This window comes from Saccharicrinis sp. 156 (assembly GCF_050589685.1).
Taxonomy (GTDB): Bacteria; Bacteroidota; Bacteroidia; order Bacteroidales; family Marinilabiliaceae; genus Saccharicrinis.
In genome coordinates, this window is the sequence record NZ_JBNGOS010000002.1 from 230,652 (window position 1) to 279,968 (window position 49,317).

Annotated in this window: 33 protein-coding genes, 1 tRNA gene and 2 other RNA genes; 26 read left to right on the forward strand and 10 right to left on the reverse strand. The window is 39.5% G+C overall.

Annotation, left to right across the window (positions count from 1 at the left end):
* Window positions 1-30: 30 nt before the first annotated feature.
* From ACRD64_RS01650 to ACRD64_RS01675, 6 genes are all read left to right on the forward strand, one after another.
* The gene (locus tag ACRD64_RS01650; protein WP_430931409.1) at window positions 31-6,465 is read left to right on the forward strand and encodes a gliding motility-associated C-terminal domain-containing protein; all 6,435 of its coding nucleotides are present in this window, start codon (window positions 31-33) and stop codon (window positions 6,463-6,465) included.
* A 45-nt stretch (window positions 6,466-6,510) separates the two neighbouring features.
* The gene (locus ACRD64_RS01655; protein WP_430931410.1) at window positions 6,511-7,449 is read left to right on the forward strand and encodes a PorP/SprF family type IX secretion system membrane protein; all 939 of its coding nucleotides are present in this window, start codon (window positions 6,511-6,513) and stop codon (window positions 7,447-7,449) included.
* 144 nt (window positions 7,450-7,593) lie between these two features.
* Window positions 7,594-9,621, forward strand: coding sequence for an OmpA family protein (locus ACRD64_RS01660; protein WP_430931411.1), 2,028 nt, complete (start codon window positions 7,594-7,596; stop codon window positions 9,619-9,621).
* A 19-nt stretch (window positions 9,622-9,640) separates the two neighbouring features.
* On the forward strand, window positions 9,641-10,264 hold the full coding sequence (locus tag ACRD64_RS01665) for an SPOR domain-containing protein (protein WP_430931412.1): 624 nt from the start codon (window positions 9,641-9,643) through the stop codon (window positions 10,262-10,264).
* Between the two features lie 135 nt (window positions 10,265-10,399).
* An RNA gene (gene rnpB / locus ACRD64_RS01670) (RNase P RNA component class A) lies at window positions 10,400-10,802 on the forward strand.
* 59 nt (window positions 10,803-10,861) lie between these two features.
* Complete coding sequence (locus tag ACRD64_RS01675) at window positions 10,862-12,169, forward strand: YihY/virulence factor BrkB family protein (RefSeq protein ID WP_430931413.1); 1,308 nt, start codon at window positions 10,862-10,864, stop codon at window positions 12,167-12,169.
* Between the two features lie 284 nt (window positions 12,170-12,453).
* On the opposite strand, the gene ACRD64_RS01680 is transcribed toward ACRD64_RS01675, so the two are convergent.
* Entirely contained in the window at window positions 12,454-13,005 is a 552-nt protein-coding gene (locus ACRD64_RS01680; RefSeq protein ID WP_430931414.1) for a hypothetical protein, read from the reverse strand.
* Between the two features lie 132 nt (window positions 13,006-13,137).
* Between ACRD64_RS01680 and ACRD64_RS01685 the strand changes: the two genes are divergently transcribed.
* A complete protein-coding gene (locus tag ACRD64_RS01685; protein WP_430931415.1) occupies window positions 13,138-14,406 on the forward strand; it encodes an LVIVD repeat-containing protein in 1,269 nt (422 codons plus the stop codon).
* Window positions 14,407-14,631: 225 nt separating this feature from the next.
* Here ACRD64_RS01685 and ACRD64_RS01690 read toward each other — a convergent pair whose 3' ends face one another.
* Window positions 14,632-15,132, reverse strand: coding sequence for a hypothetical protein (locus ACRD64_RS01690; protein ID WP_430931416.1), 501 nt, complete (start codon window positions 15,130-15,132; stop codon window positions 14,632-14,634).
* Between the two features lie 1,132 nt (window positions 15,133-16,264).
* Here ACRD64_RS01690 and ACRD64_RS01695 point away from each other — a divergent pair.
* Window positions 16,265-17,905 (forward strand): DUF3892 domain-containing protein, encoded by a 1,641-nt coding sequence (locus ACRD64_RS01695; protein ID WP_430931417.1) that lies wholly within the window; start codon window positions 16,265-16,267, stop codon window positions 17,903-17,905.
* Between the two features lie 75 nt (window positions 17,906-17,980).
* Here the strand turns inward: ACRD64_RS01695 and tpiA are convergent, their stop codons facing one another.
* From tpiA to ACRD64_RS01715, 4 genes are all read right to left on the reverse strand, one after another.
* Window positions 17,981-18,736 (reverse strand): triose-phosphate isomerase, encoded by a 756-nt coding sequence (gene tpiA / locus ACRD64_RS01700; RefSeq protein ID WP_430931418.1) that lies wholly within the window; start codon window positions 18,734-18,736, stop codon window positions 17,981-17,983.
* 34 nt (window positions 18,737-18,770) lie between these two features.
* Window positions 18,771-19,997, reverse strand: coding sequence for a BT_3928 family protein (locus ACRD64_RS01705; RefSeq protein ID WP_430931419.1), 1,227 nt, complete (start codon window positions 19,995-19,997; stop codon window positions 18,771-18,773).
* Between the two features lie 3 nt (window positions 19,998-20,000).
* Entirely contained in the window at window positions 20,001-20,564 is a 564-nt protein-coding gene (locus tag ACRD64_RS01710) for a DUF1599 domain-containing protein (protein WP_430931420.1), read from the reverse strand.
* A gap of 180 nt (window positions 20,565-20,744) precedes the next feature.
* The gene (locus ACRD64_RS01715; protein WP_430931421.1) at window positions 20,745-22,385 is read right to left on the reverse strand and encodes a SulP family inorganic anion transporter; all 1,641 of its coding nucleotides are present in this window, start codon (window positions 22,383-22,385) and stop codon (window positions 20,745-20,747) included.
* A gap of 433 nt (window positions 22,386-22,818) precedes the next feature.
* Between ACRD64_RS01715 and ACRD64_RS01720 the strand changes: the two genes are divergently transcribed.
* The 4 genes from ACRD64_RS01720 to ACRD64_RS01735 all read left to right on the forward strand — a co-directional run bounded on the left by ACRD64_RS01720 (window position 22,819) and on the right by ACRD64_RS01735 (window position 25,651).
* Window positions 22,819-23,007, forward strand: coding sequence for a hypothetical protein (locus tag ACRD64_RS01720; protein WP_430931422.1), 189 nt, complete (start codon window positions 22,819-22,821; stop codon window positions 23,005-23,007).
* A gap of 101 nt (window positions 23,008-23,108) precedes the next feature.
* A complete protein-coding gene (locus ACRD64_RS01725) occupies window positions 23,109-23,693 on the forward strand; it encodes a hypothetical protein (protein WP_430931423.1) in 585 nt (194 codons plus the stop codon).
* Between the two features lie 750 nt (window positions 23,694-24,443).
* Complete coding sequence (locus ACRD64_RS01730) at window positions 24,444-24,683, forward strand: hypothetical protein (protein ID WP_430931424.1); 240 nt, start codon at window positions 24,444-24,446, stop codon at window positions 24,681-24,683.
* Window positions 24,684-24,883: 200 nt separating this feature from the next.
* Complete coding sequence (locus tag ACRD64_RS01735) at window positions 24,884-25,651, forward strand: patatin-like phospholipase family protein (protein ID WP_430931425.1); 768 nt, start codon at window positions 24,884-24,886, stop codon at window positions 25,649-25,651.
* A 464-nt stretch (window positions 25,652-26,115) separates the two neighbouring features.
* Here the strand turns inward: ACRD64_RS01735 and fumC are convergent, their stop codons facing one another.
* The gene (gene fumC, locus ACRD64_RS01740) at window positions 26,116-27,510 is read right to left on the reverse strand and encodes a class II fumarate hydratase (RefSeq protein ID WP_430931426.1); all 1,395 of its coding nucleotides are present in this window, start codon (window positions 27,508-27,510) and stop codon (window positions 26,116-26,118) included.
* A gap of 81 nt (window positions 27,511-27,591) precedes the next feature.
* Window positions 27,592-27,918: a 4a-hydroxytetrahydrobiopterin dehydratase gene (locus tag ACRD64_RS01745; RefSeq protein WP_430931427.1), complete on the reverse strand. Its 327-nt coding sequence runs from the start codon at window positions 27,916-27,918 to the stop codon at window positions 27,592-27,594.
* 928 nt (window positions 27,919-28,846) lie between these two features.
* Here ACRD64_RS01745 and ACRD64_RS01750 point away from each other — a divergent pair.
* Window positions 28,847-29,941 carry a mechanosensitive ion channel family protein gene (locus tag ACRD64_RS01750; RefSeq protein WP_430931428.1) on the forward strand — a complete coding sequence of 365 codons (1,095 nt, stop codon included), beginning with the start codon at window positions 28,847-28,849 and terminating at the stop codon, window positions 29,939-29,941.
* A 362-nt stretch (window positions 29,942-30,303) separates the two neighbouring features.
* Here ACRD64_RS01750 and ssrA read toward each other — a convergent pair.
* Window positions 30,304-30,701, reverse strand: a transfer-messenger RNA (tmRNA) gene (gene ssrA, locus ACRD64_RS01755).
* Window positions 30,702-30,925: 224 nt separating this feature from the next.
* On the opposite strand from ssrA, the gene ACRD64_RS01760 reads away from it, so the two are divergent.
* The 13 genes from ACRD64_RS01760 to ACRD64_RS01820 all read left to right on the forward strand — a co-directional run bounded on the left by ACRD64_RS01760 (window position 30,926) and on the right by ACRD64_RS01820 (window position 49,197).
* The gene (locus ACRD64_RS01760; RefSeq protein WP_430931429.1) at window positions 30,926-32,146 is read left to right on the forward strand and encodes an NAD(P)-dependent oxidoreductase; all 1,221 of its coding nucleotides are present in this window, start codon (window positions 30,926-30,928) and stop codon (window positions 32,144-32,146) included.
* Window positions 32,147-32,423: 277 nt separating this feature from the next.
* Window positions 32,424-33,644 carry an OmpP1/FadL family transporter gene (locus tag ACRD64_RS01765; RefSeq protein WP_430931430.1) on the forward strand — a complete coding sequence of 407 codons (1,221 nt, stop codon included), beginning with the start codon at window positions 32,424-32,426 and terminating at the stop codon, window positions 33,642-33,644.
* Between the two features lie 11 nt (window positions 33,645-33,655).
* Window positions 33,656-34,984 carry an SGNH/GDSL hydrolase family protein gene (locus ACRD64_RS01770; protein WP_430931431.1) on the forward strand — a complete coding sequence of 443 codons (1,329 nt, stop codon included), beginning with the start codon at window positions 33,656-33,658 and terminating at the stop codon, window positions 34,982-34,984.
* A 208-nt stretch (window positions 34,985-35,192) separates the two neighbouring features.
* Window positions 35,193-36,413: an MlaD family protein gene (locus tag ACRD64_RS01775; protein WP_430931432.1), complete on the forward strand. Its 1,221-nt coding sequence runs from the start codon at window positions 35,193-35,195 to the stop codon at window positions 36,411-36,413.
* A gap of 330 nt (window positions 36,414-36,743) precedes the next feature.
* A complete protein-coding gene (dnaA, locus tag ACRD64_RS01780; RefSeq protein WP_430931433.1) occupies window positions 36,744-38,177 on the forward strand; it encodes a chromosomal replication initiator protein DnaA in 1,434 nt (477 codons plus the stop codon).
* A gap of 139 nt (window positions 38,178-38,316) precedes the next feature.
* Window positions 38,317-40,680, forward strand: a complete 2,364-nt coding sequence (locus tag ACRD64_RS01785; RefSeq protein WP_430931434.1) for a LysM peptidoglycan-binding domain-containing protein — start codon at window positions 38,317-38,319, stop codon at window positions 40,678-40,680.
* Window positions 40,681-40,942: 262 nt separating this feature from the next.
* On the forward strand, window positions 40,943-42,901 hold the full coding sequence (locus ACRD64_RS01790; protein WP_430931435.1) for an ABC-F family ATP-binding cassette domain-containing protein: 1,959 nt from the start codon (window positions 40,943-40,945) through the stop codon (window positions 42,899-42,901).
* A 50-nt stretch (window positions 42,902-42,951) separates the two neighbouring features.
* Complete coding sequence (rlmB, locus tag ACRD64_RS01795; RefSeq protein ID WP_430931436.1) at window positions 42,952-43,692, forward strand: 23S rRNA (guanosine(2251)-2'-O)-methyltransferase RlmB; 741 nt, start codon at window positions 42,952-42,954, stop codon at window positions 43,690-43,692.
* 143 nt (window positions 43,693-43,835) lie between these two features.
* Entirely contained in the window at window positions 43,836-44,906 is a 1,071-nt protein-coding gene (locus ACRD64_RS01800) for a uroporphyrinogen decarboxylase family protein (protein ID WP_430931437.1), read from the forward strand.
* A gap of 613 nt (window positions 44,907-45,519) precedes the next feature.
* Entirely contained in the window at window positions 45,520-47,004 is a 1,485-nt protein-coding gene (locus tag ACRD64_RS01805; protein ID WP_430931438.1) for a phytoene desaturase family protein, read from the forward strand.
* Window positions 47,005-47,030: 26 nt separating this feature from the next.
* The gene (locus tag ACRD64_RS01810) at window positions 47,031-47,981 is read left to right on the forward strand and encodes a phytoene/squalene synthase family protein (RefSeq protein WP_430931439.1); all 951 of its coding nucleotides are present in this window, start codon (window positions 47,031-47,033) and stop codon (window positions 47,979-47,981) included.
* An 18-nt stretch (window positions 47,982-47,999) separates the two neighbouring features.
* Complete coding sequence (locus tag ACRD64_RS01815; RefSeq protein WP_430931440.1) at window positions 48,000-48,485, forward strand: hypothetical protein; 486 nt, start codon at window positions 48,000-48,002, stop codon at window positions 48,483-48,485.
* 13 nt (window positions 48,486-48,498) lie between these two features.
* Complete coding sequence (locus ACRD64_RS01820) at window positions 48,499-49,197, forward strand: lycopene cyclase domain-containing protein (RefSeq protein ID WP_430931441.1); 699 nt, start codon at window positions 48,499-48,501, stop codon at window positions 49,195-49,197.
* A gap of 44 nt (window positions 49,198-49,241) precedes the next feature.
* Here the strand turns inward: ACRD64_RS01820 and ACRD64_RS01825 are convergent.
* Window positions 49,242-49,315: transfer RNA gene (locus ACRD64_RS01825), tRNA-Asp, on the reverse strand.
* Window positions 49,316-49,317: the final 2 nt, after the last annotated feature.

Below are 49,317 nucleotides of genomic sequence, written 5' to 3' on the forward strand. Positions count from 1 at the left end.
AACACCTGCGAGCAAAGCGTATCAACCGAAGTGGTTGTAAATTCTAACCCAAGCATAACCGCCAACAGCAACAGTCCCGTTTGCCAGGGGTCGGATATCAACCTGGGCTCAACACCAAGCGGAGGGTCGGGAACATATACCACATTTGGTTGGAGCGGGCCTAACAGTTTTACAGCCAGTACACAAAATGTAGTAATTACAAATGCCGCTTCAGTTAATGCAGGTGATTACTTTATTACGGTTACCGACAACAATGGCTGTTCAAGTGACGGAACTACTGTTGAAGCAATGGATGTTAACGAAAAACCAACCGTAAGTTTGGCTTATAACAATCCGGTTTGTTTAAACACGAGTTTAGTTATTACCGCTACACCTTCAGGAGGGAGCGGTAATTATGTAAATTACGTCTGGACCAAAGGTGGAATTATTATAGCAGGGGAAAATTCATCAACTTTAAATATTGATCCGGCAGCAGCAGGTGATGCGGGTTTATATGGAGTAACCGTTGAAGATAACTCCGGTTGTACAAGTGATGAATCAACATTAGCTGTTGTCATCCATTCGTTACCCATTGTAACCGCTGGGAATGATGGGCCTGTTTGTGCAGGTGGTGATGTTAGCTTATCCGGTGGACCTAACGGAATGGTAACTTATGATTGGGTTGGACCGAATAGTTTTACCGGTTTAGGACAAAACCTGGTTATCAGTCCGGTATCACTGGCCGAAGCTGGATCATTTACCCTGACAGTTACAGATGTAAATGGTTGTAAATCTGCAACAACTACTGATGTTGTTGTTAATGAAGTTTCTGCGGCCATTAGCGTAAGTGCACCTACTCCGGGAATAACGACTATCTGTGCAGGAACAGCGGTGACTTTTAACGCTGCTGGTTCAGAAGGGTCCGGAACATACACTTATGATTTTCATTTGGTTAGAGGGGGATCAGATACCTCGAAACAAAACGGATCAACAGTGACGTATACTACATCAACATTAGAAGATGGTGATGAAATTTACGTGGTGGTTAACGATGTGGTTAACGGATGTTCGCATACTTCGGGAAGCATTACAATGAAAGTTGTTAGTAATCCTGTGCCAACATTAACAATTACGAGCCCGGGAGGTGCAACAATATGTTCAGGAGAAACTATTCAGTTTTTAGCAACACCAGGTACCTTTAGTCGATATGTGTTTATGCGTAACGGAACAGAAACCTTACAAGATGGTGCATTGAACACATTAGATATTAATACCTTAAATGATGGAGATAAAATTTCGGTAATTGCTTATGCAGGAACCTGTTTTGGAAACTCCACTTCTACCACCATCAGTGTTCATCCATTACCAACGTCAGATTTGGCAGCGGACAAAACAACAGTATGTCAAAACGAAGTGGTTACGTTTACAACAACTCCCGGCGGTACTGGTCCATTCCAATATCAGTTTTACATTGATGGTGTAGCACAGGGTGTTCAAGGGAGCAATACATTTACACATTCTTCTACGGTTGATTTTTCAGTAGAGGCAGAAGTATTTGACGGCAATAATTGTAGTGTATTAAGTACACCGGTTGATATTACCATCAGCCTACCGGTAGCTGGTTTAACTGCCGATAAAACAACTATATGCGAATTAGAAGAAGTGACTTTTACTGCAACAGGCGGAGTGTCTTATGAGTTTTTTGTAAACGGAATAAGCATACAGGGGCCAGGAGCAGAAGCAGAATATAAAACAACAACACTTGCCGATAATGATAATGTTACTGTTGAAGTAACCAATGCAATTGGCTGTTCGGCATCGCATGCCGGAATACTAATGACAGTGAATCCAATCCCTGTAGTAAGCATCGGTAGTTCTGATGCTGATAATATTATTTGTGCCGGAGATGAAATTACCTTTACCGCTAGTGGAGGCGATGTGTTTGAATGGTTTATAGATGGTACCTCAGTTCAGGGACCGGATGGCAATAACCAATTTATAACAACCACATTAAATGATGGCGAAAAAGTTGCTGCCAGAGTAAGCTTTAGTACCTCTTCGTGCGGGTCGAACACAGCTGAAATCACGGCAACCGTTAATCCATTACCAGTACCCACACTGAATGTTAGCCCATCAAACAAAGTGATCAGTGGTACCATGTTGTCTTTTACAGCTGCTGGGGGCAGTGAGTATGAGTTTTTTGTAAATGGAACAGTTGTACAAGTAAAAAGCGAAACTGCTGTTTTCAGTACCGACTTATTGGCCAACGGTGATGTTGTTTCAGTATATGTTTACAACGGATTCGATTGTTCTTCTTCGGTAAATACAACAGTTACCGTATTGGACGGAATCTTACCCAAAGCTATATCAACCACAGCCACAGATTATTGTAATGGTGATGGTGGTGTAAGTATATATGTTGAGGATCCTCAACACGATATTACGTATGAATTATGGAGATCGTCCGATGACGCTCAGGTAGGTGGCTCTATTATGTTCAATGCATTAGCTCCTGTGGCAGTTCAATGGGACAATGTTCCGGGTACCGATGAGTACAGGGTAGAGGCTTATTATTCTGCCGTTCCAACGGAAAGAGTGGAGATGAACAATGGTAATAGGTTAACTATTACTAATCATCCATTACCAACCGTATTTAATTTAACATCACCAAGTTCAAGCTCGGTAACAGGATGTAATGAAGGTGCCGGTCACGATGTGGAATTATCTGGTTCACAAACAGACTTTATTTATAGATTGTTGATCAATGGAGTAGAAGCCGCACAGCAAACAGGAACAGGCTCGGCTATCTCATTTACAGGTAATTTAGTTGTGGGTATGTATACTATTGAGGCCGAGGATAATATTTCTGGATGTACCCAAACCATGAACGGTTCATTTGATATTTTGAGCGATGGTTCAGATGTGGCTTTTAATCTTGAAGTTGTAAGTCCTGCTGATCCTTCAGATCTCTCCGATGGACGTTATTGTGCAGGTGGTACAGGAGTGGAATTGCAACTGGATGGATCGCTGGATAATACTGTTAACTATAAGTTGTATCTGGATGGCGCAGAAACCGGAATTTTGGTTCCAGGTGCCGACGGTGCAGCTATCTCGTTCGGAACAGTAGCCACAGAAGGAACTTACACTGTACGTGTGGAGTCAGCTTCCGGTTGTCAGTTTCCAATGAACGGTCAGGCAGATGTATCAATTGTTGATTTGCCTGCAAGCTTAAACATTATTACGGATAATTTAATTGACAATACAAACGGACATTACTGTGCCGATGATATTGGCGTAAATATTAGTGTGGACGGGCAAGAAGATGGAGTAGAATACAGTCTGCTTCGCGATGGACTAGTAATGGAAACAGTTACAGGAGGTTCCACTCCTGCTGCACCGTTAACATTTAGCGGTCCGTTTACTACCGAAGGAACTTATACCGTAGAAGCGGTGGTACCGTTGGTGGGATGTACAACTCCGATGGCCAACTCCATTGAAGTAGTCGTTGATGCTTTACCTACGGCCTATGATGCGTTTAACGATGTGGACGCTTATTGTCAGGGTGAATCAACAACCATTTATATACTTAATTCTGAAGCTGATGTTGAATATACCTGGGAAGAAACAACTTCTGGAGCTCAGGGATCATGGCAAAATGGGAATAATAGTAGATTAGACTTTACCATTAGCGCTACAGGTGATTATATCATTCTTGCCAGAAGAACAGACGGTATTACTTCATGTTCCAGTGTCATGAACAATGGGCCATTCAGCATAACCGAAAAACCTTTGCCGGTGGATGTGACACTTAAGTTAGCGGAAGCAGGAACAGGTTGCGATAACGGGGATTCATTATATGTTGAAAGTCCCGAGGCTGGAGTTACTTACGCGCTTGTTAAGCAGGTGGGGATTGATTATTATCCGGCCGTTGGTATACCTAATATTATGTCGGCGGATGGAACCGACATAGGATTTGAAAGAGTAGTAGACACGAATGATGCCGCATATACAGTTCAGGCCATTAAGGATGGTTGTAGTATTTATTCATCAGCACCGGTTGTACTTGTAAATGTGCCAGGAGTGATTGCCAAACAATTAGTTACCGGTTCCGGTGCGATTTGTAACGGTGATCCGGGCGTGATATTTGGACTGGCTGATACCGAGATAGGTGTCGATTACGAATTATGGAAGGAGGGTGATCTGTCACCAATGCAATCTGTTGCAGGAACAGATGGCGCCATTGAGTTTGGCGAAGCCATTGAAGAGGGCGAATATTATGTGATGGGTGTCAATGGAATTTGTGATATGGAAATGACCAACCGGGTTCAACTGAATGTAAACCCATTGCCAGTGGCTTATTCAATGTTCGGTTCGGGTCAAACATGCGACTTGCTAATGGATGGTGCTATGTTAGGTGTTGTTCAATCAGAGGCTGATTTTACCTACAGATTACAATTGGATGATGGAAGTGGGGTGTTAAGTATCGAGACCTCTATCCCGGGAAGATCAGATGCGGATTCGCTTAAATACAAAGTGAACAAAGAGGGTACGTATAGTTTTATGGCGATAAGCGACAAAGGTTGTACTTCCAATATGAATGGTAGTGTTACCGTTGTAGAAGTAAGTGCTCCGGCGGATCAGGTCATTGTACCTTTGACAACCAATAAGTATTGTTCAGGAAGCACTGGCGTTGAACTGCAATTGGCAAACAACGAGCTTGACGTTACTTATCAGGTAAGGGATGCCAGTAATCATATAATGAGCGAAGTAATTGGTACGAATACCGATATCAGTGTGCCACAAATTTTGAGCTTCCCTGATTTATTGACTGCCGGTACATACTCCATCTGGAAATCAAGAGGTGGTGATGCTTGTATTGCACAAACCAACAACAATGAGGAAATTATCATAGTAGAGGAAACAGATCCTACATCGCATAGTGTGGTAGTAGATGACGCCAGTGTCTGCGGAGCCACAGGAACCCTAATGTCTATTGAAGATTCGGAAACTGGACGTAGCTACAGAATCGAGGCGGATGGTATTCCGGTAAATGATACTATTTCAAGTGCTGCAGGCGAACCAATCAGCTGGAGTATAAACGAGACGGTTGCGGGTAGGGTTATTTACGAAGTATTTGCCATTGCAGGAACAGTATGTGATAAGTCTATGGGAACTGCTTCAGTAACTTATAGCGAATCCCCATCCGACTTCGTAGTTTTTACTGAATTGGACGGTACTGAAGGAGTAATTGAATATTGTGCCGGAACTGACAGTATTTCTATTGGTGTGGAACTTACGCAGGATGAAGTAGGTTATCAGTTAATTGACAATTTAACAGGTAAAACCGTTGATTTTATTAGCGGTTCGGGTAATAAGGAATTTTTTAACAATAAATATGGAGTCGGAAGTTACTCTGTTAAAGCTACTCTATTTACTACAGGTTGTTCGGTAAATGCATCGGTCGATATTGATATCGTTCAACTTGAGTTGCCGGATGCTACCTATATGCTTTCGTGTACCAGCCCCGACAATGAAGATTGTTATGTAGGTGATTATGTGGTAATGGACGGCAGTGAAGAGGGTATTGAATATCAGCTATATAAAGGACTGGATACGAGTACTCCATACAGTTCTGTGCGAAACGGAGACGGGAATTCCATTATTTTTGACGACGAAGAAATTCTTACAGGAGGTATATATAAAGTAATGGCCAGCAATCCGGTTACAGGGTGTAATGTATGGGTAACAGAAGGTATCAACTTCTATGATTCTCCTTTAATTGCCAGAAACGATACGATAAGTATCGAAAAAGGCGTGCTAACGGGAGGCGACTTATTAGGGGCCAATGATATAACTAATGAGGTGATTGATATATTAGGAGAGTCGGGTGATGAAGGTAACTTAAGGTTTACGTTGCTGGAAGGTTTTGTTGATTCACTTAATAATTTAATTCTGGATGAAAAGGGTGAGCTTGTTACAACGATAGGGGTTGCCCGAATTGATTCGGTTACAGGTGCATTAACTTATGAAAAGTTACCTAGTTTCTATGGACTGGATTCTGTAAGGTATATGATCAGTAACAGAGATTATGCATATCGCTCTGATATTGCCACGGCATACTTCTATGTTGGAAACAAGGAATTGGATGATGATGAAAACTTTTTGATTCCCAATGCTTTCTCTCCAAATGGAGATTCATACAACGAGTATTTTAAAATTGTAGGTATCAATAAAAATGGTGTTTCCGCGGAAAAATCTTCATTGGAAGTCTTTAACCGATGGGGAAGCCTGGTATATCGATCTAAAGGAATTACTTATGGTGAAGATAATGAATGGTGGGATGGTACCTCAACCACATCGAACATGGTTTCCATTGGTAGCGATTTACCTAATGGTACCTATTTCTATGTGTTCAAGGTAGAAGTTAATATTGGGGATGCTATCCAAACGAAAGAATATAACGGATATATTGAGTTAAGAAGATAGTGGTTTCATCGTATTGAATGTAATCATAGAATAATAAAACTGACCATGATATATATGCAATTTAAAAGAATAATCATCAGCGTGGTGCTGGTTCTGGTGGCGGGTTTTGCCTATGGACAGGATATGGTTCAATTTAACCACTATATTGCCAATCAGGGCTTGCTAAACCCGGCTTATAATGGTACGCGCGATGTAATCAGTGGCTTACTTATTCACCGCAGCCAATGGGTGGGATTCGAAGGTGCTCCCATGAACCAGGCGTTAAACGTGCACGGACCCATTGAAGATACCAATTTGGGGGTCGGATTAAGTATCACAAACGATGCCGTTGGTTTTTCCAATAACTTTGATGCTTTTGCATCAGCATCGTATAAACTAATGGTAGACAGACGAAAGTTTGTTTCTTTTGGTTTGCAATTAGGTGTAAGCTCCCATGTTTACGACGGTAATAAAGCAATAACAGAACAATTTGGCGATCCCTTGTTTTATGGAAAAGAATCGAAGATTGGTCTCAACGTTGGTTTCGGCTCCTATTTTTACGGAGAGAATTATTTTGCTGGATTTTCAATTCCCAAAATGTTTACCAACAATTTCGATGAGGATAACGATGTGTATAAAAACACGCTGGACTTTAAAAACATGCATATGTATCTGTATGGTGGTTATGTGTTCGATTGGAACGATATTAAGGTAAAGCCAACGCTGCTGTTTCGCGAGGTGTATGGTGCTCCGTTGCAATTTGATGTGTCGGCCAATGTGCTGTTAGCTGATGCGGTTTGGTTAGGGGTTTCCTATCGGTCTATATCCGAAGTGGTTTTCCTGACCGAGTATATCATTAACCGTCAGTTCACGGTGCGTTATTCGTTCGATTATTCGCTGAATACCCTGAACACATACGCAAAGTACGGATCGCACGAAATAAGTCTTCAATTCGACTTTACCTTTAACCGAAGGGCCGGAATGCGTTCGATTAGGTACTTTTAATTGATTTTAGTCGGAGGAGACCTTAAATTTGCAAATGAAATAAATGTTCGATATTGAACAATAATATTAAATCTTAACCCTTGTTCCGATTTGGGAACTGATTGAAGGACCTTGGTCCGGATCACACAACTAATATCTTTTATCATGAAGAATGTTGCCCGTTACATAATTTTTTTCCTGGTGTTTCTTGCCGGTATGCAGGCATTAAATGCGCAAGGTAAAAATATTTCCAAAGGAGATAAACTTTACAAAAAAGGTGAGTATTACCTCGCATTAATGTCATATAACAAGGCCAAAGAGCAAGGTGAAAATATAGGTAAAGATGTAACCAAAAAAATAGCCAATTGTTACTTTCAGCTGAACGATATTGATAATGCTTTTAGCAGTTTTAATGAGGTGGAGAGCGACCTCTCGGGGCAAGACCTGTTGACTTATGCAAAGACCTTGCATAAAACCGTGGGCGGTTACGAAATGGCTTTGCCGATTTACGAAAGAGCAAAAACGGAAGCAGTGGACGTTAACGTTGAAGAAATCAACGATCTGATTGAATCCTGTAAATGGGCGTTACAGCATAACCAGGTCGATCAGAATATACGTGTTATACCTTCTGCTGTTTATACGGGAGGCCAGTCGTTTGGTACTGTTTATTACAAAGATGGAGTGGTATATTCTTCCGCACCTCAGGATGAAGGTAGCAGTAAAGTGGATAAAACAGGTAAGGTTTTCCTGGACCTGTATTATTCCGATTTGGTGGATAATGAAATCCAGGATGGGCAGTTGTTGTCGGAAAAACTGCAGTTTCAATATCATATTGGAGCTATCTCGTTTACTTCCGATTACAACACCATGTATTATACGCTATCGGTAAGGGTAAAAAACGATACCCGGTTAAAAATATTTAAGGTGATGCATGATGGCGACGACTGGGGCAAATCTGTAGAACTGCCTTTCAATAGTGACGATTACGATTGTGCCATGCCTGCCGTGTCGCCCGATGACAAGTTTTTATATTTTGTATCGAACAGAAAAGGTGGTGAAGGTGGCAAAGATATTTACCGGGTTGAAAGGCTGCGCGGAGGCATGTATGGCAAGATGAATAATATTGGGGAAGAAATTAATACCTTTGGTGACGAACAGTTTCCATCGTTTAGTAAAGATAATAAGTTTTACTTTTCTTCGGACGGACATATGGGATATGGCGGTCTGGATATTTATAAGGCGGAATTTAAGAATGGCAAGTGGACCAATCCGCAAAACCTGTTGCAACCCTTCAACTCACCCAAAGATGATTTCTCATATACCATCAATCCTAAAAATCCGCAACGAGGTTTCTTATCGAGTAACCGAAGGGGAGCTAATGATGACATCTTTTACGTGGAAATAGTAAAGAAAGAAGAACCAAATGAGGAGAAAACTATTGTTGAAGAGGTAAAGGTAAACGATGTAATAGACATAACAGCTTTGCCGGAAGAGAAACCGGAAGTTAAGGAAACCGTGGAGGGTCTTTCCATGTTTCCGACAGCATTGGCAGCAAAAATAAAGTCCACTTTTAACAACGAAATTGCAGCGGGCGTTACAGTGGAAATTATTGATGATGTTACCGGAATAGTTATTGCTACCGGTGTGTCTGATGCAAACGGCAACTTAAACATCGTAATTCCGGATAAGTATAAAAAAGAAGGTCAGGAGTTTGAACTGGTGTTTTCAAAAGATGGGGAATTTAACGCCAAACGAATGATTGTAAATATTATGGAAATCGGCGATATCAATGATAAAGGCATTTCAATGACGCCAGTGTTCAACGATAACGTGTTGGATGACATAAGCGGAATGATTTTGTATTACAACGGAAACGAATTACTCGAAGAAAGTAAAAAAACTTTAGACAGATTGGCCACTTACCTTCAAAATAATCCGCAAATTGTGGTCAAATTAAATACACATTCCGATGCCAGGGGAAGTAAGTTAGATAACCTAATGAAAACCCAAAAAATGGGTGAAAAAGTAGAAAGCCTTCTGCAAACCAAAGGGGTTGATGGTGAATCAACAATTCCAAGAGGTTATGGAGAAAGATATATTGTAAATAAATGCAAAAGGGGTGTTCTTTGTAACGAAAAAGAACAACAGGAAAATAAAAGAATTGAAGTAGTAGTTTGGAAGGTTAAAAAATAATTTAAAAAAGAAAGAGATCATGACTAAATATATTTTATCCTTTTTATTGATTGTTTGCCTTTCAGGGATAAATGCACAAACAGGAAAAGATAAGTTAGGTAGTCTGCGGACTTCCAAAAAGATTGTAAGTGTTAATACATTACCTGCGTCTGATGATTGGGCAGTCCAGATTATTGCATTAAAACATCCTGCCAGGGAACCGGAGTTCTTTAAAAATATTGAACAAGCCAGGGAATTTAGATGTGCCGACAGATTTGTACGATACACCGTGGGTAGTTACACGAACTATCAGGCAGCCAAAAACGAGGTGATTTATTATAAGGATTTAGGCTATGCACAGGCTTTTGTGGTGAATACAGCTAAATACAATATAGGAGGAGCTGCACGCTCCGGATTTGTCCCTGACCCCAATAAACGATACACTATTCAATTAAGCGCTTTTAGGTTTCCTGTTTATCTAAACTACTTTAAAGGAATCGAGAATGTCAAAGAATTTTATTTGAAAGATAGGGTTTATCGCTATACCATAGGAGATTATACCTACGAAGACGCTATGTCAGAGTTGAATGACATAAAAGCAAAGGGTTACCCCAAAGCCTTTGTAACAGAATTAGATGCGTATTTACCGTATCAAATTGAGTAGGGTATAGCCGGTTAGCTGTAGTCCGTAGTTTGCAGTTAGAAACCATAGATTAATATGGGCGGTGTGCGGCTAATAATCATAGGCAAAAAGATAAATGTTAACCATCGTTAGCTATTTTTTATTACTTTTGCAGCAATAGCAAGTCAGTCTATCGCCGCAATAAACTGATGATTCATTGGATCGTTCAGGTTATTGAGGAGGAAAGTCCGGGCAATGCAGGGTACCTTGCTTCCTAACCGGAAGATATCCGCAAGGGTATAGTAATGCAGCAGAAAATAACCGTCAGGCTTTTGACTGATAAGGGTGAGAAGGTGAGGTAAGAGCTCACCGGTGCTTGTGGCAACACAGGTAGCCGTGCAACTCAAGGATTGCAAGACCAAATATATCACGATTTCGTTAGATACAGGGCGGCCCGTCTTGGTGCTTCAGCAGTCGTGAGGGGTAGGTTGCTAAAGATTATGAGTGATCATAATCGTAGACAAATGATAGACCGTTCTTTAATGAGCGACAGAACCCGGCTTATCGACTTGCTATTTTTTCTTCTTAATCATTGCTATTATTCCTATTTTAACGCCATAAATCTTTACAAAAAGCAATATGAAGGAATATCTCTCAAAGCTGATAAATTACCTGACGGAGGATATGTGGAGGATTCAGAAAGTTGAACTTTCCCGACCTCACCTAATCATCGTAAATATTCTCAGGATCCTGTACCTGGCCGTAAAGGGTTTTATTTACGATAAGTGTCAGCAAAAGGCCTCGGCCTTAACGTTTTATTCTTTGATGTCGGTGGTGCCAATGGTGGCCATGTTATATGGTATTGCACTGGGTTTTGGATTCAATAAGACGTTAGAAAACGAATTGGCAAAAAGAATGGCAGGACAACAGGAAGTGCTAGAGTATATCTTGCGAATGGTTGATATTTATATGACCAGTGCCAAAAGCGGAATAATTATCGGTATTGGATTAGTGATATTGCTTTGGTCGATAATGCAGATGTTAGGGAATATCGAACAAAGTTTCAACGAAATTTGGGAAGTAAAACGATCGCGTAATTTTGCCCGTAAATTTTCCGATTATATCGCCCTCATGATTGTGGCCTTGCTTTTTTTAGTATCCAGCAGTAGTATGATCGTGTTTGTTTCAGGAAAATTTAATGATTACGCGGCCTTAAGCTATGTGGGAAAGATTATTTCATCTATCTTACCTTATGTATTGATATGTATAGTGTTTACCATGCTTATACTTATCATGCCAAATACTAAAGTAAATTTTCTTTCAGCTTTGGTTGGAGGGGTGGTGGCTGGAGTACTTTTTCAAGTGCTTCAATATTACTTTATTCATTTTATGGTAGGAGTATCAAGATATAATGCTTTTTATGGCAGTTTTGCCGCCTTGCCATTGTTTCTGTTTTGGATGCAAATGAGTTGGCTCATTGTGATGTTTGGGGCAGAGTTATCCTTTGCCATGCAAAATGTAAGCAGTTTCGAGTTTGAGGCAGATACAAAAAACGTTAGTGTGGAGTATAAAAGGGTAGTTGCTTTGCAATTGACCTATAGTATTATTAAGCGATTCGAAAATGGCGAGAAACCGATGACCCCACTCGAATTGTCGAAGGAACTGAAAATACCTATCCGTTTAATCAATGAAGTAATATTTACCCTAATTAAATGTGAAGTGCTTGTTGAGGTGAACAACGACTCCAGGGCCGTAACTGCCTATCAGCCTGCTTTAGATATAAATAAATTAAAGGTGTCTACAGTGCTGGAAATGCTTGAGACTTATGGTAGCGAAGATCTTCACTTTGAAGAAACAGAGAGTCTTATTAAGGTAAAAACAGTGATGGAACAATTTAAGGAGCTCAGGTTAAAATCGCAGCGTAACGTATTGTTGAAGGATTTGTAGCTTACCCTAAAAATGAGCGGTAAGATGACGCAATGGTAACTTCTTGCCATATGTAAGGGGTAATGATTATAACGATTTTGATATGGATGATTTGTTCCCGAAATTGTAAATACAACTATTGGGGGTTTAAATATGTAAGTTGGAGAACTAAGAGAGCATCTTAAAAAACAATATCTGTTTGTCCCGAAAAAAACAATTCAAGTTTGAGATTTTCGGGCCCTAAATCTAACCTATGCGCTAGTTTACTAATGGTTCTCTGTCTCCTTTTACCCGCAGCAGGCCTGCTATTTACCAATAACTATTCCGACCTTAAATACAAACCTATTATAAGTAATATTCCTTTCCACGGTTCTGAGCCACCAGTCTTCAATTTTGTAAGAATATTCCTGAAAACGGTATCCAATGGCTGAGTATAACGTAAAACTTCCTTGGGTAGGCAACACATACCCAAGTTCACAATTGACAAATCTTCCTCCGCTGGTTTTGCTGATTTCCATATACTCATGCTTTTCATCATCCAAGGCAATGGCAGCACCAACCGATGCCCCAACAAAAAATGACTGTTTGTTATTTTTAGGCAATATGATTTTAATATTAGGCCCGATGGTGGCCATTTTAACGTCCATCCATTCAATTCCGGTAGATAAACCAAACGCAAAATTGGGGTTAAACAAGTAATTGTGTTCCATTTGAAATCCATGGATAAAGGTTTTCTTGTCATCCTCCGAACCAATTAATGTAGCGTAAGAAGTATAATTTTGGTATCCATTTGTCTTATCTTGCGAATAACTCGCAATTGTGAATACCAGAAAAAGCAAGGTCAGTAGTTTTTTCATGGCAAAGTTTTTCAAAGATGACAGATTTTTATTAAAACAGTTGCGTTAAAAATAAAAAAAAGAAACGCAACCTTTTTAAGAAATGTCCATCATTATACAGAATAACATATTTTAATCTAAAACAACCAGATCATGAAAAATATCTTATCATATTTTATACTGTTGTGTCTTGCGCTTTTTTCATTTTCCTGTGCCGATAAAATTGAGGAAACCATTCAGGTAAATACGCCCGAATATATGAGCTATGCCGACCTAAGATCTTCGGTTTCCATGAAAAGTGCCGTGGATATCAAACAAGCCGGGAAGATCTACTTCAAAGACGATTTTATCTTTATCAACGAATATCAAAAAGGTATTCATGTGATCAATAATGCCGACCCGGCTTCGCCGCAGAATATTTCTTTTATTGAAATCCCGGGTAATGTAGATATGGCCGTGAAAGGCGATAAACTGTATGCAGATAGTTATATCGACTTGCTGACATTGGACATCAGCGATATGAACAATATTACCGAGGTGGACAGGGATACAAGTGTTTTCCCATATATTATTCCAGAGTTCGAAGTGGGCATTTTAGATCATATAGATGTTAGCCAAGGAGTCATTACCGGTTACACGGTCACATACGAAACTACAGCTATTGATAGGCATGAGGTATACTACCAGCGATTTCCGATGTGGGAAGGGGAGTTTTTTGCAATGGATGCGACCGCTAATGGTGTAAAAACTTCAGGTTCAGGTACAGGTGGTTCTATGGCGCGTTTCACTTTATATGATAATTATTTGTATGCCATCGACAATGCTTCTTTGCACTTGTTTGATGTTTCCAACAACGCCAACCCTACATTTGCGAAACAAATATATATAAGTTGGCAGATTGAAACCCTTTTTCCTTATGAACAAATGCTTTTTATAGGAGCGCAAAGCGGTATGTATATTTACAGTCTTCAAAATCCGGCCAATCCGCAGTTTATTTCCGAATTCCGTCATGCTACAGCATGCGACCCGGTAGTGGTAGAAGGCGATTATGCCTATGTAACCTTGCGGGGAGGTAACCTCTGTGGTGCTATTGAAAGCCAGTTGGATGTGATTGATATTTCCAATATGGAAGCTCCTAAGTTAGTCAAGGAATACCCTATGAACGAGCCTTATGGTTTGGGTATTGATGATGATGTATTGTTTATCTGTGATGGTAACGACGGCCTGAAAATTTATGATGCCGGCGATCCATTGACAATTACCGATAACCAATTGGCTCACTACAAAGATATCAATGCCTTTGATGTTATTCCCTTGGGAGATGTGCTGTTAATGATCGGAACGGATGGTTTGTATCAATACGATTATTCCGATTTGGATGACATTAAACTGTTAAGCCATATCCAAGTATATGGTAAGTAGACACCCGTCGGAAGTAATTAGTTAAAAGTCAACAGTCCCAGCTCTATTAAAATCGGTGAATTTGCAATGTGTTCGGGATGTCTTTAATAAGAAAGTCCTTCCCTATACTTCATGGTGTTAGCGCTTCCCCAGGCGCTGAGGCCAGGGGAAGTACGGTTGCGTGGTAACCGGGATGAGGGGTGTAATAGTTAAAACCAAGGTATGTTTTAGCCTGAACACAATTATTTAACAAAACATCAAAACCACAATCGTAAAAATAAAACCTACTGCAGCTACAATAACTCCCTTTTTAAAGTTTTTTGTCTTGGGCTTGAACATCCAAAACGACGAGATGGCCAGGAAGAACAACAGAATTCCGGAAATTGTAGTTATCCACGAAAGCGCCTGGTTCGACTTTGTTTTGTGAAGTAGTACCATTTTCATGATAAAATCCGGATATGCGGGCCAGGTATATTTTGCAATTCCAGATTCGATATTATAACTGCCAATCTCAAAGTATATGATACCGTTTTCTTCTTTTTGGATATTCAAACTTCTAAAATTTAATTTGTCCGCCAATTCTTCGGCTTTAACGTCTGGGCCAATATCTTCTATAAATTCTTTTTCTACCTCAAAAATAGATGTATCTCTAAATGTTAGTACGATACCGCTAAAGGCATAAACCATCATTATTCCAATGGTAAAAAAGCCAACATAACGGTGTAATATCCTCATGGAAATCTTCATCCCGATATAATTATTTATAGTTCAAATCGGGCGCAAAATTAATAATTTTCACCTGTTTTAAAATAGCAAAACCTTGATAATTAAGGCAAATTGCAATTTCGGCTTTGGCGAGACTGGCTATCCCGCTCCCGCTCTGGTCGAGGCAAGTTGTGTGGCCTGAGTATTTGCTCCGGTTATACCGGTTTCATCTATTTAGCAATTTTTGGCTTGAATGGCTTGTCCCGCAGATTATTCCAGGAAGTCATTAATCTGTTGATCTTCCACTTATGTTATATTGGATTAAATAAACCTATAAGGAAAACCATAAACTCATGGACACTCCTTGTCAATAATATTTAAAGATTTTCATCTATCATTTTGAGAAACTATTATTATAAAAGTACTATGAAGAAAAAAATATTTCGATTTTAGTTTTTGTGGTAACCATTATATTGTCTGCAACAAGTTGTTCCAATACCTCAAAAGAAATTGAAAAAACAAATATTTAATGGATCAGCATTAAAGATTGGTGAACCGATTTATCTTGTTACGGAACAAAAGGAGTTCAAATACCATTATGTGGAAAGCTGGCTTACAGAATGGTTATGGATGGATTGTAGGCGGCGATAAATTTGTTCGCGACTTATTTTGACTTCATCGGCAAGTTGCTTCACACCAAAATTTTCATAAGAAAGATGCGTATCTGCAATAAAGATAAGTATGTCGATAAATCCGGAACGGGATGTGAGGTGTAAGGCCATGCCGAAACTGTTGCATAATTCCTGATTTGTTAATAGGTACTTATAATTTGTTAAGGTACGTATCCTAAAATTTAAGCAAATGCCTAAAAGTTCAATAGCAAATATAGGTTGAAAGGTATTTAAGCGATCAATATTGTGCCTTTACTGAGTTTTTAACAGGGGCAGTTTGTCTAAAAAAATCCCTCGATGGAAACCCCGGATCAATCTGAGTGTGGCTTAACGGATGAAGATAATGCTTTTCTTGGGTGTCTATATTGACTTTTCTATTACACCAAGGTAAATTTGGTATAAGAAAGGAGGATATCATATTGTGATTGTCGATGATTGCTTATACGGGGATGGGGTAAAGTAATTGAGAAAAGCGAGAAAACTGATTTTTAAAAAATAACAAAATGATTGACACAGGTAGAATTCAATCCGGATTTGACGCTGAATTAATGCTTGGCAAAGGGTGGTTATTGTTGGCTATTCAAACGTTGAGCTCAAATGGCGTTATAGATTTGCCTTTGGGTATAACTATTACTGATGTTACTATTATTGATGACCCAGAGTGGAATTTAGAGTTGACTACCAATATTGAAAATTTTTCGGTACACGCAAAAATGCACATTATTGACGATGCGTTTGTTATTGAAACAGATATTGGTATTTCTTTTCAAATCGACATACCTAAATTAGGCGACCTGGCAGATACACCAATTCTTAAGAGGGCCATAAGTGATAATAACCTTTATGAAAACGCCATGGCTCTTCTTTTTAATTTGGATATCAGAGCTACCCCTCAGGATCAGGAACCATTACCTGTTGGTCAGCATCTTGCAAGAGGAAGCGAAGATAAGGTCGTTTCTTTTTTACCGGTAGGTCAACATGTTGCACTTGGTGTGGCCAGGGAATCATTGGATAGGTTTGCCAATAATATTTGGCATACCGAACTTAGGGATGTTGACGGTTCCCATCCTCTTCCCAGGCCCGGTGAAGATAAAAAGGGGCATTGGAATAAAGTGGCGGTCTCGTTAAATAGGGATAGGATTAAATTTACTTTAAAAGGTGAGGTTCCCATCGATCTATGGCCGGATGCGGATGTGTCGCTGGAAATGAAACTGAAACCCAATTTGGTGGGTGGCAAACTTACATTCGAAATGGATACCGACCTGGATGTGGATACCGGATTTTGGGGTGATGTATTAGGTTTTACAATTGGTGCATTAACGGGATTTTTAATCGGAATATTTACCGGAGGATTAATCCTTATACCAAGCCTTGGTCTTGAAGCAGTTATTGTTTTAGAAATTGGGGAATATGCGGTAGGGGAGGTTATTGAAAGAAGAATATTGGCCAAAGACACGGATGGCCATATGATTTCAGGTTTAATTTGTAACAACAATATTCTTCATTTCGCTTACCCTACACCTTCCGAAGATGGTTTTTCTGTTGGGATGTTGGATGCCATACCTTCATCGATTCCTATCTATATCGATAAGAATGATCCTTTGTTTAACAGGATTATATCTATTAAATCAGTATTCGACGAAATAGAGCTTGATAATAACGGACTCGCTGTAGCGGGCACAGCTGAATCCTTTGATTTGTTTGAGGTACAGCCTGCAATATTAGAGGAAGCTATTTACGACGGTGATACTTTGAAACAATTAAGGTATCACGGTACAGTGTCAAGCGAAGATATTGTCCTTTCCCTTGAAGATGTTTTAGAAAGGCTGGGCGAAAATGAATTAAAACCTCCTTTACGTTCAAAAGTGCAAATTTATAATCCTGTATTACAGGTGCCGGCAGGCAAATTGTGTTGTCCATGCCTTAAACCGGTTCAAATCCACAGGGAGAATACTATAATAACAAGGATTAGGTTCGACACAGGTCTTGAACTAAATACCCAGGATGCCGTATTTTTGCAGGATCATGCCGGTGTTTATGTAAAAGGACTGCAGCTGATCCATCCCAAAAACGGTAATCCTTATTTTAGAGCGCCCGCCAATTATACCACGGAAGATAATTTTGAATCGCTACCCACATTTTAACATGGCTGAGCGCATAAAAAAGGTCACCTCCCATCAGAAAGGTGACCTTTTAATATATTGTACTTGTATTTTAGCTTAAAAAGCGTCGATTATACCCACGAAGTCTTCAGCTTTTAATGAAGCACCTCCAATTAAACCACCGTCAACATCCGGGTTGGCGAATAATTCTTTGGCGTTGCTAGGCTTACAGCTTCCACCATAAAGGATAGAAGTGTTATCAGCTACTTCAGCACCGAATTTGTCTGCGACAACAGAGCGGATGTAAGCGTGAATCTCCTGAGCTTGCTCAGGGGTAGCTACTTTACCGGTTCCAATGGCCCATACTGGCTCGTATGCCAACACAATTTTACCGAAATCTTCAGCAGAAAGGTGGAATAAAGCCTCTTCGATTTGCGTTTTAACAACCTCGTTTTGTTTGTTTGCTTCTCTCTCTTCCAATACCTCACCGATACAGAAAATAGGGGTTAAACCGTTCGCCAAAGCCAAATCAGTCTTCACTTTTAAGGTTGCGTTAGTTTCTCCGTAGTACTCTCTTCTTTCTGAGTGCCCCAGGATCACATAACCTGCACCTGTGGATTTTACCATAGCAGCAGAAATCTCACCTGTGTATGCGCCTGATTCATGGTCGGCACAGTTTTGTGCTGCAACGCCCACTTTATCAGCTTTTACAGCTTTAACTACCTCGGTGATGTGCGTGGCAGGCACGCCTACCACAACGGCACAGTTAGGTGTTTTTGAAGCTAAAATGTCGTTTAATTCAGTAGCTAATGCTACACCCTCTTGAAGGGTTTTGTTCATTTTCCAGTTACCGGCAACAATGTTTTGTCTCATCGTAAAAAATGTTTTGTTATTATAATTATATGGATTATTTGTTCTTTCGCATAAATACAGTTATAAATACCAGGCTGGCAAAGGTTAAGCATAGAACCAGCAACAGACTTTGCTTCTCAACCATTTGACTTAAACTGTAAGCAATCGGATTCTTAAAGGAATAGGCAGCCGGGAGATCGTTATAATGCCACTTGCCCACCACATTTCCTTTTTGTAGCAGCACTAAACCGGGATTGCATCGGATCACCGTTTTTAACATGGTTTCATCCGCATTTAAATAGTCAAAACCAGCATCTCCATCAAACTCAAATTTGGTGATTTCTTCGTCGCTGGAGGAAGTTAAGAAATAAGTTTTTATCCCCTGTTCGTACAGGGCGTTCTTTAACTGAACAATTTGTTCTTGTTTGCCCTCGTTCCACGCTCCCTTGTTAATTTGATATGAAACTACCAAAAGGACAGGGACATCGCTATTTAATATGTTTTGGGCCTGATCTGTCCCCTCCGAATCGTTAAGGACAAAATCGTGAATGGGCGGTTCATACCCTTCCTTTATGACTTTGGTTTCGTTACTGACAAATACCCAAGTGGTATCGGTGTATGGATAGTTTTCCACGGTAAATGTCTTTTCTACGCCGTCCTTCTCCAAAATAAATGTGGTTTCATATTCCGGTTGCTCAGCACCTTCAGGAATAAGCATACCCTCATTTATATTATTTCCAATTTTAAATGGTCTAAAATCGATAATAGGAAGATGCTCCAAGCTATAATACGACACACCCAATATGGTTCCGGTAAAAACTAAGGTGATAACAAGTTTATGAATGGTTTTAATGTTATCCTTATAATTGTGACGGTTTATAAATAGATATAATGTAGGTAAAGTGAGGATCACATTTTTGAAAAACGTTTCCCAATTGCTCAGTTTTAACGCATCCCCAAAACACCCGCAGTCGGTTACTGGGTTTTTGATGGCAATAAATAGGGTCAAAGGGGCAAAAATCGCCATAAAAACCAATGCTAATACCGACGATGTTCTAACCCTGATTCCCAGTAATAAATGTAGGCCTGTCAGAAACTCCAGGGCTGCCAGGATAAAGGCCGCCGGAATAACCAATCCCGATAAATATTCCATGCCAAAAGCGCTTAGGTAATCGTTAAACTTTATGGCGCTTCCGGTGGGGTCAACTGCTTTTACAAAACCGGAAAAGATAAAGGTGACACCTACCAGGATTCTACTGATGACAAATATAAATCGGGGCATAATCTATTCTTTTGAAGGTTGTGTTTCAGGAAAGTCGAGCTGTATCATGGCAAATACGGCATAATTAATCATATCCAGATAATTGGCATCAATGCCTTCCGAGATGATTGTTTGTCCTTGGTTGTCTTCAATTTGCTTGGTGCGATGAAGTTTCATCAATATCAAATCCGTAAATGAACTGATACGCATACTTCGCCAGGCCTCGTCGTAATCATGGTTTTTATCCGACATAAGGTTCTTGGCCTTATGTAAATTGTCGAGATATAATTTTAACGCTTCCTCGTTGTCCATCTCCGGTTGATCGCTGGGACCAAGTTCCAGCTGGATAATGGCCATGGCTGCATAGTTGATAATCCCAATGAATTCCGAACGAATACCTTCGTCCACCTTGGTGACACCTTTGGTTTCGATGCTCCTGATGCGCTGAGCTTTGATGAAGATTTGGTCGGTCATGGATGAGGGGCGAAGAATGCGCCATGCTGTGCCGTAATCCTTCATCTTCTTGACAAAGATATCTTTGCAGACGTTAATTACATGCTCAAACTGTTGATCTGTTTTTTGCGACATAATCGTTTTTAAAATTGAAGCGTAAAAGTATCAAAATTTCGCTAAAGTGTATGAATATATCATTAATAGATTAGGATATTTAGTTTTAGAAGTATAAAGCGCATTAAAATCAATATCATTTTATTTAACCAGTTTGGGGTTAATACTATATCTAACATCTTATAATAAGATATGAATAGATCAGGCTAATGCATTGTTTTTTGCGTGAAGAACCGCATCCTCAAAGCGTTCAAAAATATTATCTTCCCCAATTTTACGGATGATGTCGCTTTGGGTAAAGCTTTTGTTGACCTCTGCGTTAACTCCCGAAAGTACAATTAAAACACCCGAGTTTTGTAAAGTGTCGATGGTACTCTTGAAGCTGTGAATGGCCGTTTGGTCCACAAATGAAACATGTCGCATTCTGATAATAAGTATTTTGTGCTTTAAACCGATACTTTCAATAACGCGGGTATATGTTTTTGCCGTCCCAAAAAACAATGGGCCGCTGATTTCGTAAATAGTAACCCCATCGGGGATATCGGAGTAGTCTTCAATAACATCCGTATCAACGCCATGCCCAATCTTTTTGTCAGCGATATCCGACATACGTTTCATAAACAAGATAGCCGATAATACCACACCTACCTCAATGGCTATGGTTAAGTCGACCAATACGGTGAGCAGGAAAGTGGTAATCAGGATAATAACATCGAACCAAGAAGTCTTTAATATGGCCACGAACGAGCGCCATTCGCTCATGTTATAGGCCACTACAATCAGTATGCCGGCCAAACACGACATGGGTATTAGTTTGGCCCATTGCCCAAAGAAAAGCATGATGACCAAAAGTGTTATGGCATGAACCATTCCCGCAATAGGTGTTCTTCCCCCGTTTTTAATGTTGGTAGCCGTGCGGGCAATAGCTCCGGTAGCTGGAATACCCCCGAAAAAAGGAGTAAACACGTTGGCAACGCCCTGTGCAATCAACTCAGTGTTGGAACGGTGTTTGCCCCCGATCATACCATCCGCGACCACTGCAGATAACAGAGATTCGATACCTCCCAACAGCGCAATGGTGATGGCGGGTGCAAAATACTGGGTGAGCCCGTCCAGTTGAAATGTGGGAACCTCAATGGATATTTTATTGGGTATGTCACCAAAAAAGGTTTCAATGGTGGTTACTGGCAGGTCCAACAACTGCACCAAAACGGTCATAACAATAATAGCGATAAAAGATCCAGGCACTTTGGAAACCACTTTTCTGGAATAGACAGATAGCAGGATGGTGACGATCGTAATGCCTATCGCATATAAATTGGTGCTGTGCATATGGGTAAGGAACACTCGCCATTTTTCGATAAATTCAGACGGGACATGTTCAATATCCAGCCCCAGGGCATCTTTAATCTGGGTAGAAAAGATAACCAGGGCGATACCGCTGGTAAAGCCGACGATCAGCGGTTGGGGGATATATTTAAGTAAGGTCCCGAGTTTGAGTAAGCCGAAGACAATCAATAAGATACCAGCCAGTATGGTGGATATCATCAAGCCATTAATCCCAAATTCCTGGACGATGCCAAACACAATAACTATAAAGGCCCCCGTTGGGCCTCCAATCTGTACCCTGCTGCCTCCTAAAAAAGAAATGATGATACCTGCTACCACAGCCGTTATTAATCCTTTCTCGGGTGAAACGCCCGAAGCTACCGCAAAGGCAATAGCTAAAGGCAAGGCAACGATACCCACCACAATGCCGGCCATTATATCTGAAGTAATCTGTTTTTTGTTAAGCCCGGTTTTCATCAAGGTGAAAAACTTGGGACTGAATGTCTTGTTCATTATGTGCGAGAAATAGAATTATTAAATAGAGTAGGGAACAACGTTGGTTTTGCTCAACTGCTGTTTCCTTAAAATTCAAAAAAAATTAGATAACCTTGTATACCACAGGTGGTTACCGGTGGGAAAGACCAAGCCCGGCAAAGCGCTTTGTTCAAGCAGAAGATATGTGGAATACAGAATGCACCCGAGTAGTGTTTTAATTTGAGATCACAAAAGTAATACTTCAAAACTTAAATGGTCATGGAGATAGAATTTTTAAGAGAAATTAACGTAATGGACAGGTATCATTTTAGTCCTTCCAATCGTTTTTACATCGATTTTTATCGCAATACTCAATGTTAAAAGCATTTATTCCGTCTCTGATATTTAATAACTTGTATTTAAACTTCAAAAACATAATTGTGAAAACATTCATTAAGATCAACAAAAAGTAATGCAAGGAACATTAGTTCTGTTATCCTTAATGATCTTTGGCTGTCAGGAAGATTTTGTTGAACCCAATCCTGTTGTATCGGATTTAAAGAATGCAACGGTTACCGTTCCCATGAACGGTATGATTAAAGGAGCTGAGTATGAAACTGAATTACCGGGTACTGGAAATCCCTTACCGATAAAGGTTTGATCGTATACGCAAATGGGATGGTTGATTCGTAACCCTAGGAAGATCTTGCCCTCCGCGATTATTCTATTGCTGGTAAATCAGTCAAGGATATTGTTTTATCCATGGGAGGCTATGCAACTACGAGTTATCGTGACAATGGTTTAATTGTGTTGGATGCTATTGAAGATATCAGGAACCTGCGTGAAAGAATGGATGCGTTTTTTGCTTCAACGACTGAATATTTCCCTCCTGACTCTGTTTTTATCGGAGGATCTTCTGAAGGAGGTTTGGTTACTGCACTAACAATAGAAAAATACCCAGATTTATTTGACGGGGCCCTATCCATTTGCGGATCCATTGGTAATTTTTATAAGCAATTACAATATAATGGCAACTTTCATGTGTTATTGAATTATTTTTTTTTAAATGAATTTTTGGCAAAAGGAATCAATCTTGGAAATCTAAAGGATGGGATTAGTCCTTTGGCTATTGGAGCCTGTAAATTAGGCGCTTTACCGCTCCCTGTTGCTGATATTTTTATCAATAAGCCGGGTAAAACACTCGAACTGGTTAAATGTGCCAAAGTTCCTGTAGACAAGAGTGACCTGGAAGCCGTAATTACATCATTGCTAGAGTTGTTGCGTTTTAATGTTATGTTGACAAATGATGTAACAGACAGACTGGAAGGTGTTCTGTTTAATAATTAAAAGAAATGTTATTTTGCAAAGTACGATTGGAAACTTAACCGGTATGTACAACGTATCTTAGGCTCCAAATATTATAAAGCCAATATTAAAAAACACGGAACCACAGGGGATATTGAAATCCTTATACTTACCATTCATACCAAGGGAGATCATATTACCCCTTTTTGCACCACCGTATATACCTAAACAAAGTTTTTTTTAAAGGAAACAGACTTTTGCATACAGGCATACCTGTTTTAAATTATCGACATTGTGCAATACGGGAGTCGTATATCGTGGCTGGAATAGCTATATTGTTGACCAAGTGCAAACTTCTGGATAGTTTTGAACTTGAAAGTAATTATAATATGGATACTCAAAACATCGATAATTTTATCAAATTACTTAAAGAAAATTCAATTGATGTTGAGATTTAAAACTGATTTTTTTGTACCGTGCAAACCTAAAGGGTTCCTACAACATATTAGGTCTGTAAATTTTAAAGCGGAAGGAACAATTATATAAATAAGGCGATATCCAAGTCACGTGGGAGGTTTCAAACAACGCACCCACGACAACACCTGTTAGGTTCTGTTAAATGGTAAAATAAGTACTATGTAAATACAAACAAAGGAAGGGTATATGGTATGTGTAAAATTCGCCTGATTTAATGGAGTGCTACATCCTATTGATAGGCATTGTTGGTTGCCTCCGAGTTTTACCAATCATTTTCTTATATTTGGTATGGTTTAAAATTTAAATACTATTACCATGACAGAACAACCCATTAATTATACCGCAAAAGATTTAGAAAATATTTTGAATAAGGAAGTGGAAATTGGCGTTGGCGATATAGACGATGAAGATATTTTTACTTTCAAGGGAAAAATGGTGGGCTACAGCGTTGCGGCCGACAATCCTGATTTGCCCGTTGATTTTCATTTTCATACGGACCATGGCGCCATTAAGCATTTTGATTTTTCGGTGTTGAAAATAATCAGGGTTCTATAGGCCATTTTCAATGAAGAATCTTACTTTCGATGGAAGGTTTTTTTTGTGGCAACAATAAACAACATTATAGGAGCCGTATAGTAAAGTGTAAAATCCGGGAAGCACTAGCCAATGGGGCCAAAAAAACTTGTTGACAGTTTTGGTATTCCATGAAAAAGATCATTGATGGAATAAATCTATACAAATAGCTTGCAAACACGATGAACATTACTAATATATTCAGGAAATATGACACGGGTATCGTGTTTAGCGGCGGAGCTGTTAGGGGCTTTGCCCATCTGGGTGTTATAAAAGCTTTGCATGAGGCGGGCGTTAAACCTGATGTCATTTCAGGAGTTAGTGCCGGCAGCATAGTGGGGGCGTTTTATGCCGATGGCTACGAACCCGATGAAATATTGGATATTTTTGAGCAAAAAAAATTCTATGATTTGGTCAGTGTACTTTTTAAAAATTCCGGGCTTCTCGACATTGGCGGCTTAAAAAAACTCCTAAAAAATAACTTGAGAGCAAAAAGTTTTGATGAACTAAAAAAGCCCCTGTATGTAACTTTAACTAACCTGGAAACGGGGGGAGCGGAATACTTTAAAAAAGGTAATATTGTAGATATAGTATTAGCCTCTTCGAGTATTCCTGTTCTTTTTAAGCCTCGGAAAATTAATAAGAGAATCTATGTTGATGGTGGATTAGTAAACAACCTTCCTACAGAACCCATCGTAAAAGAGTGTAAAAAGTTAATTGGTGTAAACGTAAACCCTTTGGAAGAAAACCCCAAGCTGGACGGATTAAGAAATATAGCCATCCGTTCCTTTCAAATAAGCATTGCTTCTTCCGTCAATATTAAAAAAGACACATTTGACGTGTATATCGAACCTCAGGAACTTCGAAAGTATGGTTACTTTAGTGTAAGTGAAAGCCGCGATTTGTTTAAAATCGGCTACGAAGCCACCCGGAATGCCCTAGGGAATTAATTTAAACATTCTAACATCTGTCACCCTTGTGTCGCCACCAAAACCGCAAGTTTTATGCCGGGTCCGATTGACCCGGGTTTAGCAGTGCAAACAGGAGGGTGCACGTTTTTTATTATCCCAAATTGTCATCAGACATCAACTAAATGCCAATTCGATGATCAAAATTTAAACATTACGTTAAACACAGCAATGTAAGATCTTCTATGCCCATAGCAATCGAGAAGGCTGATGTTTGCTGATATGAAGGAATTTTTCAAATCCCAAATGACAGATCCCGGATTATAATATTTAACGTCAGGCCAATTCCTGTCGTAGCAACCAAAACAATGGATATTAAAATAATTTCTAATGTCATAGCGTATTTTATTATATTCATAAGTGTCAAATTCTAGCAACAACAAATATGGAACAATTATCATTCAACAGATTTTTGGCTTGTTTAATTTGGTCGGTAAATTTGCGGCTTACTCGCGCGGCGCGATCATTTTTTCGGGCACTACCCATTCATCATACTCACTTTCCGTAATTAAACCAAGTGATATACCTGCTTCCTTCAAGGTTATGCCCTCCTTAAATGCCTTTAAACTAATTTTTTCGGCATTTTTATAACCGATATGTGGCGTTAATTGGGTAACCAACATCAAGGATTTATTCACATTGCTTTCGATGTGTTGTTGGTTAGCTTCAATGCCGGAAACACAATGTGTGCTAAAGGATTTGCATGCATCACTCAGTAGGGTTATGGATTCGAGCAAACAGTATATCATAACAGGTTTAAGGGTATTCAACTCAAATTGGCCGCTCGAATTAGCAATGGTTATCGTTACATCGTTTCCGATAATTCTGGCACAAACCATTAAAAGCGCCTCTATCTGGGTTGGGTTTACCTTTCCCGGCATAATGGATGAGCCGGTTTCTTTAGCCGGAATGGTTAGCTCACCAAGACCTGTCCTGGGGCCTGATGCCATCATTCTAATATCATTGGCTATTTTCGTGAGGCTAGTAGCCAACTGTTTTAGACCGGCATGCGCCTGAACAATGGCTTCGTGACCTGCCATTAAAGCAGGCTTGTTGATGCCCTCCGTAAAGGGCAAACCTGTTAATTCGGCAATGCAGCGCGCGATCTTTTTATTATACTCCAGCGAAGAGTTAATTCCTGTGCCAACAGCAGTTCCTCCAATTGCCAACTCCCCCAGTTCGGGATACGTGTCTTCCAAAATTTTTATCCCCTTGTTTAACTGGGTTGCATAAGCCAAAAATTCCTGTCCAAGCCTTATGGGCGTTGCATCCATTAGGTGTGTGCGACCGGTTTTTATGATATCCCAAAACTCCAGAGATTTTCTTTTTAGAGTATCCCTTAAAAGTGTAAGGCTGGGGATTAAATCGCTCGAAATTTTTTTAAGGGCCGCAATATGCATTGCAGATGAAAAAGTGTCATTTGTTGACTGTGATTTGTTTACATCGTCATTTGGATGAATTAAAATTTTATCGGATTTTCTTTCATTTTGTAAATGAATGGCGCGGTTTGCAATTACCTCGTTACAATTCATATTGGTATGTGTACCGGAACCTGTTTGCCAAACAACCAAGGGGAAGTGCTCCACGTGTTGTCCTGAAATGATTTCATCACATACTTCAACAATGAGCTTTTTTTTGTTTTCGGGTAAATCCCCAAGTTCGTGATTGACCAGTGCGGCCCCTTTTTTAATATAAGCATATGCCTCAATAATTTCATAAGGCATGGAAGCAGGTTTGCCTATCTTAAAGTTTTGTAAAGAGCGTTGCGTCTGGGCTCCCCAGTATTTATCTGCCGGCACTTCAATTTTTCCGAGAAAATCTTCCTCAATGTTAAACTTCATCTTATCACTGGTTTTAAATCCAATTAATCGGATCGCTGTTTGGGTTTAATAATTAGAAAAACAATGACAGGAATCCATGAATTATATTTCATCAATTTTAGCTGCTAAAATAAAATCATTCTCAGACAAGCCAACAATATTATGTGTGCTTAGTTCCACTATAACTTCTTTATAACGGATGCAAATATCCGGGTGATGGTTTTCGTTTTCCGCTATTTCCGCTATTTTCTGCGCAAAAGCCATTCCACTCCTGAAATTTTTGAACCGAAACTCCTTTTGTAGCTTTTTATCCGCAATAACCTGCCAGTTGGGAGCTATCTTTTTTATGTAACGAAGAATCTGTTCTTTGTCAAATGGCTTGGATCCTTCCTTGCAGGGTAAACAATGTTTTTCTTTCAAATCAATCATACTTTTGGTTTTGTGATTTTAGTGTGTTCTTTGATGCTATATGCAGAATGAAGAGCACGTCAGCTAATCTATTTCCTATCAATGCTATATTATTTATGAGTAGGTGTGGTATTTTTACCAATTTAGTGAAATAAAGTCACATAGGAATAACTGGATCTATCTAATGTTTTTTTTTTACACCTCATGGTCTTACCGGCTAAAAAGTTGGATGCAATATCTTTAACTGCAAAAACTGATTCGGGTAACATAAGAGACATAACGTATTATGCAGTGTTTTCATACCTATTTATTAGTTCTGCATTAACCTCAATCCGGGTACGAAACATGAAAAAAAGTGACAGATTTCTATGTCCTCCGAAAACATTTATTTTAAAGGATCGCATCGTTTTGCATGTTTTTTTGCTTTTAGCGTTGTGTTGTAATTAGCAGAGTAAGTGAGAGCAGTTACAGCCTGTAACGGACCTGATACGGGATACTTTTGCCTGTTTTTTGACCGAGAAAAAGTTTGAGCCCTCCGGCTCGTGGAGAATAGAAATATTCAATAATAGTATGATGTTCCAATATGAAGAGTTTGTTAAACGTTAGTGCTTTGTCTGAAAGGTATTTTCCTATCGGGAAAATATTCGTACTTTATCCGGCACATTTTGCCTTTTTTGTAGAAGAGAATTCTGGATGAGTTCTGAGGTTTTCAATAAATAAGGCGTTAAACCCGGATTATGTATTGGAGGTTCGTCATGAGCATTGCAAGTACAATAAATCAAGGCATAACTGAAACGAGGCATCACTTGTCCCGATTACTTTCGAGAGCATCGTTCTGGTGAGTTGAAGTGATGCAACGAAGTGTCTTGTTTTAAAGTAATTTCAATGTGTAATAGAATTTCTAATGCATATTGCGGGTTAAATCAGGAACCATATAAATGACGGAAATATGTTTAAGGAATTCGGAAAAGAGTTTTTGAGCCAGTTTGACAAAGGTAACTGGCTCACTATTGTAATTATAAGCGCTTCTATATTACTGATTAGCATGGTTGTGCATGTAGCATTATTTAAAATCCTGAAAAGATTGAGTAAAAAAGATTATTTTGTCATCAAGCATGTTCGCGAAAAATTCAAAACCCCAAGTTTTATTTTTCTTATCACAGTGGCGTTAAACATCATCGTTTTTTCTTTTACTTCTGAAAATACATTAACCGGGTATGTGAAACATGCTTTAAATTTGATGGTTATTTTCAGCGTTGCATGGCTTGTGGTGCGATTAATAAGCCTGGGGAAAGATATGGTGTTGAGAAGGTATGATGTGGAGGAGAAAAACAACTTGAAAGCGCGAAAAGTTTACACACAGTTTAAAGTAATTGAGCGCATATTAAATTTCATCGTTATATTAATTGCCCTGGCCATTGCGCTTATGACTTTTGAGAGTATCCGGAAAATAGGTGTCAGCCTGTTCGCGTCGGCCGGGGTTGCTGGTATTATTCTCGGGTTTGCTGCCCAAAAAATGATAGGAACGGTACTGGCCGGTTTTCAGATCGCCATTACACAGCCTATACGATTAGACGATGTGGTCATTGTGGAAGGAGAATGGGGGTGGATAGAAGAAATTACCCTAACTTATGTGGTTGTGAGGATATGGGACAAGCGTCGTTTGGTTGTGCCCACCACTTATTTTATCGAAAAACCTTTCCAGAACTGGACGCGTGTTTCTTCCGAAATATTGGGTACAGTGTTTATTTATACGGACTACCAAGTGCCATTTGATAGGTTGCGAGAAGAACTTACACGAATACTGAAATCTGATGAAAACTGGGATGGTAATGTAAATGTGCTCCAGGTAACGGATGCCACGGAAAAAACAGTGGAAATCAGGGCGCTGATGAGCGCCGTGGATTCGCCAACGGCATGGGATCTAAGAGTTAGCGTACGTGAAAAACTTATAGAATTCCTGCAAAAGAATTATCCGGATAGCTTGCCCAAAACCAGGTTGTTGTTTGATAATCATTCCGAGAGTGCATCAACTGAAAAGTAATTGTCCCAAAACTGTCATTAATCTTTATCTAAATGCCAATTAGATGATCAAAACCTCAACATTACTGGAACACAGCAATGTGAGATATTCTATCCCGATAATAATCCGGACGGCTGATGCCTGCTGATATGAAGGGATTTTTCAAATTTTCAATGACAGATTCCGAATTGTTTCAAAACTTCAATGTCGTACCGCTTTATTTTATTATCCTATGTCTTACGGTAGATGTGCAAATTTTTAAATATACCCACATGGCGGGTTTAACAAGAGTATTACAATAAATAATGGAAGGTATCCATCGCTGCCCGGTCAAGACTGGGCGGAGGAGTTATATCCTCCGCCGCCAAGACTTCGTAGAACGAAGGTGGAGATGCAGGGTTTCGAACCCTGGTCCAGTCAAGGAAGCCATATGCTTTCTACATGCTTAGCTCTGACTTGATTTTCGAATAACAGCTGGATCAAAGCCACCGACTGCTACCTTATCTTCTTTATTTAAGCAATAACCCGAAGTTTGTTACTGCCGGTTCCCGATTTTCCAGCACCTCTGATGTAAGCCGCCTCAGGAAAGTAGCACTTACGAGATGTCTTGTTTCAGTATCTTATACTGAATAATGCTTATCTACTATACTTCGATTAAGCTGCAAGAGCGTAATTATTTTCGCCAATTAAAAAGTTGAAACCCGGGATTTGAGAGCCGGAATTCCTGTGCTCTGCATGCTTACATACCACTTTCGCCTGCTGTCGAATCCAAGTCATCCCCATGTGGTAATAAGAATGCAAAAGTAGTAAAAAATTGGGATTGCAAAAAGTAAAAATGAAATATCATTCGGTTTTACGTGGAATTGGATTTTATAAAAAGATAGGGGCATGATCATTAATAATTTGAAATTTAAGTAGAATCAAATATTTTGATGTTATTTATTTTATTAATAAGCCAGTACTTTCGGAAAAATATAGTAATTTATCGACAGAAAATTGATCTGCATGATAACTGAATTTACTATTGGTATACTAAGAGAGACGCAAAAGAGCCCGGATGCCAGAGTGGCCTTGACGCCCAGCGGCACAAAAAAGTTGTTGAATGACAATAAGGGCCTAACTATTCTGGTACAACCTTCCGAGTCCAGGGTATTTGCCGACAAGGAGTATATGGAGGCTGGTTGTATTATCAGTGAAGATTTATCCGATTGCGATTTACTAATGGGCGTGAAGGAGGTGGATATAAATACCTTGTTGGAAGGTAAAAAATACATGTTCTTTTCTCATACCGGAAAGAAACAGCAGCATAATCAACAGTTGTTACAAACAATCATCAATAAAAATATTACCTTAATTGATTACGAATATCTGTACGCAACTAAAAAAGTGCGAGTTGCCGCGTTCGGGTACTTTGCAGGTTTAGTAGGTGCGTATAACACCCTTAGGGCATATGGTATTAAAAAAGAACTTTTTTCCCTGGCTCCGGTGAACGGGATTTCGGGCAAAGCGGAAATGTGGAAAGAACTGAAAAAAGTGGTTGGCGGGCACGATAAGATTTTGATAACCGGAAACGGAAGAGTTTCCAAAGGGGTTGAAGAAGTGATGCAGGCCTGTAATATTTTCAAGGTGGATATTGATGGTTTTTTCAACAAAACATACAATGATCCTGTCTATTTTGTCGCCGACCCCTTACAGTATGTTAAGCACAAAAACTCCATCGCGTTTACATTTAACGATTTTAAAACACAACCCAAAAATTTTAAGAGTAACTTCTTACGTTTTGCAGAGGTTGCAAACATATATATCGCAACACATTACTGGGATACTCGATCGCCCAGGCTGTTTACCTTGGAAGATACAAAATCTGAATTGTTTAAAATTGAAATTATTGGTGACATTACTTGCGATATCGACGGTTCGGTACCCACAACAAAAATGGTGGCAAGCATTGACGAACCTTATTACGATTTTAACCCGCTAACAGGTACTGTGGAAACTGCTTTTTCGGATAAAAAGAACATAACGGTTATGGCTGTTGATAAACTGCCCAGTGCGATACCAAAAGAATCTTCCGAATATTTCTCCGGTCAGCTGGTAAACCATGTGTTAAGTTATTTTTGGATGGGGGATTATAACCGGGTAATCAAAAAAGCCACCATTGCCAAAAACGGCAAAATCAAAAAGCGTTTTGCGCACTTAAGAACTTTCGTGCAGGAAAAATTGTAATTATTGCCAATGTCCAACCCAATATAAGATACCGGTTTTATACCTCTAAACTCAACTTTCCATAGATCAATATGTATGATTCAATTGTTAATCCTCTCAAGGTAATGAGCAGTTGTGGCATAGTTGATTGCTTTAAAACAAACGAACATTTAATCCGAAAGTTATAATTATTTATGTTTTGATAAATAATTCTTGTTCAATAGTTCTCAAAAAAAATATTGTTAGTACGTTGCACGGATTCTTTTTTTTAAATAATAAGAGCAAAATAGTAAAGTGTATGAAAAAATGTATTTACATGTTTATTCTTATGGCATTAAGTATAAATATTTATGCCGAAGGATATCAGGTTAATGTACAGGGGCAGAAAAACACAGCCATGGGGCACACGGGCACAGGACTTCTGTTGGGTACTTCATCTATTCATTTTAACCCGGGTGCGCTTGGCTTTATGCAAAAAGAGCTTGAGTTTTCCTTTGGCGGTACCGCTGTTTTTTCCAAAGTGTCTTATTCCAAAACAGGTTCGAACTATCAGGCCGAAACCGAAAGTCCCGTAGGAACACCGTTTTATGCCTATGCTGCCAAAAAACTAAACAAAAAAATGGTTCTTGGTATAGGCATAACAACACCTTATGGTAATTCGTTGACATGGAACGATGATTGGGCAGGCCGTTATTTGATTCAAAATATTTCGTTAAGCGCATTTATTGTCCAGCCAACATTTTCGTACAAAGTGAGTGATAATTTCGGAATTGGGCTAGGAGCAATGGCGGTTTTTGGTGCGGTAGATTTAAGCCGTGCCTTGCCTGTTGAGGGAACCCAATCCGGACAAGTAAATATGGAAGGTTCAACCATGGCAATCGGATTTAATGCGGGGGTGTTTTTTCAGGCTTCCGGCAATCTGTCATTAGGGCTGAACTACCGATCAAAAGTAATCATGAAAATGGAAGGTGGCGAAGCCGATTTTACAGTGCCATCATCCTTAGGAGGTTATTTTCCGGCTAAAAACAAGTTTGATGCAGAATTGCCATTGCCGGCCAACTTGACTTTGGGAGTTGGATATATGCCGAACGATAAATTGACGTTGGCGGCAGACCTCCAATATGTATTTTGGGATGCCTATAAGGAATTGTTCTTCGATTTTGAAACCAATACGGCCTTATTGGCAGATTCCTCTAACCCAAGAAATTACGAGAATACCTTGATTTATCGTTTAGGAGCGGAATTCAAGCAAAGCAAAAAGCTGACTCTCCGTGCCGGGGTCTACTTTGATGAGTCGCCTATATCAGAAGATTATTTAAACCCCGAAACACCAGGGATGAATAAGGTAGGAATGTCTACGGGAGGAACTTATATGTTAAACAAGAAGTTGGCTTTGGATATATCATTATTGTTTATTGCAGGACTGGAAAGAGAAGCGCGTTACGTACCTGCTAATTTCGGCGGAACATATAATAGCCAGGCATTCTTGCCGGGTATGGGTCTAACTTATTCGTTTTAATTTTTATAAATATGAAGATGATTCACAAAATAAAGTATGCACTGTTGTTACTGGCCGTGGTAATGGTTAGTTGCGAGGTTGAATCTGTTGATTTTGAAGCCTCGAATGGGGAAGCGGATTTTATTAATTTTGTGGCTGTTGGCGATTCTTATACGGCCGGATACACAGACGGTGCATTAGGTTTACGCGGTCAGGAAAGCAGTTTCCCGAATATTATTGCCGGACAACTGACACTGGTTGGCAGCGAAGGCTTTAAGCAGCCCTTGGTGGAAAGCGAAGGCAGTGTGAGCGGTGACGGTACAGGATATTACACGCTTCAAATCGTGAATGGCAGTCTAACCCCGGTTCCTGAAACTGGCGATATGGGTATTCTGGGAGAACAGGTTTATGATGCCAGTGCACCTATTCAAAATTTAGGCGTTCCCGGAGCAAAGGTGTCGCATCTATTGGCACCCGGATATGCAGCATTAAATCCCTTTTTCAATCGTTTCGCAAGTGATCCAGCTACTTCTGTTCTTACGGATGCCTTAGCGGCAAACCCAACTTTTGTTTCGCTTTGGGTGGGGGGTAATGATGTGCTAGCCTACGCTTTGGAAGGAGGAGAGGCGGATGAAGTAACTGCCCCTGCCTTGTTTGCCGGATATTATCAAACGGTAGCATCAAGTATCTTTACCGGAGATAGGAAAGGCGTTGTTGCTAACATTCCGGGTATTGATGCTTTGCCGTATTTTAATTCCATTGCATATAACGCATTGGAAATCGATCAGGCTGCGGCGGATCAATTAAATGCTGGCTACGCGGATTACAATACTGCATCAGATATGTTGGGGTTGGATAGGATAGAATTTGTTGCCGGGGCCAATGCTTTTGTCATGGAAGATCAGGATTACCCGCACCCAGGTAAGATGAGACAAATCAAAGCAGGAGAAAAAGTATTGCTTGCTGCTTCTAGCGGTATCACTGATCCTGCAATGGGATGGGGGTCCATGGCTCCTCTTGGTGCTGAGTATGTTTTAGATGAAGGAGAAGTGTCCGCAATAAAAGCCGCGACTGTTGAGTATAATCATATAATCGGAACGTTTGCCGACGATAATGATTTGGCGCATGTAGATCTAAATGCTTTAATGCTGCGAGCCAGCACAACAGGGATTTTACTTGACGGAAATTTATATACCTCCACATTTGTGTCCGGGGGAACTTTCTCTTTAGATGGAGTTCATACCACGGCCAGGGGTTCTGCTATTATCGCAAATGCATTTATCGATGCGATCAATAAAAAATATGACGCTAATATTCCCAAAGTTAATATTAATGAATTTTCGACTGTGGTATATCCTTAGGGTCTAAAAAAAACAGATTTGTAGAGGTTGTCTCATAAGGGGCAGCCTCTTTTTTTTTCGAAATAAATCGTTTTTATGAATAACTTCATAAAGAAGCAATTATAAGCGATAAATACCCCCGCCATCAAGTTGTTTGGTCAACAGAATTGTCAGACTGCGTGATTTAGATAAAAATCTCTTATTTTTGATGAACAATAAAAGCACAGTTATGGCTAAATTCTCAAAAGAAGCTAAGATAGGTTTAACCGTTGGGTTAGCATTATTTCTATTTGGTTGGGGCATTAATTTCCTAAAAGGCAAAGATATTTTTATCCCTGGCTATAAGGTACATGGTATATATTCGCGAATTGACGGGCTGACCGAAGCAAGCCCGGTATACTATAAAGGTTTTCAGATAGGTTCGGTTCGCAGAATATCATTGCTTGCAGGAGGGGATAGCGACTTGCTGGTAACCATGGCCATCGAAAAAGAAATAGACTTTCCCAAAAATACCGTCGCACAAATATACAGTCTGGATTTAATGGGATCAAAGGGAATAAGGTTTGTTTACGGAAATAGCAAAGAGCTTCTGGAAGCCGGAGATACTTTAAATACTTCGGTAACGGGTGACTTGGCCGATCAGGTGAGTCAGGAAGTACTTCCGTTAAAAGATAAGGTGGAAAACATGGTTGTAGGCCTTGATTCGGTACTCACCAATCTAAACCGCCTGCTAAGCGACGAAAATAAAGAAAGCTTGTCCAGCGGTATTGGCGATTTTGCGGGTATGATGAACAACTTAAATCAAATAAGTGGTTCCATTAACTCAAGCCTAAGGGAAAAAGGTACGTTGGATAACACCCTGGCAAACCTGGACTCTTTAAGTGCAGTGTTGAAAGCAAATGGGGAGGTACTGTCTTCGCTGATGGCGAATTTAAACACCGCCTCGGGTCAGCTAGTTGAGGCAAACATGGATAGTTTGGCCTATAGAATAAGCAATACATTTGTTTCGGTTAATACACTTTTAAGCTCCTTAAACGAAGGCGATGGAACCTTGGGTAAGCTCATGTCCGATGACCAATTATACGACAATATGAACGATGTTTCGGTTAGTTTAGATCGATTATTGAATGATGTGAGAGTTCAGCCTAAACGGTATGTTAATTTCAGTGCCATCAGTTTTGGAGGAGGGAAGGCACCTGCTAAGCAGAAAGAATTGGAGCCGGTGTATAAGGTTTTGCTCAAACGGTCAAAGGTGCCATTGGATTTAAGAGGGACAGAGGTGGTCGATAATGTTTATGTAAAGGAAGAAAGAGATAGGAAGTATTATCTCTATACCATTGGGGAAGAAAACGAAAAGGAAGCAGTCTCAGTATTAAAAGCAAATTTAATTGATCGTTTTCCGGATGCCGAAATAGTTATGTTTCGTGGAAACAGGCTGGTAAAAAAATGACCTTCTTATCATAAGCATCCTATTATAATATCTGATTATAAAGTAAAGTATTGTGAAGGGTGAAAAAAAATCAAAAAAATTCATGTTCATCTCAAACCCTTTGTTTTTACTGCATAACGTGCTTCAGTTTAACATTGGATAAGGAGTTCAATTGGTTGCATTACAGTTAATTAGTAACAATATTGCTTAAGGGGTTCTAAATAAGGTCAATAGTTTATATTTGAAAATGTCAAGGTTTTTAACATTTTTTTTTCAAGATTTTTTTCACAAATTTTGTAATCGGAAATCTATAGTATATAACATAAAACACTAAACAGAGGAAGCAAAAAAATGAAGCCCGGTTACGAAATTGTATGGAATAATTGTTTAAACGTAATAAAGGATAATATTCCTCAAATAAGTTTTAAAACATGGTTTGAGCCTATTGTACCTCTTAAGATTGAAAGCGATGTTTTAACCATTCAAGTACCGAGTGCTTTTTTCTATGAGTATTTGGAAGAACATTTCATTGATCTTTTGAGAAGTACGATTAGAAGAGAACTTGGGCATTCAGCCAAGTTGGAGTACAGTGTTGTTGTAGATAACCCCCACCAAAAAAATCAACAACCATTAACCCAGCGATTACCCTCGAATAACAAGACAGATCTAAGAAATCGTCCCGTTTCGATGCAAATGAATTCGGAAAAGCCGGTTGTGAAAAATCCCTTTGTTATACCGGGTATTAAAAAGTTGAATGTCGACCCTCAGCTTAATTCTGATTATACCTTCGAAAACCATATCGAAGGGGAGTGCAACAGGTTGGCGCGCTCGGCAGGTATGGCGGTAGCTAAAAACCCCGGCAAAACAGCTTTCAACCCATTGTTTCTGTATGGTAATTCAGGATTAGGGAAAACCCACTTGGCACAGGCAATAGGAATTGACGTTAAAAAGTATTTTGCGGAAAAGACCGTTTTGTATGTTAACGCAAACAAGTTTCAAACACAGTTTACTGAATCGGTGCGTAATAACACGCAAAACGATTTCTTAAACTTCTATCAGATGATTGATGTATTGATCATTGACGATGTTCAGGAATTTGCCGGTAAAGAGAAAACACAAAATACGTTTTTCCATATCTTCAACCACCTCCATCAAATGGGTAAGCAATTAATTTTAACGGCGGATAAAGCCCCTGTTGAAATGAAGGGCATGGAAGATAGGTTGCTGTCGAGATTTAAATGGGGTTTGTCAGCAGACGTGCATACGCCCGATTACGACACGCGTGTAGCCATTTTAAGGCATAAGCTATATAAGGATGGCATTTCTTCCATTGATGATGATGTAATTGAATATATCGCATCCAATATTTCCCAGAATATTCGTGAACTGGAAGGTGCCTTGATTTCCTTGCTAGCACAGGCTACGCTAAACAAAAAGGAGATCACAAAAGATGTTGCCATGTCTATTGTTGACAAATTGGTGAAGAAAACACAAAAGGAGTTAAGCGTGGATTATATTCAGCAGATTGTATGTGACTACTTTGGCTTAGCGGTTGATTCCTTGCAGTCCAAAACAAGAAAAAGAGAGATTGTTCAGGCCCGTCAGGTAGCCATGTATTTTTCAAAAAGTTTAACCAATTCTTCCTTGTCAACCATTGGTTCCAAAATCGGAAAAAAAGATCATGCAACGGTGTTACATGCTTGCAAAACAGTGAATAACCTAATAGAAACAAACAAGGATTTCAAGAACCAGATGCAGGAAATTGAAGCTCAGATTAAAATGTAAAAAATTAGATATTTAACTCGGTGAAAAGTTGTTGGAACAGATGTTGCAACAACTTTTTTTGTTTATGCCAACTTGCTTTTGTTTTGGTGGTACTCTTTTTATACTTTTGGAGGCACTATAATTCAGAATCGTAAATTCAATGATCAGAAAATCAATTATAAGCTGTTTGATACTTGTTGCATGTTTCCATACGTCGCCGCATATTTTGGCGCAAGCTGTTGGAAAGGAAGGCGTTGCTGACAAAGTCATCGTGGATGGGAAAACCTATTATTTGCATATTGTGAAGAAAGGAGAGGGGTTTTATGGGATTGCAAAAAGGTACGGCGTGTCCCAAAAAGAAATCCACGAAGCGAACCCGGGCTCTATTTTTGGATTAAATCCCGGAGATATACTGCATATTCCGGTAATAGGTGGTAGAAATAGCAATACTGAAGAAATTAAAGAGTTGGGTGAGTTTATTTATCATACCATTGAAAAAGGACAAACCTTGTATTTCCTGTCCAAAAAGTACAATGTGAGCATTGATGAGATTAAAAAATATAATGTCGGTGCGGAAGGTAACCTTTTGATTGGTACTATATTTAAGATTCCGGTATCGAATTCAAAAGCTGAAAAAGATGATCCTGGGGCGACATATGTTTATCATGTGGTTAAGCCCAAAGAAACACTTTACGCAATCTCAATAAATTATAACACTAAAGTAGATACTATTATTAAATACAACCAGGCCTTGGAAAATGGTATTTTGGCCGTTGGTTCAAGTATCCGGATTCCAAAGGTTGAATCGGCGTTGTTAACCGAAGCAACAAAATATGATGCTGTCCAAACGCCCATGGAGGATAAACAGTATGTATATCACAAAATCAAAAAAGGGGAAACGATATATTCGGTAAGCAAAAAATATAACGTTTCCCAACAAGATTTGGCAAGAACTAATCCGGAGTTAAACCCTGATGGATTGCCGCTTGGCTATGTGGTAAGAATCCCTAAAGCCAAGGTCAGGAAACCTCAGATGAACAGCAACAATCAAAAAGACGATTTTAAGGTTCATTCTGTCAGACGAAGAGAAACGATTTATTCCATCTCCCGAAAATATGGTGTACAGATAACGGATATTGAACAAGCAAACCCTACATTGATCTTGACGAATATTCGCAAAGGAATGAAAATTAAGATTCCTACTTTGGACTACCTTGCCCGGAAAAGGGAAGAAAACAAGATGGAGGAATTGGTTGTGGAAGAAAAAATAACGGAAGATTTTGATACCATTTCTGTAGATTGTGCAGGTTACAATTATTATAAAAACAAAGAAGTGCTCAAAGTTGCCCTGCTGTTGCCGTTTGATATAGAAGCTACGCGTAAGGCAAATATAATCACCAAAATCGAGGAGGACGAAGAGATCGAAATCGAGAGGGAAGACCCTGTTCTTTCGCCACGTTCCCGTACTTTTGTCGAATTTTACGAAGGGGCTCTGTTGGCTGTTGACTCGTTGAAAAAGCAAGGTGTTAATCTGCAACTGTACGCATTCGATACTGCTCCTGACACCAGTAAGGTGAGGCAAATATTGGCCCGGCCCGAACTTAGGGCAATGGATCTTATTATAGGTCCAGCATATACCAGCAACTTAAAACTGGTATCAGATTTCTCGTTGAAGCATAAAATAAAAATGGTATATCCGTTGTCTAGTATAAATCCATTGCTTAACGAAAACCCTTATTTGTTCCAGGTAAACACTCCGGATAGTTTGTTCTACGATAAATACTCGGATTACATTGTGAACCAAAGAGAAAACGCGCGTATTGTCGTGTTAAAATCCGCATTGCCTAGCGCTGATGAAAATAAGTTGGCCGCCTGGATTAAAAACAAGCTTTACCTTAAATATTTACCACGGGGAATGCAGCCCGACTTTATTGAAATCGCATTTTCGGAACAAGATGTTCAGGGCGTAGAAGCGATGTTGAGTCATGATAAAGTGAATGTAGTGGTTATACCTTCGCCTGATGAAGCGGATGTATCTAAGATTATAACCACTTTGCACGGGGTTTCCCAATCGACGGATGTGCAGGTTAAGTTAATTGGTTTTGGAAGTTGGTTAAGATTCCAGACGATTGATGCCGAGGAAATACATGACCTGGACACGCAAATATTAACTCCATATGTTTTGGACCACCAGAATGGAATGGTTCAAGACTTTACTTTAAAATATAGAACATGGTATCATACTGAACCGTTCGCGGTATCCCCATACTTTATTCGCTCAGGAAGAAATGTCAATTATTCGCGATATGGAATTTGGGGTTTTGATGTCATGTACTATTTTATGGGAGCGCAGGTTCGGTACGGTCATCAGTTTGAGCACTGTATTTCCAATTATTCGGCTGAGCAAGTTCAGTTTAATTTTAACTTTAAGAGGCATGTGAATTGGGGCGGATTTTATAACGACGGTCTATATGTGATAGGTTTTGGTCCTTCTTTGGATATTTACAGAAAACCTTTGCGTTAGACGAAGATTTTAATGCGTTGTTATTTGTTAATTTAAAGCGTAGGATTGTAGGAGTTTTTTAGTCAAAAAAAGTATTGGAAATTATTGCGATGAGTGAAGGCATTGCCAGGTGCGCTTGAGTAATGCGGCAAGAAGCAATGATCATATCGTAATTTTTCCGGCTATCTTTGACAAGGCAAAAACCTGATTGGTTTTGGCTTCATCAAGTTTGTGTATGGGTAGAATCCCAGAATTTTGGTTTTTCATTATAGTTTTATTATAAATGGTTTCGGTAAATAAGTTGTCGGTTGAGTTTGGAGGCTTTACCTTATTTAAAGATGTGTCTTTTCTTGTAAATCCTAAAGACAAAATTGGGTTGGCAGGCAAAAACGGTGCAGGAAAATCAACCTTACTAAAAATATTGGCAGGTGTGCAGGTGCCCACAAATGGAACTCTATCTTGTCCAAAGGATGTAAGAATAGGTTATTTGCCGCAGCATATGAAACACGATGACACAGGCACTGTTTGGGAAGAAGTGGAGAAGGCCTTTGGCGAGCTGATAACATTGGAAAAGGAAATTGAGTCATTGAACGAGCAACTGGCCAACAGAACCGATTATGAATCGGAATCATACCTTGATTTGATCCATCAGGTGAGTGACAAAAGTGATCGCTTGAATATCCTTGGCGGTGCCAACTATGCATCGGGCATGGAGATTACCCTTAAAGGATTGGGTTTTGAGCGGGAAGACTTTACCCGCCTGACTTCCGAGTTTTCCGGAGGCTGGAGGATGCGCATCCAGCTGGCAAAGATTCTGTTGCAAAAACCAGACGTGTTTTTATTGGATGAGCCTACCAACCATCTCGACATTGAATCCATTCAATGGTTCGAGGATTTCCTGAAGAACTACAATGGTGCCGTTGTGTTGGTTTCGCACGACCGGGCTTTCCTGGATAATATAACCAAACGTACCATCGAAATCCAGATGGGGAAGATATATGATTACAAAGCTTCTTACACCAAGTATCTTGCCCTGAGAGAAGAGCGTAAGGAACAACAAATGGCTGCATATCGCAATCAGCAGAAGTTAATCGAGGATACCGAAAAGTTTATTGACAGGTTCAGGTATCAGGCAACAAAGGCGGTCCAGGTTCAGTCGCGCGTTAAGCAGCTCGAAAAACTAGACCGAATTGAAGTGGACGAGTTCGACAATTCAGCCTTACGCATAAAATTTCCTCCCGCACCACATTCAGGCAGTATTACGTTGGAAGGTAAACATGTTTCCAAAAGTTATGGTGACCTTCAGGTGCTGCACGATGTGGATTTCACGATTGAAAGAGGGGAGAAAGTCGCGTTTATCGGAAGGAACGGGGAAGGCAAAACGACCATGGCACGTATGATTATGAATCAGATTGGATATACGGGCAAGCTAAAATTGGGACACCAGGTAAAAATCGGATATTTCGCACAGAACCAGGCCGACCTTCTTGATGAAAGTCTTTCGGTACTCGAAACTATTGATCATGTTGCTGTAGGTGATATCAGATTAAAGATACGGGATTTGTTGGGGGCTTTCATGTTTAGTGGGGAAACAGTAGATAAAAAAGTCTCGGTATTATCCGGAGGGGAAAGGACACGCCTGGCTATGGTCAGGTTGCTGCTGGAGCCCGTTAACTTGTTGGTTCTGGATGAGCCAACCAACCATCTGGATATCCGATCAAAGGAGCTGTTGAAACAGGCCGTGAAAGACTTTGAAGGTACCGTTGTAGTGGTTTCTCACGACCGGGAGTTTTTGGACGGTCTGGTTGACAAGGTGTATGAGTTCCGCAACAAAAAGATGAAGGAGCATCTGGGAGGGATATACGAGTTCCTCGAGCGGAAAAAGCTGGAGTCGCTGAAAGGATTGGAACAGCAGAAACCTAATGGTAAAGCTGCAAAAGCGAAGAAGGTGCAGCCTGTTAAACTGGATACTAAATTATCATACGAAGAAAGAAAAGAGATTAGCAAACGGGTAAAAAAAGCACAGCAGCAAGTGGAGAGGTGCGAAAAAAATATCGCTAATCTGGAAGAGGATATTACGGAGCTGGACAGGCTGATGCAAAATCCAAAAAATGCCAGTGACGCCGAGTTTGTGCGAAAATACCAAGCATTAAATTCTTCCTTAGAGAAAGAAATGGAACAATGGGAAAGTTGTCACCAGAAATTGGAAGAAGCTGAGATAGAAAAAAAGAAATTGGATTAAATAGCTGATTGATACTTACATGATAGGTTATCAATAATAAAAAAATAATTATGGCAGGAAAAAGTGATTTTTTATTCGGGATCAGATCGGTTATTGAAGCCATCCGTTCGGGCAAGGAGATTGAAAAAGTATTAGTGAAGAAGGGGTTGCAGGGCGAGCTTTATGAGGAATTGGTAGAAACCATGAAGGAGGCTAAAATTACCTGGCAAACGGTGCCCGTAGAGCGTATTAACCGGGCTACGCGCAAAAACCACCAAGGTGTTATTGCTTTTGTTGCCGCCATCACTTATCAGGACCTCGAAAACACGCTTATAGGCCTGTTTGAGGACGGTAAAAACCCATTGGTGCTGGTGCTTGACGGAATTACAGATATCAGAAATATGGGAGCCATAGCGCGTTCTGCGGAGTGTGCCGGGGTTGATGCAATAGTAATACCGGAAAAAGGCGGGGCGCCCATAAACGCCGATGCGGTTAAAACTTCAGCAGGAGCTTTGCACAATATACCGGTATCAAGGGTGAAAAACCTATATAAATCAGTGGAGTATTTACAAAACTCGGGATTGAAGATAGTCGCCGCAACAGAAAAAGGCAGTGAAAATTACACCGATATTGATTTCACGGGTCCTACTGCCATTGTCATGGGCGCAGAGGATAAGGGGGTTTCGTCACAGATGCTGAAAATCTGTGATGCGGGTGCGAAAATTCCCATTGCCGGAACCATCGGATCGTTAAATGTGTCGGTAGCCGCAGGGATATTGGTTTATGAGGCGGTGCGACAGCGTGCTCAATAATGCTGGCGATGTTTTTAGCGTCTTTTGAACTGTGAATTTCTGACATTTAACACCTGTAATTTGTTTTTTCTCAAAATATTTATAAATTCGGGAGGTTTTTTACAGTGAAACTTGTATTTAACAATAGTTATAAAACATCATTTATGAACCACAAAGAAAGAGTTTTAAAAACTCTGAACAACGATGTTCCGGACAGGGTTCCTTTTTTTTATTGGGATGTACCGGAATTTGGTGAGAAAATGATGTCCTTCTTTGGTTTTACAAATCGCGATCAACTGCTGGAACATCTGGATGTTGACTTTAGATGGGTAGAGCCAAAATACGTAGGGCCTCAGTTAATTGATGAAAACAACAAGCGTAAAAAGGACATTTGGGGAGTGGGATATTCCCGTATTAATAAAGGCGAATTCAGTTATTGGCAAGCTACGGACTTCCCGCTGGAAGGTGTGACTGATCCTGCAGCCTTGGATGACTTTAACTGGCCAGGCAACCAACTCTTCGATTTTAATTCTCTGGAGGCGCAGTTGGAAAAATATAAGGACTATGCTATCATGACAGCTCCCGGATATTCTTCTCCCGGCCTGTTTCGTATTGTGCAACGATTAATCGGGCGCGAGAGCTTTATGGAAATAATGATGTCTCACCCGAAATTTTTTAGGACATTGTGCGACAGGGTAATTGAGTTTTACAAAGCCTTTATTGATGAGTTTTTTGAAGTTTCAAAGGGAAGAATTGATTTTATTCGTGTAGCGGATGATTTTGGGTCCCAAACCGGATTAACCATAGGACAAGATCACTGGGAAAACTACATACGTCCTTCAATAAATGCCTTTACAAGCAAACCCAAAGCTATGGGGGCGCACTTTTATATGCACAGTTGTGGTGGTGTCCGCAAGTTATTGCCTAATTTTATTAGTGCCGGGGCCGAGGTGTTGGATCCTATCCAAACCAGAGCGGTGGGTATGAATCCGGAAGGGCTTAAAAAGGACTATGGGAAATTGATAACTTTCTGTGGCGCCATGGATGAAGAATTGTTGCTTCGTAAAGGCACCCCGCAGCAGGTGAAGGAAGGCGTGAAAAACTTGTTGGATGTGATGGCTCCTGGCGGACGCTTTATTCTGGGTCCAAGCCATAAAATTAAAGTTGAAACACCGGTTGAAAATGTAATTGCCATGTACGAGACTGCTCGAGATTGGAAGGCTAAAGAAAATTAAGATTTCATTCCTATTGATATTATTACCCGTTCATTGATTTGAACGGGTTTTTTTTGTTTATGCCGCATATGGCAAGTAGCCACTCAGTGGAAGTCCGCTATGGGTTAAGTAGCCAACCCTAAGTAGCGGGCAAGGTTGTCCATTGCGAAATGGATCTAGAAAAGATAGGTCAGGATTTTTGCCGTGTCAGATACTTTTGCCATGGAAAACATACAGTCAACAGATCCATTGCTCCGACTATCCTCTTTTTTATTCAAACAACATAAATCCCATACATATAACGTATTATAGCCTATGTCTGCAAAGATTTAAAGGGGGCTAATCCATTCTTTCCAGTTGAATGCATTTTGTGTGTTGTTTAATATATATAAATTATACATGAACAAAAATAGTAGGGGTATGTTTAGTAAATGGCAGATCGACCTATTCCTATTGTTCAATTGATTCTTATTCCGTCGGTATTTTGAGGATGTATAACAATTTAAAACCTGGAAAATAAATGCAATTGGTACATACATGTTGTAAATTGGCTATATAATGTTTATAAACTAAATGAGTTGTAGATGTTTTCTTAGGTAAATTAATGGATACTAACCTTAAAATTTGATATGAAATGAAAGATATTTCCCATAAGAAAGTTGCGATTATAGGTGCCGGTTTTTCAGGGCTTTCTGCAGCCAACTATTTAGCCAGCAAAGGTTGTGAGGTTAGCGTTTATGAAAGGCATAAGATGAGTGGAGGCAGGGCCAGGCAGTTTTCAGAGGCTGGTTTTAAATTTGATATGGGGCCCACCTGGTATTGGATGCCGGATGTTTTTGAACGTTTTTTCTCCGATTTCGACAAAAAACCAAGCGACTACTATAAACTCCTGCGACTAGATCCGGGTTACAGGGTCTTTTTTGGGCCAGATGATTTAATGGATATTTCGGCTGACTTGAAGGGGATTTATGCTTTGTTTGAAAAAGAAGAAAAAGGGGGTGGCGAATTTCTTAAGAAGTTTTTAAAATATGCTGGTTACAACTACAAGGTGGCCATGGATAAAGTGGTTTATATGCCGGGTAAATCACCCCTTGAGCTCATAACTCCAGCTACTGTAAAAAGACTTGGACAGTTTGTAAAATCTATCACCAAAATGGTTCGTTCCGGAGTGAAGAGTCATCGTTTAAGACAGGTATTGGAATTTCCCGTACTGTTTCTCGGTGCAAAGCCGCAAAATACGCCTGCTTTTTATTGCTTTATGAACTATGCCGATATGGTGTTGGGAACCTGGTACCCGGAGGGGGGGATGTACAGCGTTGTGCAAGCATTTGAACGGTTAGCTAAAGAAAACGGCATTGGACTGAATTTTAACTCTGAGGTTCAAAAAATTATTTCTGAGAATGGCAAAGTGAAAGGAATTATGGTAAACGGTGATTATAGGGAGGCGGACGTTGTTGTTTCCGGAGCCGATTATCACCATACAGAAACTTTATTGGAAAAAAAAGATAGAAATTACCGGGAATCCTATTGGAGTAAAAAGGTTTTTGCCCCGTCGGCCTTATTGTTTTATGTAGGTTTTAATAAAAAGCTAAAAAATTTGGAACATCATACTTTGTTTTTTGATACTTCGTTCAATCAACATGCATTTAGTATATATGATTCAAAAGAATGGCCCAAAAACCCTTTGTTTTACGCTAGTTTCCCTAGTATGACCGATAAGAGCTGTGCTCCGGAAGGTAATGAGTGTGCCATATTTTTAATTCCTATCGCAACAGGCCTTAAGGATTCAGCTGAAATTAGGGATAGGTATTTCGAAGAAATTATACGACGGCTTGAAATGATTACGCAACAATCTGTTAAAGATAATGTTGTACTTAAGAAGTCATACTGTGTTAACGATTTTAAAACAGATTACAATGCTTATGGTGGTAATGCATATGGTTTGTCAAATATTTTAAGACAAACTGCATTTTTAAAACCTAAATTACAAAATAAAAAATTAGCAAACATGTTCTACACCGGTCAGTTAACAGTTCCTGGTCCGGGTGTGCCTCCAACAATTATTTCGGGTAAAATAGTATCTGACTTGGTTACCCAATACTTGAATAAGATTAATTAGTTATAGTTAGTAAAAAAGACAGCTTGATGGATAATAAAGATTACGATAATGCGATAGGGGTGGTGGCAGCAGGAAATAATATCAAGACTGTCCCTGAACTTATAATTACATATAAAAAAGAGATTGAGAAAAACAATAATAATAAATTACTTTTTGATAAAGTAAGTTATCGATGTAGTAAATTGGTAACACGATCCTACAGCACCTCCTTTAGTATTGGTGTTAGGTGCTTAAATTCCGCTATACGTCAGGCCGTTTATAGTATTTATGGGTTTGTTCGCTTTGCGGATGAAATTGTTGACTCCTTTCATCAATATAACAAGGTAAAATTACTGGATGATTTTGAAAGCGATTTATATAAATCATTATCCGAAGGAATAAGTCTAAACCCAATATTAAATTCTTTTCAACACACGGTTAAAAGATACGATATACCAGAAGAATTAATACAAGCCTTCCTGAAGAGTATGCGGGCCGATTTATACAAGACATCCTACAATGAGCTCGAGCTGAAGCAATATATTTATGGTTCGGCCGATGTGGTTGGACTTATGTGCCTTAAAGTTTTTGTTAATGGGGATCGTCAAATGTACGATGATTTAAAACATAGTGCTACCAAGCTGGGTTCTGCTTTTCAAAAGGTAAATTTTCTGCGTGATGTTAAAGACGATATGGAAGAATTGCATAGGGCCTACTTTCCGCAACTGCGTCATTCTAAATTGGAGGAGGGCAGTAAAAATGAAATACTGAAGGACATTTACCATGATTATAGGATCGCCTTGAAGGGCATAAAGAAACTACCTAAAAACGCTCGACTAGGCGTTTATATTGCCTATGTCTATTATTTGGGATTGACTAAAAAAATTGAGCGGACAAAAGCGGAAGAATTGATGAAAAAGCGGATAAGAATTTCTAACTTGCGTAAAGTCATTTTGTTGGCAAAAGCTTATATTGTTATAAAGATTGGATTGTTTTAATTTTTTAAAGATAAGGTGATGCAGATTTATTTTTTAATATTGATTGGCACCGCAACATTTGTTTTTATGGAAGGGGTGGCCTGGTTTGCTCATAAATACGTTATGCACGGTTTTTTGTGGAACTTGCATGAGGATCATCATTTTCCGAAAGAGATACATCGGAGTTCTTTCTTTGAAAAAAATGACTGGTTTTTTGTGATTTTTGCTATTCCCTCAATGATTTGTTACATTTTGGGGAGTTTGTTGCCCAGCAATGTTCTTTTGAGTGTAGCTATTGGTATTACTGTATACGGGTTCGCATATTTTATCTTTCATGAGGTTGTTTTTCACCGCAGACTAAAGTGGTTGAAAGGTTGGAAACCTACTTACGTTCGTTCGGTTATATTGGCACATTCAATGCACCACAGGCATCATTCTCCGGAGCATGGGGAGTGTTTTGGTTTGTTAATATTCCCATTTAAATATTTTAAGCAGGAGAAGCTGAAGAAGAAACAAAAAAATTAAACAAGGATTTATTATGAGTTTGTATTTCTGGATTCTAATATGCTCCGGTTCGATTCCTTTTTTGTATAGTTTCCACCCTAAATTAAAGTTTTATAAGTATTGGCCTTCTTTATTTACCTCTATTTTATTAGTTGCTATTCCATATTTAATTTGGGACTATTTTTTTACTGAAAACCGTTATTGGGGATTTAATGAAAGTTACTTAAGTGGATATTACATATTTAATCTTCCGGTAGAAGAAGTATTGTTTTTTGTCGTGATTCCTTATTGTTGTGTTTTTACGTTTCATTCCTTAAAACACTATTTTCCTTTTTTAAGTTTCTCAAAGAAGATAACCGCTACACTTGCAACTTTGTTATTGATAGCTTCTTTTTTAATTGTAATGAGGTTTTCTCATTTGCCATATACCATTATTAATTTTTCAAGCTTGGTATTTGTATTAATTCTGGCATTTATTTATGATTGGAAGTTGTTAAGTGTTTATTTCTGGGTGTTTCCCGTAATATTGATTCCCTTTTTTATCGTTAATGGAATATTGACCGGGTTCGGAATAGAAAATGAAATCGTTTGGTATAGCCCCCATGTTTTTATGGGGATAAGGATTCTTACTATTCCGTTGGAAGATATATTTTATGCTTTCTCCCTGGTATTATCCAATCTGTTTTTGATGGAAGTCCTGCAAAGAAAAGTTAAAATGCTACGTTGTCAGTGATTATAAACAAAAAGAAGGGAAACAAAAACTGCTTCCCTTCTTCGCGGTCTGGACGGGACTCGAACCCGCGACCTCCGGCGTGACAGGCCGGCATTCTAACCAGCTGAACTACCAGACCAA

Coding starts and splice junctions, on each gene's coding strand:
- ACRD64_RS01735 (WP_430931425.1), top strand. CDS start 24,884: ATGAACATTACTAATATATTCAGGAAATATGACACGGGTATCGTGTTT.
- ACRD64_RS01805 (WP_430931438.1), top strand. CDS start 45,520: ATGAAAGATATTTCCCATAAGAAAGTTGCGATTATAGGTGCCGGTTTT.
- ACRD64_RS01680 (WP_430931414.1), bottom strand. CDS start 13,005: ATGAAAAAACTACTGACCTTGCTTTTTCTGGTATTCACAATTGCGAGT.
- ACRD64_RS01750 (WP_430931428.1), top strand. CDS start 28,847: ATGTTTAAGGAATTCGGAAAAGAGTTTTTGAGCCAGTTTGACAAAGGT.
- dnaA (WP_430931433.1), top strand. CDS start 36,744: ATGAAGCCCGGTTACGAAATTGTATGGAATAATTGTTTAAACGTAATA.
- ACRD64_RS01765 (WP_430931430.1), top strand. CDS start 32,424: ATGAAAAAATGTATTTACATGTTTATTCTTATGGCATTAAGTATAAAT.
- ACRD64_RS01815 (WP_430931440.1), top strand. CDS start 48,000: ATGCAGATTTATTTTTTAATATTGATTGGCACCGCAACATTTGTTTTT.
- ACRD64_RS01720 (WP_430931422.1), top strand. CDS start 22,819: ATGCAAGGAACATTAGTTCTGTTATCCTTAATGATCTTTGGCTGTCAG.
- ACRD64_RS01790 (WP_430931435.1), top strand. CDS start 40,943: ATGGTTTCGGTAAATAAGTTGTCGGTTGAGTTTGGAGGCTTTACCTTA.
- ACRD64_RS01665 (WP_430931412.1), top strand. CDS start 9,641: ATGACTAAATATATTTTATCCTTTTTATTGATTGTTTGCCTTTCAGGG.
- ACRD64_RS01690 (WP_430931416.1), bottom strand. CDS start 15,132: ATGAAGATTTCCATGAGGATATTACACCGTTATGTTGGCTTTTTTACC.
- ACRD64_RS01710 (WP_430931420.1), bottom strand. CDS start 20,564: ATGTCGCAAAAAACAGATCAACAGTTTGAGCATGTAATTAACGTCTGC.
- ACRD64_RS01785 (WP_430931434.1), top strand. CDS start 38,317: ATGATCAGAAAATCAATTATAAGCTGTTTGATACTTGTTGCATGTTTC.
- ACRD64_RS01800 (WP_430931437.1), top strand. CDS start 43,836: ATGAACCACAAAGAAAGAGTTTTAAAAACTCTGAACAACGATGTTCCG.
- ACRD64_RS01685 (WP_430931415.1), top strand. CDS start 13,138: ATGAAAAATATCTTATCATATTTTATACTGTTGTGTCTTGCGCTTTTT.
- ACRD64_RS01725 (WP_430931423.1), top strand. CDS start 23,109: ATGGGAGGCTATGCAACTACGAGTTATCGTGACAATGGTTTAATTGTG.
- ACRD64_RS01745 (WP_430931427.1), bottom strand. CDS start 27,918: ATGATTGATTTGAAAGAAAAACATTGTTTACCCTGCAAGGAAGGATCC.
- ACRD64_RS01820 (WP_430931441.1), top strand. CDS start 48,499: ATGAGTTTGTATTTCTGGATTCTAATATGCTCCGGTTCGATTCCTTTT.
- ACRD64_RS01770 (WP_430931431.1), top strand. CDS start 33,656: ATGAAGATGATTCACAAAATAAAGTATGCACTGTTGTTACTGGCCGTG.
- ACRD64_RS01810 (WP_430931439.1), top strand. CDS start 47,031: ATGGATAATAAAGATTACGATAATGCGATAGGGGTGGTGGCAGCAGGA.
- fumC (WP_430931426.1), bottom strand. CDS start 27,510: ATGAAGTTTAACATTGAGGAAGATTTTCTCGGAAAAATTGAAGTGCCG.
- ACRD64_RS01675 (WP_430931413.1), top strand. CDS start 10,862: ATGAAGGAATATCTCTCAAAGCTGATAAATTACCTGACGGAGGATATG.
- ACRD64_RS01775 (WP_430931432.1), top strand. CDS start 35,193: ATGGCTAAATTCTCAAAAGAAGCTAAGATAGGTTTAACCGTTGGGTTA.
- tpiA (WP_430931418.1), bottom strand. CDS start 18,736: ATGAGACAAAACATTGTTGCCGGTAACTGGAAAATGAACAAAACCCTT.
- ACRD64_RS01655 (WP_430931410.1), top strand. CDS start 6,511: ATGATATATATGCAATTTAAAAGAATAATCATCAGCGTGGTGCTGGTT.
- ACRD64_RS01695 (WP_430931417.1), top strand. CDS start 16,265: ATGATTGACACAGGTAGAATTCAATCCGGATTTGACGCTGAATTAATG.
- rlmB (WP_430931436.1), top strand. CDS start 42,952: ATGGCAGGAAAAAGTGATTTTTTATTCGGGATCAGATCGGTTATTGAA.
- ACRD64_RS01705 (WP_430931419.1), bottom strand. CDS start 19,997: ATGCCCCGATTTATATTTGTCATCAGTAGAATCCTGGTAGGTGTCACC.
- ACRD64_RS01715 (WP_430931421.1), bottom strand. CDS start 22,385: ATGAACAAGACATTCAGTCCCAAGTTTTTCACCTTGATGAAAACCGGG.
- ACRD64_RS01660 (WP_430931411.1), top strand. CDS start 7,594: ATGAAGAATGTTGCCCGTTACATAATTTTTTTCCTGGTGTTTCTTGCC.
- ACRD64_RS01760 (WP_430931429.1), top strand. CDS start 30,926: ATGATAACTGAATTTACTATTGGTATACTAAGAGAGACGCAAAAGAGC.
- ACRD64_RS01730 (WP_430931424.1), top strand. CDS start 24,444: ATGACAGAACAACCCATTAATTATACCGCAAAAGATTTAGAAAATATT.